General features: G+C 53.9%; 53 protein-coding genes, 1 tRNA gene, 1 pseudogene and 1 other annotated feature (2 of these 56 running past the window's edge). Of the genes and pseudogenes, 29 read left to right on the plus strand and 26 right to left on the minus strand.

Annotated elements, in window-relative coordinates:
- Both P2W74_RS16820 and P2W74_RS16825 read right to left on the minus strand, forming a co-directional pair.
- On the minus strand, positions 1–8 hold the 5' end (the start) of the coding sequence (locus tag P2W74_RS16820) for an HlyD family secretion protein (protein ID WP_276292508.1). Its footprint begins 1060 nt before the window's first position; 8 of the gene's 1068 nt are visible here — the first part of the coding sequence; the start codon lies at positions 6–8; its stop codon lies off the left edge, out of view.
- Positions 5–469 (minus strand): MarR family transcriptional regulator, encoded by a 465-nt coding sequence (locus tag P2W74_RS16825; protein ID WP_276292509.1) that lies wholly within the window; start codon positions 467–469, stop codon positions 5–7. Before P2W74_RS16825 ends, P2W74_RS16820 begins: the two co-directional genes overlap by 4 nt.
- Positions 470–688: 219 nt before the next feature.
- Here P2W74_RS16825 and P2W74_RS16830 point away from each other — a divergent pair.
- A pseudogene (locus tag P2W74_RS16830) lies at positions 689–883 on the plus strand (DUF4942 domain-containing protein); the annotation flags it as partial.
- A gap of 95 nt (positions 884–978) precedes the next feature.
- On the opposite strand, the gene P2W74_RS16835 reads toward P2W74_RS16830, so the two are convergent.
- Positions 979–1055, minus strand: a tRNA-Arg gene (locus P2W74_RS16835).
- A gap of 254 nt (positions 1056–1309) precedes the next feature.
- Between P2W74_RS16835 and fimW the strand changes: the two genes are divergently transcribed.
- The 4 genes from fimW (at position 1310) to fimZ (ending at position 4773) form a co-directional block, all read left to right on the plus strand.
- Positions 1310–1903 (plus strand): fimbria biosynthesis transcriptional regulator FimW, encoded by a 594-nt coding sequence (gene fimW / locus P2W74_RS16840; protein WP_276292510.1) that lies wholly within the window; start codon positions 1310–1312, stop codon positions 1901–1903.
- Positions 1904–2081: 178 nt separating this feature from the next.
- Entirely contained in the window at positions 2082–2807 is a 726-nt protein-coding gene (locus tag P2W74_RS16845; protein ID WP_276292511.1) for an EAL domain-containing protein, read from the plus strand.
- Between the two features lie 18 nt (positions 2808–2825).
- Positions 2826–3536: a fimbria biosynthesis regulator FimY gene (fimY, locus tag P2W74_RS16850; RefSeq protein ID WP_276292512.1), complete on the plus strand. Its 711-nt coding sequence runs from the start codon at positions 2826–2828 to the stop codon at positions 3534–3536.
- A 604-nt stretch (positions 3537–4140) separates the two neighbouring features.
- The gene (gene fimZ / locus P2W74_RS16855; RefSeq protein WP_276292513.1) at positions 4141–4773 is read left to right on the plus strand and encodes a fimbria biosynthesis transcriptional regulator FimZ; all 633 of its coding nucleotides are present in this window, start codon (positions 4141–4143) and stop codon (positions 4771–4773) included.
- Between the two features lie 48 nt (positions 4774–4821).
- Here fimZ and sfmF read toward each other — a convergent pair whose 3' ends face one another.
- From sfmF to fimA, 6 genes are all read right to left on the minus strand, one after another.
- On the minus strand, positions 4822–5340 hold the full coding sequence (gene sfmF / locus P2W74_RS16860; RefSeq protein WP_276292514.1) for a fimbria assembly protein: 519 nt from the start codon (positions 5338–5340) through the stop codon (positions 4822–4824).
- Between the two features lie 9 nt (positions 5341–5349).
- A complete protein-coding gene (fimH, locus tag P2W74_RS16865; protein ID WP_276292515.1) occupies positions 5350–6357 on the minus strand; it encodes a type 1 fimbria D-mannose specific adhesin FimH in 1008 nt (335 codons plus the stop codon).
- A 13-nt stretch (positions 6358–6370) separates the two neighbouring features.
- Positions 6371–8983: a fimbrial biogenesis usher protein gene (locus tag P2W74_RS16870; protein ID WP_276295214.1), complete on the minus strand. Its 2613-nt coding sequence runs from the start codon at positions 8981–8983 to the stop codon at positions 6371–6373.
- A gap of 14 nt (positions 8984–8997) precedes the next feature.
- Complete coding sequence (gene fimC, locus P2W74_RS16875) at positions 8998–9690, minus strand: type 1 fimbria chaperone FimC (RefSeq protein ID WP_276292516.1); 693 nt, start codon at positions 9688–9690, stop codon at positions 8998–9000.
- 44 nt (positions 9691–9734) lie between these two features.
- Positions 9735–10268: a type 1 fimbrial protein subunit FimI gene (fimI, locus tag P2W74_RS16880; protein ID WP_276292517.1), complete on the minus strand. Its 534-nt coding sequence runs from the start codon at positions 10266–10268 to the stop codon at positions 9735–9737.
- A gap of 75 nt (positions 10269–10343) precedes the next feature.
- Positions 10344–10898 (minus strand): type 1 fimbrial major subunit FimA, encoded by a 555-nt coding sequence (gene fimA, locus P2W74_RS16885; protein WP_276292518.1) that lies wholly within the window; start codon positions 10896–10898, stop codon positions 10344–10346.
- 575 nt (positions 10899–11473) lie between these two features.
- Between fimA and folD the strand changes: the two genes are divergently transcribed.
- The 3 genes from folD to P2W74_RS16900 all read left to right on the plus strand — a co-directional run bounded on the left by folD (position 11474) and on the right by P2W74_RS16900 (position 13199).
- Positions 11474–12340 (plus strand): bifunctional methylenetetrahydrofolate dehydrogenase/methenyltetrahydrofolate cyclohydrolase FolD, encoded by an 867-nt coding sequence (gene folD, locus P2W74_RS16890; protein WP_276292519.1) that lies wholly within the window; start codon positions 11474–11476, stop codon positions 12338–12340.
- A 1-nt stretch (position 12341) separates the two neighbouring features.
- A complete protein-coding gene (gene ybcJ / locus P2W74_RS16895; RefSeq protein ID WP_192611451.1) occupies positions 12342–12554 on the plus strand; it encodes a ribosome-associated protein YbcJ in 213 nt (70 codons plus the stop codon).
- 123 nt (positions 12555–12677) lie between these two features.
- The gene (locus P2W74_RS16900) at positions 12678–13199 is read left to right on the plus strand and encodes a metal-dependent hydrolase (protein WP_192611450.1); all 522 of its coding nucleotides are present in this window, start codon (positions 12678–12680) and stop codon (positions 13197–13199) included.
- 73 nt (positions 13200–13272) lie between these two features.
- On the opposite strand, the gene cysS is transcribed toward P2W74_RS16900, so the two are convergent.
- Entirely contained in the window at positions 13273–14658 is a 1386-nt protein-coding gene (gene cysS / locus P2W74_RS16905; protein ID WP_276292520.1) for a cysteine--tRNA ligase, read from the minus strand.
- 173 nt (positions 14659–14831) lie between these two features.
- Between cysS and ppiB the strand changes: the two genes are divergently transcribed.
- The 5 genes from ppiB (at position 14832) to mnmH (ending at position 18924) form a co-directional block, all read left to right on the plus strand.
- On the plus strand, positions 14832–15326 hold the full coding sequence (gene ppiB, locus P2W74_RS16910) for a peptidylprolyl isomerase B (protein WP_276292521.1): 495 nt from the start codon (positions 14832–14834) through the stop codon (positions 15324–15326).
- A gap of 2 nt (positions 15327–15328) precedes the next feature.
- The gene (gene lpxH, locus P2W74_RS16915) at positions 15329–16051 is read left to right on the plus strand and encodes a UDP-2,3-diacylglucosamine diphosphatase (RefSeq protein WP_276292522.1); all 723 of its coding nucleotides are present in this window, start codon (positions 15329–15331) and stop codon (positions 16049–16051) included.
- A gap of 118 nt (positions 16052–16169) precedes the next feature.
- Positions 16170–16679, plus strand: coding sequence for a 5-(carboxyamino)imidazole ribonucleotide mutase (gene purE / locus P2W74_RS16920; RefSeq protein WP_276292523.1), 510 nt, complete (start codon positions 16170–16172; stop codon positions 16677–16679).
- Positions 16676–17743 (plus strand): 5-(carboxyamino)imidazole ribonucleotide synthase, encoded by a 1068-nt coding sequence (gene purK, locus P2W74_RS16925; RefSeq protein ID WP_276292524.1) that lies wholly within the window; start codon positions 16676–16678, stop codon positions 17741–17743. Before purE ends, purK begins: the two co-directional genes overlap by 4 nt.
- A 98-nt stretch (positions 17744–17841) precedes the next feature.
- On the plus strand, positions 17842–18924 hold the full coding sequence (gene mnmH, locus P2W74_RS16930) for a tRNA 2-selenouridine(34) synthase MnmH (protein ID WP_276292525.1): 1083 nt from the start codon (positions 17842–17844) through the stop codon (positions 18922–18924).
- 50 nt (positions 18925–18974) lie between these two features.
- Here the strand turns inward: mnmH and P2W74_RS16935 are convergent, their stop codons facing one another.
- From P2W74_RS16935 to ybbA, 3 genes are all read right to left on the minus strand, one after another.
- Positions 18975–20108 (minus strand): porin, encoded by a 1134-nt coding sequence (locus tag P2W74_RS16935; protein ID WP_276295215.1) that lies wholly within the window; start codon positions 20106–20108, stop codon positions 18975–18977.
- A gap of 252 nt (positions 20109–20360) precedes the next feature.
- Entirely contained in the window at positions 20361–22775 is a 2415-nt protein-coding gene (gene ybbP, locus P2W74_RS16940) for a putative ABC transporter permease subunit YbbP (RefSeq protein WP_276292526.1), read from the minus strand.
- The gene (gene ybbA / locus P2W74_RS16945; RefSeq protein WP_203358608.1) at positions 22772–23458 is read right to left on the minus strand and encodes a putative ABC transporter ATP-binding protein YbbA; all 687 of its coding nucleotides are present in this window, start codon (positions 23456–23458) and stop codon (positions 22772–22774) included. The genes ybbP and ybbA overlap by 4 nt, the downstream gene beginning before the upstream one ends.
- On the opposite strand from ybbA, the gene tesA reads away from it, so the two are divergent.
- The 3 genes from tesA to P2W74_RS16960 are packed head-to-tail and all read left to right on the plus strand — an operon-like array spanning position 23426 to position 25766.
- Complete coding sequence (tesA, locus tag P2W74_RS16950; protein WP_276292527.1) at positions 23426–24052, plus strand: multifunctional acyl-CoA thioesterase I/protease I/lysophospholipase L1; 627 nt, start codon at positions 23426–23428, stop codon at positions 24050–24052. The genes ybbA and tesA overlap by 33 nt on opposite strands.
- 28 nt (positions 24053–24080) lie before the next feature.
- Positions 24081–24851, plus strand: coding sequence for an SDR family oxidoreductase (locus P2W74_RS16955; RefSeq protein WP_203358610.1), 771 nt, complete (start codon positions 24081–24083; stop codon positions 24849–24851).
- Between the two features lie 60 nt (positions 24852–24911).
- Positions 24912–25766 (plus strand): co-chaperone YbbN, encoded by an 855-nt coding sequence (locus P2W74_RS16960; RefSeq protein WP_276292528.1) that lies wholly within the window; start codon positions 24912–24914, stop codon positions 25764–25766.
- 37 nt (positions 25767–25803) lie between these two features.
- On the opposite strand, the gene fetB is transcribed toward P2W74_RS16960, so the two are convergent.
- Both fetB and fetA read right to left on the minus strand, forming a co-directional pair.
- Positions 25804–26583, minus strand: a complete 780-nt coding sequence (gene fetB, locus P2W74_RS16965) for an iron efflux ABC transporter permease subunit FetB (protein WP_276292529.1) — start codon at positions 26581–26583, stop codon at positions 25804–25806.
- Complete coding sequence (gene fetA / locus P2W74_RS16970) at positions 26570–27247, minus strand: iron efflux ABC transporter ATP-binding subunit FetA (protein ID WP_276292530.1); 678 nt, start codon at positions 27245–27247, stop codon at positions 26570–26572. Before fetA ends, fetB begins: the two co-directional genes overlap by 14 nt.
- Before the next feature lie 149 nt (positions 27248–27396).
- Between fetA and P2W74_RS16975 the strand changes: the two genes are divergently transcribed.
- From P2W74_RS16975 to P2W74_RS16990, 4 genes are read left to right on the plus strand one after another with little or no spacing between them, the layout of a single operon-like run.
- Entirely contained in the window at positions 27397–28314 is a 918-nt protein-coding gene (locus tag P2W74_RS16975; RefSeq protein ID WP_203358614.1) for an SPFH domain-containing protein, read from the plus strand.
- Positions 28311–28775 (plus strand): NfeD family protein, encoded by a 465-nt coding sequence (locus P2W74_RS16980; RefSeq protein WP_203358615.1) that lies wholly within the window; start codon positions 28311–28313, stop codon positions 28773–28775. The genes P2W74_RS16975 and P2W74_RS16980 overlap by 4 nt, the downstream gene beginning before the upstream one ends.
- A gap of 22 nt (positions 28776–28797) precedes the next feature.
- A complete protein-coding gene (locus tag P2W74_RS16985; RefSeq protein WP_276292531.1) occupies positions 28798–30951 on the plus strand; it encodes a hypothetical protein in 2154 nt (717 codons plus the stop codon).
- Entirely contained in the window at positions 30921–31637 is a 717-nt protein-coding gene (locus P2W74_RS16990; protein WP_276292532.1) for a DUF3142 domain-containing protein, read from the plus strand. Before P2W74_RS16985 ends, P2W74_RS16990 begins: the two co-directional genes overlap by 31 nt.
- On the opposite strand, the gene cueR is transcribed toward P2W74_RS16990, so the two are convergent.
- Entirely contained in the window at positions 31634–32044 is a 411-nt protein-coding gene (gene cueR / locus P2W74_RS16995) for a Cu(I)-responsive transcriptional regulator (RefSeq protein ID WP_271443319.1), read from the minus strand. The genes P2W74_RS16990 and cueR overlap by 4 nt on opposite strands.
- A 107-nt stretch (positions 32045–32151) precedes the next feature.
- Between cueR and copA the strand changes: the two genes are divergently transcribed.
- The 4 genes from copA (at position 32152) to P2W74_RS17015 (ending at position 37220) form a co-directional block, all read left to right on the plus strand.
- Positions 32152–34653: a copper-exporting P-type ATPase CopA gene (gene copA / locus P2W74_RS17000; protein ID WP_276292533.1), complete on the plus strand. Its 2502-nt coding sequence runs from the start codon at positions 32152–32154 to the stop codon at positions 34651–34653.
- A gap of 102 nt (positions 34654–34755) precedes the next feature.
- A complete protein-coding gene (locus P2W74_RS17005; RefSeq protein WP_276292534.1) occupies positions 34756–35550 on the plus strand; it encodes a TraB/GumN family protein in 795 nt (264 codons plus the stop codon).
- A gap of 200 nt (positions 35551–35750) precedes the next feature.
- A complete protein-coding gene (gene ybaK, locus P2W74_RS17010; protein WP_276292535.1) occupies positions 35751–36230 on the plus strand; it encodes a Cys-tRNA(Pro)/Cys-tRNA(Cys) deacylase YbaK in 480 nt (159 codons plus the stop codon).
- A 102-nt stretch (positions 36231–36332) separates the two neighbouring features.
- Positions 36333–37220, plus strand: coding sequence for an AraC family transcriptional regulator (locus P2W74_RS17015; protein WP_276292536.1), 888 nt, complete (start codon positions 36333–36335; stop codon positions 37218–37220).
- A gap of 194 nt (positions 37221–37414) precedes the next feature.
- Here the strand turns inward: P2W74_RS17015 and ushA are convergent, their stop codons facing one another.
- Positions 37415–39067 (minus strand): bifunctional UDP-sugar hydrolase/5'-nucleotidase UshA, encoded by a 1653-nt coding sequence (gene ushA, locus P2W74_RS17020; protein WP_276292537.1) that lies wholly within the window; start codon positions 39065–39067, stop codon positions 37415–37417.
- A gap of 177 nt (positions 39068–39244) precedes the next feature.
- Between ushA and P2W74_RS17025 the strand changes: the two genes are divergently transcribed.
- Positions 39245–40465 (plus strand): MFS transporter, encoded by a 1221-nt coding sequence (locus P2W74_RS17025; protein WP_276292538.1) that lies wholly within the window; start codon positions 39245–39247, stop codon positions 40463–40465.
- Between the two features lie 235 nt (positions 40466–40700).
- Entirely contained in the window at positions 40701–42377 is a 1677-nt protein-coding gene (ybaL, locus tag P2W74_RS17030; protein ID WP_276292539.1) for a YbaL family putative K(+) efflux transporter, read from the plus strand.
- Between the two features lie 149 nt (positions 42378–42526).
- Here the strand turns inward: ybaL and P2W74_RS17035 are convergent, their stop codons facing one another.
- The gene (locus tag P2W74_RS17035) at positions 42527–43831 is read right to left on the minus strand and encodes an inosine/guanosine kinase (RefSeq protein WP_276292540.1); all 1305 of its coding nucleotides are present in this window, start codon (positions 43829–43831) and stop codon (positions 42527–42529) included.
- 152 nt (positions 43832–43983) lie between these two features.
- On the opposite strand from P2W74_RS17035, the gene aes reads away from it, so the two are divergent.
- A complete protein-coding gene (aes, locus tag P2W74_RS17040) occupies positions 43984–44958 on the plus strand; it encodes an acetyl esterase (RefSeq protein WP_276292541.1) in 975 nt (324 codons plus the stop codon).
- On the opposite strand, the gene hemH is transcribed toward aes, so the two are convergent.
- The 4 genes from hemH to P2W74_RS17060 all read right to left on the minus strand — a co-directional run bounded on the left by hemH (position 44949) and on the right by P2W74_RS17060 (position 50045).
- Positions 44949–45911, minus strand: a complete 963-nt coding sequence (hemH, locus tag P2W74_RS17045; RefSeq protein WP_276292542.1) for a ferrochelatase — start codon at positions 45909–45911, stop codon at positions 44949–44951. The genes aes and hemH overlap by 10 nt on opposite strands.
- A gap of 118 nt (positions 45912–46029) precedes the next feature.
- Positions 46030–46674, minus strand: coding sequence for an adenylate kinase (gene adk, locus P2W74_RS17050; RefSeq protein ID WP_276292543.1), 645 nt, complete (start codon positions 46672–46674; stop codon positions 46030–46032).
- Between the two features lie 165 nt (positions 46675–46839).
- Positions 46840–47745: a glycyl-radical enzyme activating protein gene (locus P2W74_RS17055; protein ID WP_276292544.1), complete on the minus strand. Its 906-nt coding sequence runs from the start codon at positions 47743–47745 to the stop codon at positions 46840–46842.
- A gap of 8 nt (positions 47746–47753) precedes the next feature.
- Positions 47754–50045, minus strand: a complete 2292-nt coding sequence (locus P2W74_RS17060) for a pyruvate formate lyase family protein (protein ID WP_276292545.1) — start codon at positions 50043–50045, stop codon at positions 47754–47756.
- Positions 50046–50286: 241 nt separating this feature from the next.
- Here P2W74_RS17060 and P2W74_RS17065 point away from each other — a divergent pair, with 241 nt between their 5' ends.
- On the plus strand, positions 50287–52200 hold the full coding sequence (locus tag P2W74_RS17065) for a PTS fructose transporter subunit IIABC (RefSeq protein WP_276292546.1): 1914 nt from the start codon (positions 50287–50289) through the stop codon (positions 52198–52200).
- Between the two features lie 37 nt (positions 52201–52237).
- Complete coding sequence (locus P2W74_RS17070) at positions 52238–52924, plus strand: GntR family transcriptional regulator (protein ID WP_276292547.1); 687 nt, start codon at positions 52238–52240, stop codon at positions 52922–52924.
- 58 nt (positions 52925–52982) lie between these two features.
- On the opposite strand, the gene htpG is transcribed toward P2W74_RS17070, so the two are convergent.
- The 4 genes from htpG to dnaX form a co-directional block, all read right to left on the minus strand.
- Positions 52983–54857: a molecular chaperone HtpG gene (gene htpG / locus P2W74_RS17075; RefSeq protein ID WP_276292548.1), complete on the minus strand. Its 1875-nt coding sequence runs from the start codon at positions 54855–54857 to the stop codon at positions 52983–52985.
- 111 nt (positions 54858–54968) lie between these two features.
- Positions 54969–55574: a recombination mediator RecR gene (recR, locus tag P2W74_RS17080; RefSeq protein ID WP_276292549.1), complete on the minus strand. Its 606-nt coding sequence runs from the start codon at positions 55572–55574 to the stop codon at positions 54969–54971.
- Positions 55574–55903 (minus strand): YbaB/EbfC family nucleoid-associated protein, encoded by a 330-nt coding sequence (locus P2W74_RS17085; RefSeq protein WP_276292550.1) that lies wholly within the window; start codon positions 55901–55903, stop codon positions 55574–55576. Before P2W74_RS17085 ends, recR begins: the two co-directional genes overlap by 1 nt.
- A 53-nt stretch (positions 55904–55956) precedes the next feature.
- Positions 55957–57671, minus strand: partial view of a DNA polymerase III subunit gamma/tau gene (gene dnaX / locus P2W74_RS17090; RefSeq protein ID WP_276292551.1) — the 3' portion only. It continues 214 nt past the right edge of the window; the window shows 1715 of its 1929 coding nt (coding positions 215–1929); its start codon lies beyond the right edge, outside the window — the gene reads right to left on this strand; its stop codon occupies positions 55957–55959.
- Positions 56560–56624: a sequence feature (DnaX frameshifting element), on the minus strand. (Overlaps the previous gene by 65 nt.)

Raw genomic sequence — 57671 nt, forward strand, 5'->3', positions numbered from 1 at the left:
GTCATCATAGTTGATTGTCTTCTTCGCGGATTGTCCGCAAATTGCAGGCGATTTGATTTAACGTTGCGCTGAACGAAGCGAGCTCTACCTCAGGAATGGTGCAGGTGACACTATGTTGACAGGCCTCAATCACCCGGTTTAGTTCTTCCAGCTTTGAGCGACCTTGCGTGGTAAGCGTCAGCTGACGGATGCGTTTGTCATAAGGCGATGTTGAACGCACCAGATAGCCCTGTTTTTCCAGTTGCGTGAGGGTACGCATCAGCGGCGGCAGTTCAATACCCTGCGCTTCCGCCAGCTCACTGACCGAGACGTTGTCCCCCAACTGATGCAGTTGCATTAGAACCGTCCAGCTTGACTGTGTCAGGCCGGTACCGGTGATAGCAGCATCAATAATGGCACGCCACTGGCGCACCACCATTGCCATGCGCATCCCCATCGGGCGGCGGGCAAAAAGTTCATCTTCAGTCATATTTCTTTCCCCTGATAGCAGGTTAGAAAATAATACTTATCAAGATAAGTATCAAGAAACAAAGTATCCCTAAGCATGAATCGATAAATTTAGTGAATACAAAAGAGGCTGGATGCGCTATCGCCCGGCCTCTGTAAATTGACAACGCATCACGCCACCTGAACGCGTCGCAGCCCCGGCAGGGAGCCGGGGTTTATCACGTCATAACTGTGGCGCAGCAGCACCCGACTGGCGGAGGCAATCGTCTCCGGCCGATGGGCCACAAATATTTACGAAGATGGGTTCTTTAGCATTCGTTACTTTCAGAAGGGGACAGCACACTAAACTTTTAAACGTCCGGAACTGATTGAGAAGATGAACGATATGATCGCTAAACACTATCCGGGAATGCTGGCTAATCCACGCTATCGTTGATTGGCGTTGAGAAAATTGACTTACACCAGCCGTTACATAAACTTTTTGGATATGTGGCTTTTAGTGAAGGGATTTACGTAACTCATTGAGTTTAATGGTGCGCCCTGCAGGATTCGAACCTGCGACCCACGGCTTAGAAGGCCGTTGCTCTATCCGACTGAGCTAAGGGCGCATTGTGAAGTTGTGACTTCATGCGGGTGAAACGCGTGAATTATACGGTCAGCACCTGCCGAGTCAATGGCTTTCGTTCTGGTTGCTGATGAAGTGTACGAATGTCTCTACTTTCCGGTCATTTCCAGGGTTCCAGGAAATCACCTGGTAAGATCTCAGCCCCTGTAAAGAGGGATTTAAGGATATAAAGTATTTTAAAATTAATAAATTTAATTAATATTTGGCCTACCCTCTCTGCTGTTTTGGATGTTTTTTATGCTGAGTGTCGCTATCAAGGAACAAAATAGTCACTTCGAACATGGTCTGAAAATCATTATTACCCGTCTGGCTGAACAGTGGCATCAGGAAATTCAGTTTCTCCCTGTCAGCTTACTGGATACTGCGGAAATCGCCTTCGTATCACTTGATGAAGACTGGTTCAGTGCGGGTTGCTATCAGGTTCCGGTGCATACACGACATCAGCAAAGGATCATTATCTGCAACAAAATTGAAAAAGAAAAATTGATGTTCAGGCCCTGTCTCTACATGCTGCCGCATATTTATCGTGAAGATGATGTGGATGAGATAACCCGAAAAATGGTCCTTATTCTGCAAAAACGCGCGCTCCGTCATCGTGTTCCCCCGGCAATCTGTCATTACTGTACCACTCGCCACTTTTCTATTTTAGAGCGCCAGTTATTAAAATTTATCGCTAAAGGCTATCCATTAGAGGAAAGCGCTGAACGCCTCTCTCTGAGTGAACATCAAGCCAAATCCCTTCGCCGTCGCATTATGAAAAAGCTACATGTTAAAAACGACCAACAATTTCTGAACTACATAAGAGTCAATTTGAATTTTCTGCAGGAATAGGCGTCTGGCCAGTTTTTCTTAGCATGTTGCGAAATGTCTCATCAATAATTAAGTAACCTCACCTACAGGCGCGCTTTTGATGCTGCCACACTAACGCACGGGTAATGTTTCAGCGTAATGAAATATTCAGGAGCCGAAGATATCCAGCGGCATTGACTCTGTTTACAGGAGCTGCTTTGTGGCAAAGAGCCCGTCAATACAGGACAGTAATTTTAGCTATACTGCTTTTCCCGCCAATACAGGTCGTGCCCTTCACTCCGAATTTAGGTTAAAGCTGGAACCGATTGTTAATCTGTCTTCTGCACGAACGTTCGGCTATGAAGTGTTAACACAACTTCATCCCCCGGGGAATGCTGAACATTTTTTTGGCGAACTTCCGCCTGAGCATCTGCTGGCGCATTTTTTCCAGCAACTCACCGCCATTGCGCATTATCCCCGGGACCGTTGGTATTTCCTGAATCTCCCGATGAATGCGCTGCTGCATTGGGATTTGTTTAATTTGGCAATGGCACTCTACCCGCCGAATGTGATTATTGAAATCCAGGACCCGGAAACATTTTTTACCCTCAATTTGTCACAACGATCTCTGTTATATGAAAAAGTTCAGCATATTGAAGCAAATGGTATCCCGGTGTGGCTGGACGATGTCGATGCGTCATTAATCGCTACATTTGCTGCCGCAAACTGGCGTCTGAGCGGCATAAAACTGGATAAGAATGCGTTCTGGGCGCTGAGTGCATCCCCTCATAAACTGCATCAGGTCGTCCTTATGGGGTATAACATTGCAACGGCTGTACTTATTGAAGGCATTGAAAATCATCAGCAAAAGGAGATTGCCTTTCACTCTGGCGCAGATCTGGGTCAGGGATATTTATGGCCAGCGCTTTTGCCGGATGGAAAGTAAAAAACGGAAAAAGAAAGAGTGCGCAGAGAACGGCATCGTCGTTTAAGGAACGCCAGTTGCACACGCAATCCCTCTCAGACAACACGGCAGGTATTTGACCAGATTGAATATCTGGATCAAAGACTCAATTATGCGTTGCCGGACAGCGCCTTCTCACAAGCAATCGTTACGACCGATCGCTATCTGGGCTATACGCTCAACCGCTATCTCTTTTCCGGTAAACGCACCGCAGTATTCAGCACGCTCGATTCCCCTTCGCTTAGACCAGAAGGATCACACCTTCGCCAACTGGTGATCGATATGGAAGGGCTGGCGATTTCCTGCTATGAAACGCTCGAGCGTTTACGCCTGCTCATTCGCGAGCGAAACGAGATTCACATCTATCTTCTGGTTTCTGGCAAAGACGCCAGCCTGGTTCAGTTTATGCGAATGGCCGGAAATTTTCAGATCCTGCCCCGCCGTCAGGATCTCCCCTCGCTGCGCAAGGCATTATTATCCCCGCCTGAAGGTTCTCTTCAGCCAGACACCTTCAGCCACACCGACTGGAAGATAATTTCGGCCTTATCGCAAGGCGCCACATTAAAGACAATCGCACGTTTACAAAATATGCCATACCATCGGGTGATCTATCGAATTAATCGCCTGACGGCACGGCTAGAACTTCCCCATCGCCAAAGTTTACTGCATCTGATTCATCGTCTCAGCATTACTTCTCTTCACTTAATTTAACACCCTAAGCCACTATGGCGTAAGAATTTTTAAGAAATTACTTATTTTACATACGGACTAAATGTAAATTTTTCACAAAAAATTAATATTTACAACTATTCCTGGTATTCGCCTACGCCAGTAATATTCGAAAAATGCTTAATTTATAGGAGCTTTTCATTTTATTTTCTGAAAAAACAGCATAATCACACATAACATACGTTAAACAATTGGTTTTTTGTTTTGTTTTTTACATTTAAAAAAACATTTTAACCCACGATAAAGCAAACCTTAAGACAATAATTCCAGCGGCTGTTAAACTGCCTAAATCGTGCAGAATATTGTAACTGACTGGGGCGATGGCCGTTCTATAAGGCTTTTCCGAAAAAACAGACCAGGTATAATCCTTCCTGTTCTTTGGTTAAAAATTAAATTTCTTTTGTTGGTGCGAAATGGATATTCCACACACTCATTGCTCTTACGCAAAATAGCCAGCTAACAGGGATGTCATTGCATTTGCCATGACCTGATTTCATGGGGAGAGTTTCTGGCTATTTGACATTATCTACGACGTCTCCATTTATCGACAAATGAAAGACGCACGAACAGTCTGAGGCATACAACAATGAAACCAGCATCCGTTATTATTATGGACGAACACCCTATTGTCAGAATGTCGATAGAAGTGCTTCTCGAAAAAAATAACAACATCCAGGTTGTCCTGAAAACCGATGACAGTCGCACAGCGATCGATTATCTGCGCACTTACCCCGTGGATCTCGTTATTCTGGACATCGAACTTCCCGGTACGGACGGCTTTACGCTGCTAAAAAGGATCAAATCGATACAGGAAAACACGCGGGTTTTGTTTTTATCGTCAAAATCGGAGTCTTTTTATGCAGGTCGGGCGATCCGGGCTGGCGCGAATGGTTTTGTCAGCAAAAGAAAAGATCTGAACGACATTTATAATGCGGTAAAAATGATCCTCGCAGGATATTCCTTTTTCCCTTCGGATACGCTTAATTTCATCAGCAATATTAACATGCGAAAAGGAGAGCTAAATGATATGCCGCTCTCAAACCGAGAGGTCACGGTTTTACGTTATCTGGCAAACGGATTATCAAATAAAGAAATCGCAGAGCAGCTCTTACTCAGCAACAAAACCATCAGCGCTCACAAAGCCAACATTTTTTCTAAGCTCGGTCTGAACACGATAGTGGAGCTTATTGATTACGCGAAAGTACACGAACTCTTGTAATGACACTCCCGGCGAGACATCGTTCGGGAGTGCTGAGTGCGCGTTACCTCAGTTGTAGTTAATCATAAATGTCGCATCTGCCTTTGCCCTGCCGGGCTGAACGCCGTCGGCTAATGCGATGTAATTGGCAAAAAAGGTCAGCGTCGCATTGCCGTTTTCATCAATACTGACCGGCTGACTGGCTTGCTCAAGCGGCAACCTGGTTTTACCGCTGTCGCGAATTTCAATCGCCACCTTCTGCGCCATCACCGCATCGTCCAGCGCCAACAACGATGTTCCCGGCGCGGGCGTTCCAGAAAACGTCATCGAGGCGGAACCGGGCGGACAACCTTCCAGTTTTAAGCTAAAGGGGACCGGCTGTGTCGTGTCCCCCGTTGTGCGCAGCTGTTTCGTCGGCCAACTGCCGAGCTCAACCGTTTTATTGCTGTCACCGGCAATGACCGCGCAGGTAAAATCCACCACATTCCCGCGCAGTTCAATGTTGATCTCCCCCAGCGATGACTCTGCCAGGCAAAACGGACTGATCAGCGCGCTACACACCATGACAAAAAAGAGCCGGATCATCATGCGTTCTCCTTAGTCATAATCCACGCGCAGATACCCTCGCGCGGTGAAGGGACCTTCCGCGGGCTTACTTCCAGTCACGCTCACTGGCCACGCGCGGATCCCGACATTCGCCTGAGCATTATCATCAAGGCGAAACGGAATTTTGCTCGCCAGATCGTTGGGGGTCAGCGGTACGCCGCTGCCATCCGACACGATAAACCCTAAGTCAGGATTATCAGAGACCATCGCTTTCCCCGACACTTTCTCCGCTTCCAGGCGCATGGATAAATAGGCTTGCGCCGCCACATTGGTGCATTTGATGGCGATCGTTTTCGTTTGCGGCGTGATCCCCTCCGGGCGGTTCCCCGCGCCCGCTTTGCTAAACAACGCCGCGCCAATATCGCCGAAATCAAACTCCACCACTTCTCCGGCATTCACTTTGCAGCTTTGCGGCACTTCCACTTTGCCGCTGTAGCTGATGGTGTAAACCGGCGTACTCAGCGCATCGCCGTTGCTGGTCGTCACATAGACCGTGAACATGGTCTGGCGGGGAATCGGCACCATATTGATAAAGGGACGAATCACCTTCAGTTTGAAAATAAGCTTTGAATCCATCACCCCAAAAGGTTTCTGTTTTGAAACGTTGGGATGCGTCCCCATACGGATATAGCTGCGGGGCGGATAAAACAGCCCCGCATAGCTGTCCGTAATACTCATGGCCCCCAGCAGGTAGTCATTGAGTTTCAGATACTGAAACCCGCCTTCCGTGCTTTGTACGGGGAGTTCGCTCACATAGCTGCGGTAGGTATAGTTCACCGAGGTCCCGGCTGGACAGGTGGCATTCACGCCAATCCAGCCTGATTTTTCCGGCAGCGTCACCACTTGCCCAGGCTGGTTATTACTGCTGGTAAAGACATTCGACAGATCGTAAAAAACATCTGTCGGCGTACCGTTTGAGTTATGACAAACCGTCGCCAATGCCGGATTTGCCAGCAACAACGCAGCGCCCCCCAGCAATAATCCTGTATGTCGTTTCATCTTCTTTTTCCTTTCATGGCGACGGGCGTTCACAGGTCGCATTGCTCAGCGTGACCGCTTGTTTCAGGCTCTCTTCCGGTAAGGCGTAGTGCGCCACGCAGCGTGAGTTCGCCCCCTCCCCCCATTGAATAAGCAGGTCACCGCTCAGCGGTAATCCGCTCAGGTAGATTTGCCCGTCGTCGCCGACCATGCTGGTGACGCCACTGGCGGTCTCACGGACAACGGAGCCAAACGGAACAGGCCGGTCCCCCTGCTTCACCGTGATCATCGCGCGTACGCCAATGCGCGTTTCAAACGCCGCACGGACCAGCGCCCCTTGCGTCGGCACCACGCTGCTGACGTTGTTTTCCACGTCGGTGTGGTTATTCATGGAGTTGGTATCCAGCGCCACACGGTTATAGCGGTACACCGTGGCATAGGGCATCACCGCATAGCCACGCCAGTCGGTCTGTATCCCGGTCTGGTTTTCGATGTGCACCCCTTCAGCCCCTGGCGCTTTAATCAATACGTTGGTATCGCCCAATGGCTGGCTGAGGGTAATGCCGTCGGCATGCCCGACCATGCCGCCAGAAAGCTGCCAGTTGTAATCATGCTGGTCGCGATCGTAGTTGTAGCCCACCCCGAGCGTGCCATAGGCGGCTTGCCAGTTCGCACTGGCGCTACCGCTGTAGCCGTTGGTGCTGCTGCGCCCCTGGTTCACGCTGTAGCTCAGGTTGCGTCCCTCCAGCAACGTACCTCCGACACCGGTTTGCCAACTGTTCTGCCCATCGCTGTTGCGACTGCCGTTGAAGGTGGCGTAGGTACGATCCAGCGCATTGTCACGCGAGTAACGCCGTCCGGTGAGGACGCTAAACGGAACAGACATGTTGAACGCCAGAATACGGTCGGTGCCGGAAATGCCGACGGATTCGTTCCACGACCACGAGAGGGAATAGCTAATGCCCTGCCAGCCGCTGGCATAGCCAAGCTGATACCAGCTGTTGGCTTCCGACGTATTCCAGTAAGTTTGCTGACTGCCAGAAACATACAGCGAGCCGTAATCCCCCAGATTCTGTGAAATATTGACCTGAAAGCGCCCTTTTTTGCTGTAACTCAGATTGTGATAACTCTGCACCACCGGCACTTCATGGCGATTGCCTTCACTGTCATATTCATACTCGTAACCTTCCATGCTGCGGTACGCCACATCATCAAGGGTGTAAAACCCTCGGGTGGAATAGCGATAGCCCAGAAGCTGGAAGTTAGTGCCGAAATTATTGAGCGATTTGGCGTACAAAAAACGTAGCGACTGCCCTTCGTGCGTACTGTCATCCGCCAACTGGCTGCGCGCATGGGTGACGTCGACAGACACCGCCCCCCAGTCGCCCAGGTTTCGTCCGGCACCCAGCACCGCAGCGCTATAGCGCGACGCCAGCTGCGTCCCGCCATAGGCGGTGTAGCCCTGGGGCAGCCCGGCGATGACGGTGCCCTGAAAAAAGAACGGCGAAGATTGCTGGCTATTGCCGCTACGGTAATCCCCGGCCACCAGATCATATTTGATTCGCCCTTCGCGCTGCAGAAGCGGCACGGTGGAATACGGCACGGTGTAGCGCTGCTGACTACCGTCTTTCTCATCTACCGTCACCTCAAGGTCGCCGCTTGAAGAGGTCGGGTTAAGGTCGGTAATGGCAAACGCGCCGGGAGAGACATAACTCTGGTAGATCACGTATCCATTCTGGCGAATGGTCAGTTTCGCGGGCGTGCGGGCGATCCCTCTGACGGTCGGGGCATAGCCTTGCAGGCTATCGGGGTACATATTGTCGGAAGAGTAGAGTCGCGCCCCGCGAAAGCCCACGCTGTCGAACACGTCGTTGCCCGTATTGCTGTCGCCCATCACCAGTTCTCCCTTCAGGGGAATGATGGCGCGTTGCAGCCAGGTGCCGATGTTTTTCCAGCTCTGTGAGTGATATCCGTCGCCTTTGTTGTAGCTCCATGCGCCGTTATTTCGCAGCCGCCAGGGACCATAATTGAGACCACTCATCAGACTTAAAAAATAGCTGTCGCTGTCGTTTCCGCGGCTGCCGGTAAAGCTGTAGTTGATCAACGCTGCGGGGATACCCTCATCCCACTCTTCCGGTGGAATGTATCCGCGCGCGCTATTGAGCATTGATGCCTGCGGCAGGCTCACATTGAGCCGCAGGGTAGCAAAATCGAAGGCAATTTCCGTACCCGGTATCGCCTCGGGTAAATTGATGCACGCGTTATCCTTTTCCTGACTCAACGCAGGAAACTCGGCGGTGTTAATCCCCAGGCGCTTAACCCACTCCAGGTTAAAGCAGGGCATTAACCCTCCCGACTTTTCACCGGTCTTCACCGTTGTCGTTTCAAAGCGAATATCCTGGGTGGCGACAAATTCGTCGTTGCGCCAGATATCGACACGGTAAACGCCGGGAGGCTGATGATTGCCTTTCTCAAAGCGTGACAAATCCGCCACGGATGCCGCATCCGATGATAAAAAAGCCGGGTTAAAGTAACTTTCCCCCTGACTTAAGGTGGGATAGAGTGCCGCCAGCGTCGACAGCGCCACCCCCGTCAGATGTGGCGTAAACCCCGGAAGCAGGCCGGGAAAATACGTTGTCTTCTTCATCATTTTCTCACGGTTCAGCGCAGGCTAACCGTTTGGGCCGGGGTCACTGCGCCATAATCATTGACCGTCTGGAACGTCACGTTTCCCTGCGCGCCGCCAGGCAACAGGATCTGGGTGTCACTTTTCGGCGCCACCATGACGTTATCCACTTTTTGGTTTCCCACTTTCAGGTTGACCAGCGTGAGGTAATAGGCAGATGGGTTGGTGATTTTCAGGTGATTGCCGACACGGGAGAATTGCAGCAGACCTGGCGCCTCTTCTGAGATCTGCGGCAGATTGCCCGGACGAACAAACAGCTTAATGCGCGACAAAATCGCCAGTTGCAGGACGTTCTTCCCTTCGAGATTGTTTTTATCCACCGACGGTATCGCTTTCACATTCATCCAGAACAGCGATTCGCGGTCCGTCGGTAGCGGTTGTCCGGCGTAGATGATACGCAGCGTGTTTTCACTTTTGGGTTCGCTGACAAAAAGAGGCGGAGTGACGATAAACGTTTTTTCTTTGACACCCGCGCTGTTCTCAACCCAGGAGTTGACCAGATAACGTTCTTTGCTGTCGCTATTGCTAATGGCCAACGAGGTTTGTTTCGCATCCGCCGGATAAATAACGCGAGTCGCACCTAATGCGATGCCTCCCGCTGCCTGTGCGCTAAACGAAGAAATTAAGGCAATAAAAATAATAAGGCCTGATTTAATGAATGTAAGCATGGCAAAAAATACCTTTTGCGTTTTATTAGCGTCGCGGAAATAAATCAGGGGTAAACCAGCGTAAACCACACATCTGAATGAATACTTCCCGGCGTCATATTTTCCGAGATTGCCCGATAGCGAGCAGTGAAATGGAAAGTCACATCTTGCGTTAAAATAGGGGCGTAATGGAGCGGCAAGGCGTTCGGTATAATTTGCCGTTGTTCTTCATCAAACAATGCAAGACCGATTCCGGATGCGGAAGCGGCGTCGCTGCTGGCAAGGAATACCTGCGGGTCTTCCACGGGCGTTACGCCTGAAAACGCAATGCCGACGTGGTCATAAACATCTGAATTACATGACGTTAAACGCAACGAGAAGGGCACGCTGGTGGGGGCGAAACTGCCGGGTCCCGCAAACGCATTCGTGCGGTATTGCCCCATTTGCACGCGTAAATCCTCACTTCCCGAGGCTACCGTGCAGGCACCGTTCACCAGTTTTCCGCGCAAATGGAGACGTCCGCTCTCCAGTATTACCGTATGCGCACTGACAGACATCGCGCAGAGCACTCCCGCCAACGCCACGCCTTTCCTCATCATCAACCACATCCCTTACCATCCCCGGTGTTGCCTCATCCATTGAGGCACGCGTCATCCTTGCTTAAACCTGAACGCTTACTCGTACTTCATGATGAAGGTGGCATCAGCATTAGCCTGACCCGGCGTTGTGCTTGCTGCGGTAGCTTTATAGCGTGCAGAGAAACGCAGGGTGTTAGTGCCTTCTACCAGCGCCTGAGCCGTTGAGAAAGTCGCGCCATCCGGCTTCAACGCAGACGATTTGCTGTCCAGAATTTCGATACCCACACCGCCTGCCGTCGTGCTGTTATCGGAAGAAGAGACCGCCAGCAGGGCATCGTTGGTCAGGTCGCTTTGACCGGAGAACGCAACCGCAGCGGTCGCCGCTACGCTGGGATCACAGTCATTCAGGACAATGCTGAACGGGATCTGTGCAGTAGTGTCACCCACCGCGGCAAAGCTGGCCGTGCGGTACTGGCCCAGCGTCACTACCTGATCCGCAGACTGGGTGCTAACGGCACATGCCGCATTGACCAACTCACCTTCAAAGTGAACGGTGCCGCCGCTAACGCTCACCGGATCTGCCGCAACAGCGGAACCCGCAACGAGCATCAGGCCAGCAATAACAGAAGAGGTCATTAATTTAAGTTTCATGGGTTTCCCTTGCATTACACACATTCGGTTCCGGCTTCCTGCGGGATCCGTTTGAATCAATATCGACATAAAATGTCAGGCAAATTATCTCTGCATCCTGTAAAGATATATTCCGAAAGAGAATTAGTTAATCTTTCCCCCCAACTCTCCTGAGTAGCAGATTCACTAATTAATCTTTACGAATATGACAATTCGTCACAGCGATAAATTAAACATTTCAATAAATGAAAAATACCCGCAAACCCTTTTATTGACCTAAGCCAATTCTTATTGGGATATAGGACGGTTCCAGGATGTTTTTATATAAAAAAGGGCTCTGGTGCAGATAACCTTCTGGTTTTTGGGGGATTCATTCTAAAAATACCAGGGTGATGAATTGTTTCGACCAGGTTAAATTTAATTAGCCTACGTACAAAAAATCACCGCCATTTTGCCGTGAAACCAGGCCAGAGCCTGAAGGCCAAACGGCCACGATCGCATCTAAAGTCGCAAACGAAAACTGACAGCGCGCCCCGCTTCTGACAAAATAGTCACATCCCCTTTGACTTAACGTAACAGATGGAATCCTCTCTCTGATGGTAGCAAAGATTATTGACGGTAAAACGATTGCGCAGCAGGTGCGCTCTGAGGTTGCTCATAAAGTTCAGGCGCGTTTAGCGTCCGGACTTCGCGCCCCAGGACTGGCTGTTGTGCTGGTAGGCAGCAACCCGGCTTCGCAAATTTATGTCGCAAGCAAGCGCAAAGCCTGTGATGAGGTGGGGTTCGTCTCCCGCTCTTATGACCTGCCTGAAACCACCAGCGAGGCGGAACTGCTTGAGCTTATCGATACGCTTAACGCAGACAACACCATCGACGGTATTCTGGTGCAACTGCCGTTACCGGCGGGCATCGACAACGTCAAAGTGCTTGAGCGCATCGCGCCAGACAAAGACGTGGATGGTTTCCATCCGTACAACGTAGGTCGTTTGTGCCAGCGCGCGCCACGTCTGCGTCCGTGTACTCCGCGCGGTATTGTTACCCTGCTTGAGCGTTACAATATCGATACCTACGGGCTGAATGCCGTGGTGATTGGCGCCTCCAACATCGTCGGCCGCCCGATGAGCATGGAACTGCTGCTGGCAGGTTGCACCACCACCGTCACTCACCGCTTTACCAAAAACCTGCGTCATCACGTCGAAAATGCCGACCTGCTGATCGTGGCCGTCGGCAAACCCGGATTTATTCCCGGCGAGTGGATAAAAGAAGGCGCCATCGTGATCGATGTCGGCATTAACCGTCTGGAAAATGGTAAAGTTGTCGGCGACGTCGTCTTTGACGATGCGGCGGCGCGTGCGTCATACATCACGCCAGTGCCGGGCGGCGTCGGTCCGATGACCGTCGCAACACTTATCGAAAACACGCTGCAGGCGTGTGTTGAATATCACGATCCACAAGGTAATTAATATGGCGAATTTTTCTTTAGGCAAGCATCCGCACGTGGAGCTGTGCGATTTGCTCAAACTGGAAGGCTGGTGTGAAAGCGGCGCCCAGGCGAAAATTGCCATTGCAGAAGGTTTAGTCAAGGTCGATGGCGCGGTGGAAACCCGTAAACGCTGCAAAATCGTCGCGGGACACACCGTGAGTTATGAAGGTCACAGCATTAACGTCGTCGCGTGATCTCAGCTGCCGGATGACGGTTAACACCTTATCCGGCCAGTTCCCCCGCATTTCAGATAATTAACTTCATCGTCCCTTCACAGTAAACTGTTAGCATGTTGTTTTTCATACGAAGCGAACCTCATGCCAACCATTGTTACCCACGCCGCCGTTCCTCTTTGTCTTGGATTAGGCCTCGGCCTCAAGGTTATTCCCCCTCGCCTGCTGTTTGCCGGGATCGTGCTGGCGATGCTGCCCGATGCCGACGTCCTGGCGTTTAAGTTTGGTATTGCCTACGGCAACGTGTTTGGCCATCGTGGTTTTACCCACTCGCTGTTATTTGCCTTTGTCGTACCCTTTTTATGCGTACTGATCGGGCGACGATGGTTTAGAGCGGGGCTGGTTCGCTGCTGGCTGTTCCTGACGGTGTCACTGCTGTCGCACAGTTTGCTGGATTCAATCACCACCGGTGGAAAAGGCGTCGGCTGGTTGTGGCCGTGGTCTGACGAACGTTTCTTTGCCCCCTGGCAGGTGATCAAGGTCGCGCCGTTTGCGCTCTCACGCTATGCCACGCCGTACGGGCATCAGGTGATGCTGTCTGAGTTGATGTGGGTGTGGTTGCCGGGTGTGGTGGTGATGGGAATGTTGTGGTGGCGTAGACGTTAAAAAGCCGGGTGGCGGCTTCGCCTTACCCGGCCTACGAGGCCGGACACGCATCAGCGCATCCGACAATAGACGATTATTTACGACGCCAGGTGGTTCCTTGCGGACCATCTTCCAGCACGATCCCCATCTCGTTCAGACGATCACGCGCCGCATCTGCTGCCGCCCAGTCTTTCGCTTTACGGGCATCGAGACGCTGTTGAATCAACGCTTCGATCTCAGCAACTTCACCATCATCCGCTTGCGCGCCGCTTTGCAGGAACGCTTCCGGATCCTGTTCCAGCAGACCCAGCACGCCAGAGAGCTTACGCAGATGCGAGGCCATCGCGTTTGCCGCCGCCAAATCTTCACCCTTCAGGCGATTCACTTCACGCGCCATATCAAACAATACCGAGTAGGCTTCTGGCGTGTTGAAATCGTCGTTCATCGCCTCAACAAAACGCGCTTCAAACGCTTCGCCACCCGCAGGGGCAACGGATTTGTCCGTTCCGCGCAGCGCAGTGTAAAGACGTTCCAGCGCCGAACGCGCCTGTTTCAGGTTCTCTTCGCTGTAGTTGAGCTGGCTACGATAGTGGCCGGACATCAGGAAGTAGCGAATGGTTTCAGCGTCGTAGTATTTCAGGACGTCGCGCACGGTGAAAAAATTGCCCAGTGATTTAGACATTTTCTCGCGATCAATCATCACCATACCGGAGTGCATCCAGTAGTTCACGTACTCACCGTCATGCGCACAGGTCGACTGGGCGATTTCGTTTTCATGGTGCGGGAACATCAGGTCAGAACCGCCGCCGTGAATATCAAAATGGTTGCCTAACTGTTTGCAGTTCATCGCCGAACATTCAATGTGCCAGCCCGGACGCCCTGCGCCCCACGGTGACGACCAGCTCGGCTCGCCCTCTTTCGACATTTTCCACAACACGAAATCCATCGGGTTGCGTTTCACGTCAACGACGTCCACACGAGCCCCGGCCTGGAGCTGGTCGAGATCCTGACGTGACAGCAGGCCATAGTTCGGGTCCGTCGGGACATCAAACATCACATCGCCGTTATCTGCCACGTAGGCGTGACCTTTGGCAATCAACTGTTCAGTAATTTCAATGATTTCGTGGATATGGTGCGTTGCGCGCGGTTCGAGGTCCGGGCGCAAAATGTTCAACGCATCGAAATCGTTGTGCATCTCGGCAATCATGCGATCGACCAGCGCCACAAAGTTTTCGCCGTTTTCGTTGGCGCGTTTGATGATTTTGTCATCGATATCGGTAATGTTACGCACGTATTTCAGTTTGTAGCCGAGGAAACGCAGGTAGCGCGCCACCACGTCGAAGGCAACAAACGTACGTCCGTGACCAATATGACAGAGATCGTAAACGGTAATACCACACACGTACATGCCGACTTCCCCGGCATGAATAGGCTTAAATTCCTCTTTCTGGCGCGTCAGTGTATTAAAGATTTTTAACATCGAAGATTCCGTATAGACGTGTGTGGATAATAAAGTCTGTATAATACCCATAATTCAGACTGGAATCAGCACACATTGCAAGATGATCCCGTCTTACGGTTATGCTATAACACCCCACTATATGTGACCCAGCGTTGGGTCGAAGCACCACTATATCGGAACAGGATGCAAAAATGGTTACTTTCCACACTAATCACGGCGATATCGTAATCAAAACCTTTGATGACAAAGCGCCTGAAACAGTTAAAAACTTCCTGGACTACTGCCGCGAAGGTTTTTACAACAACACCATTTTCCACCGTGTCATTAACGGTTTTATGATTCAGGGCGGCGGTTTTGAGCCGGGCATGAAGCAAAAAGCCACCAAAGAGGCTATCAAAAACGAAGCCAACAACGGTCTGAAAAACACCCGTGGTACGCTGGCAATGGCGCGTACTCAGGCTCCGCACTCCGCGACTGCCCAGTTCTTTATTAACGTTGCCGACAACGACTTCCTGAACTTCTCTGCCGAAAGCATGCAGGGCTGGGGCTACTGCGTATTCGCCGAAGTCGTTGAAGGCATGGACGTTGTAGACAAAATTAAAGCGGTGTCCACCGGTCGCAGCGGCATGCATCAGGACGTACCAAAAGAAGACGTCATCGTCGAAAACGTGACCGTCAGCGAGTAATCGTGGCGACACTGTTTATTGCAGATCTTCACCTCTGCACAGAAGAACCGGCGATCACCGCCGGTTTTCTGCGTTTTTTAGCCGGTGAAGCGCGTCAGGCAGACGCACTGTACATTTTGGGCGATCTTTTCGAAGCCTGGATAGGCGACGACGATCCCAATCCCCTGCACCGCGAAATAGCCGCTGCGATTAAAGCGGTGGTCGATTCCGGCGTGCCCTGTTTTTTCATTCACGGCAACCGCGACTTTCTGCTCGGTAAACGTTTTGCCCGTGAAAGCGGCATGACCCTGCTACCGCAGGAAAAGGTGCCTGAGCTGTATGGCCGACGCGTGTTGATCATGCATGGCGATACCTTGTGTACCGATGATGTCGGTTACCAGGCGTTTCGCGCCAAAGTGCATAAACCCTGGCTGCAAAGGCTGTTTCTTGCCCTGCCGCTGTTTATTCGTAGCCGTATTGCCGCCAAAATGCGGGCTGGCAGCAAATCTGCCAACATCAGTAAATCGCTGGAAATTATGGATGTTAACCCTCAGGCCGTGGTGGCTGAGATGGAGAAGCACCAGGTGCAATGGCTGATTCACGGCCATACCCATCGCCCGGATGTGCATGAACTCACGATCAATAGGAAACCCGCTTTTCGTGTCGTTTTAGGCGCCTGGCACCACGAAGGCTCGATGGTAAAAGTCACGCCGGACAACGTTGAACTGATCCCCTTCCCGTTTTAAATTCTCTCAGCCATTTGCCGCAACTTTAACCGCGCAACCGTTTTCCTTGCCGTATTATCATGCTATTCTCTGTGGCCTCAAAAGCAGTGTGTCCCGCACCACAGGAGTTTTCAGACGCATGTCTTCCCGCAATAATCCGGCGCGTGTCGCCATCGTGATGGGGTCCAAAAGCGACTGGGCTACCATGCAGTTTGCCGCCGAAATCTTTGAAATCCTGAACGTTCCACACCACGTTGAAGTTGTTTCCGCTCATCGCACCCCCGACAAATTGTTCAGCTTCGCCGAAAGCGCCGAAGAGAACGGTTATCAGGTGATTATTGCCGGTGCCGGCGGTGCAGCACATTTGCCGGGAATGATTGCCGCGAAGACGCTGGTGCCCGTACTGGGCGTTCCGGTACAGAGCGCGGCGCTGAGCGGCGTTGACAGCCTCTACTCTATTGTTCAGATGCCACGCGGTATTCCGGTCGGTACGCTGGCGATTGGTAAAGCGGGCGCGGCGAACGCAGCACTGCTGGCAGCGCAAATTCTGGCGCTCCATGACAACGCGTTGCATCAGCGCCTGAATGACTGGCGTAAGGCACAAACGGATGAGGTGCTGGAGAATCCAGATCCGCGGGGTGCGGCATGAAGCAGGTCTGCGTGCTGGGCAACGGTCAATTAGGGCGGATGCTGCGCCAGGCCGGTGAACCGTTAGGGATCGCCGTCTGGCCAGTGGGACTGGATGCCGAACCTGCCGCCGTTCCTTTTCAGCAAAGCGTAATTACCGCAGAAATTGAGCGCTGGCCAGAAACCGCGCTGACCCGCGAACTGGCGCGCCACCCGGCCTTTGTCAACCGCGATGTGTTCCCAATCATCGCCGACCGCCTCACGCAAAAACAGCTTTTTGACAAGCTCTCCCTTGCCACCGCACCGTGGCAACTGCTGGCCGCCAGCGACGAATGGCCGCACATTTTCGAACGCTTGGGCGAACTGGCGATTGTCAAACGCCGCGTCGGGGGTTATGACGGTCGCGGACAGTGGCGCTTGCGTAATGATGAAACTGACCAACTCCCGAATGACTGCTACGGCGAGTGTATTGTCGAGCAGGGGATCAACTTCTCCGGGGAAGTGTCATTAGTTGGCGCACGCGGTCACGACGGCAGCACCGTCTTTTATCCGTTGACGCACAACCTGCATCAGGACGGAATTCTGCGCACCAGCGTGGCATTTCCGCAGGCTAACACCCGATTGCAGGAACAGGCGGAAGCCATGCTTTCCGCCATCATGCAGGAGTTGGGTTACGTCGGGGTGATGGCGATGGAGTGTTTTATCACCTCAGAAGGACTGCTGATCAACGAACTGGCCCCACGCGTGCATAACAGCGGGCACTGGACGCAAAACGGCGCCAGTATCAGTCAGTTCGAGCTTCATCTGCGCGCCATCACGGGACTGCCATTACCGACGCCGGTGGTAAACAGCCCATCGGTGATGGTGAATTTGATTGGCAGCCCTCTGAATTATGACTGGCTGAAACTGCCGTTAGTGCATCTGCACTGGTACGACAAAGAGGTTCGGCCGGGGCGTAAGGTAGGTCACCTGAACCTGACCGACAGCGACACCGCGCGCCTAAACGCCACGCTGGAGGCACTGGCGCCATTACTGCCGCCAGACTACGCCAGCGGCATCATTTGGGCGCAAAGTAAGCTCATATAACCCAGAAAAATGCCGGGAAATAGAACTTATCCTTTCCCGGCCCCTCTCTCAGCGCGTAAAATCCTGCCCATTGCTGTTTTGTTTTATCAGGATCTCCCATGAACGATGGAACGGATTATCGCGCGATCCTCACCGCCGATACGCCTTTAATCGATGTACGCGCCCCAGGCGAATTCACGCAGGGCGCCATGCCCGCAGCCATTAACCTGCCCTTGATGAATGATGAAGAGCGCGCCGCCGTCGGCACCTGCTACAAGCGCCAGGGGCCAGAGGCCGCACTCAAGCTTGGTCATCAACTGGTTTCCGGCGAGCTTCGCCAACAGCGGCTGGATGGCTGGCGAGAAGCGTGTCAACAACGGCCCACCGGCTATCTTTGCTGCGCGCGCGGCGGCCAACGCTCGCACATTGTTCAGCAGTGGCTGCGCGAGTCGGGTATTAACTACCCGCTGATCGAGGGCGGCTATAAAGCGTTACGCCAGTCTGCCATCCGCGTCACCGAAGAACTGGTGCAAAAGCCCATCATCTTAATTGGCGGCTGTACCGGCAGCGGCAAGACGCAACTGGTACAACAGCAGCCCAACGGTATCGATCTCGAAGGGCTGGCGCACCATCGCGGTTCCTCATTTGGCCGCACGCTGCAGCCGCAACTCAGTCAGGCCAGTTTTGAAAACCTGCTGGCAAGTGAGTTGCTCAAGGTCGATGCGCGCCAGACACTGCGTTCCTGGGTGCTGGAGGACGAAGGCCGGATGATTGGTTCGAACCATCTGCCGGAATGTTTGCGCGAGCGTATGACGCAGGCGGAAATTGCGGTGGTCAACGATCCCTTTGAGTTGCGTCTGGAACGGCTGCGTGAAGAGTATTTCGTGCGTATGCATCATGACTTTACTCACGCTTATGGCGAAGAGCGCGGCTGGCAGGAGTACAGCGAGTATTTGCACCACGGGCTGTCAGCCATTCAGCGTCGGCTGGGCCTGCAACGATTTAAAGAATTGACCACCGCGCTCGATATTGCCCTGGCTGAACAGCAGAGCACCGGCAGCACCGAGGCGCATTTCTGTTGGCTGGTTCCGCTGCTGGAAGAGTATTACGACCCAATGTATCGCTATCAGCTCGAAAAGAAAGCAGAGAAAATTGTCTTTCGCGGCACGTTTGATGACGTCGGAGAGTGGTTGAGTCGTTAAAAAATGCCGGATGAGACGCGTGAGTGTCGCCATCCGGCACAGTGTCAGACTTAGAAGTCGTAACGCAGGCGCACCAGGTTCATATCACCCAGGTCGTCGGTGCTGGAGGTAAAGACGTGTTCGTAATCAACACGGAAACCATAATCCAGTTGGAAGCTGATCCCCACGCCGTTGTCGGTACGCAGATAATCACGACCATTCACGTATTCAATACGATCGCCCATAAAGTAAGGCTGGATGGATTTAACCGCATACTGACCAATCGGGAATTTATAGCCCGCAAAGTATTCCAGACCCCACGCATCACCGGCAAAGTAATCGTTAACGGACACTTTTTTGGTGGTCATAAAGTTCTGATACCAGCCGCCGCCCATGGAGAAGGTCCAGTTGTCAGGCGTCCAGCTTAATGCCGTACCGACGATGTTCTGGTCGTAGGTTTTGCTGTCGTTGCCACGCATCTCCGCACGGGTGTAGTTCCACGCCGTACCCCAGGTCAGATCGTCAGTGATGTGATAATCCACACCCAGAGAGCCGCCGCCTTTACGTTTGTATTTCAGGCCATTGTTCGGGTTGTACTCGTCGCTGAACAGATAAGAGGCGTAGAGATCAACATCCCCCACCGCTTTCTTATATTTCAGAGATTTACGGGTGCGGTACGAACCATCGTAGTCGCCGTTAATCCCGTTACCCGGCGCCTGGCCGATCATGTCGTAGTCCCAGATATCGGTTTTCGCCCCGACCACATCATAGTAAATACTGTTCTGTTGACCGAAGGTCAGCGTACCCCAGGTATCACTTTTCAGACCGGTGTATAACATACGACGGGTCGTGTCGTTGGCACCATCCGCGTAGTGGTTGTCCCAGTTGAACATCGCCGGGAAGTTCACGCCCAGCTCGTAGTAGCTGACCCAGCTAATGTCATCAAACAGGTAGTAATCGGCCGCGAAACGAAAACGCGTACCGCCGTCAAACCCATTACGCTTATACCCATTCGCACCGTCATCGCCAGCCATATTCTGGAACTGCGGACGGATACTCCCGCCAACGGTGAAGTTGAGACGGCTCAGAGGATCACCCGCCTGAGGATCCTGTTTCAGAACCGTGATTTCCGCCTGAGAGGCGAAAGACGTCAATGCCACTGCTGCGCCGATCGATGCCGCCAGCGCTGTTGTTTTTATATTCATCATTGTTCCTTGATAGATTTACCCTGAAAAATTCACGCGATTGGCAGACGCACACGCGTCGCCAGGCGACATGAGTTCTGACGGGGATAGCCTGCTAATTATTCAGCAGGTGAATATTAACTTTTATTGATACTGCTGTGTTGGCGGGTTTTTAATGATTTGTGCTACTAAATATCAAGGAATTATCAATTTGTGCCACATAATGGGTACGCGCCAGTATAAAAACTGGCGCGCAATCATCATCCACATGAATTAATTACTGAATTGACGGAACAGCGCTTTACCTTTTAAAAGACGCACGCCTAGCCATCCGCCGCAAACGGAGAGTAAAAGTGCGCCACAAAAGGGCAGCACAATCCACAGTCGCCAGTCAGGCTCCCACGGGAAGTCAAAAACGCGGGTTTGCAACACGGCCAGCGCCGTTTCAGCGCCAATGGCCGCCACCAGCCCGGAAACCAGGCCCAACATGGCAAACTCGCACCACAACGTGGTACGCAGCAGTTTTTTACCCGCGCCCAGCGTTCGCCAGACCACCAGCTCCTGATGACGCTGGCGCATACCAACCTGCACCTGCGCCAGTAACAGCAGCATGCCGCAGGCGGTCACCAGAACCACCATCACCTCCAGCGCCCGACTGACCTGATCCAGTACCTGGGCCACCTGTTTCAGGATCGCGCCAATATCCAGCAGACTGACAGTGGGAAACTCGCGGTTCAACTGCGTCAGCATGCCATTGCCGTTCTCCCAGCGGAAACTGGTGAGCCAGCTTTGTGGCTGCCCGTCCAGCGCGCCAGAGGGGAAAATAAAGAAGAAGTTGGGGCGCAGACTTTCCCAGTCCACCCGGCGCAAACTGGTGACCTTCGCGCTGAACTCCTGGGTATCGCCCATAAAGGTCACGGAATCCCCGAGGCCTATCTTCAGGCGTTTCGCCAGCCCCTCTTCGATCGAGACTTCCCCGACGTTTGGCGGCCAGTTTCCGGCAGTGATCGGATTATGGTTGGGACGAACATCCTGCCAGGTCAGATTCAGTTCGCGGTTAAGCGCTTCATCCTGATTCCCCTCCGTTGGCTTCCCGTTAATGGCCGTCAGTCGCGCCCGCACGATCGGGTAGAACGCTTCGGGGATCACCTGATGCTCCGAAAGAAATGCTTTCAGCGGCGTCACTTGTTCAGTCGCAATGTTTAACAGAAAGTAATTTGGGCTTTCCGGCGGCATTTGTTGCTGCCAACGATCAAGTAAATCGCCGCGTAGCACCAGCAGTAGCGCCAGTAGCATAAAGGAGAGAGAAAACGCGGAGAGCTGACTCAGCGTAGACCAGGGCTGACGCAGCAGTCGACTCACCGCTAAGCGTAACGGCAACGAGGTTAATGTCAGGCCACGCAGGACATTCAGCAACATCCAGCCTAATACGCCGCACAGGAGCGCCAGCACCACCGCGCCCGCCAGAACCGCCCACAGCAGCATGCTGCCGCCCATTAACCCGGCAAGCAGAGCGACCACCACCATGCTCACGACCGGAAGATAGATTTTCAGCGGCCAGACGTTCGCCACAACATCGCGGCGTAACACCCGCAGTGGCTGTGTCGCTAATAGCAATCGATAGGGACGCAGCCCGACCAACAGAGAGATTACCGTCATCGTCCCAAGCGCCCAAAGCCATGGCCAGGGACTGGCAGGAGGTAACTCAGCAGGCAAAACGGGTTTGAGCAATACCATCAGCACGTTTTCAAACAGTAGCCCAACGCCGCCGCCCGTGACCGCAGAAAGCGCCAGTACCATCAACCACTGACCGATGATCAGCTTACGTAATTGCGCGCGACCGGCCCCCAGCGTTTTGAGGATGGCGACCAGATCGTAGCGGCTACGGCAGTAATGGCTCATCGCAACAGCAACGGCGGCCACCGCCAGCAACAGCGTTAACAGCGCCGAAAGCAGGAGAAATTGTTGCGAGCGTTCCAGCGATTTCCCCAGCGCCCCGTCGTCCTGCTCCAGTCCGTACCAACGGTGTTCCGGCTTAAGCTGCGGCAGCAACCATTTTTCATAACCGTCGAGCTGCTGCGCCGTTCCACCAAATTTATAGCGCCATGTGACGCGACTGCCTGGCTGCACCGCCCCTGTTTTTTCCACATCGGCGATATTCATCATCAGCCGCGGCGCCATCTGGAAAGGGTTAAAACCGGAATCCGGCTCCTGAACCACCTCCCCGGCAATGCGCAGCGTTGCGTCGCCGACATCAAGGGTGTCGCCGATTTTCAGATTGAGAAGCGCCATCAGGCGCGGAGCCAGCAGCACAAAACCGGGTTGTGGTTTTAGCCCTGGTGGATCGGTTTGCAGTTCACCGTACATCGGATAGACGCTGTCTACCGCTTTGACATTCGCCAGTTGCGGCGTATCGCCTGCGAAGGTCATGGTGGCGAACGTCAGTTGTTCTCCCACCTTCAGCCCGCGTTTGCGCGCTTGCTCAATCCACGCCTGCGGTACCTCGCGAGCGCTGCGCAGCGCCCTGTCTCCCGCCATAAACTCGCGACTTTGCTGGCTGAGTCCCTTTTCCATGCGATCGCTGACCTTGCCAAGCGCCAGCACACACGCCACCGCCAGGCTCAGCGCCAGCCAGACAATCAGTAATGACGGGGAGCGCCATTCGCGCCAGAACCAGCGTGCAATCATGCCTCCTCCTGCAACTGCCCATTGACCAGCCGCAGACGCCTGTCGCAGCGTGCCGCCAGTTGCGGATCGTGCGTCACCAGAATCAGCGTCGTGCCATGTTCGCGGTTGAGTGAGAACAACAAATCGGCAATCTTATCGCCGGTTTGTCGGTCGAGATTGCCGGTTGGCTCGTCGGCAAACAGCACGTCCGGACGGCCATTAAAGGCCCGCGCCAGCGCCACGCGCTGTTGTTCACCGCCGGAAAGCTGCGCCGGGAGGTGATCCAGCCGTTTTCCCAATCCTAGCTGTTCGAGTAGCGCTTTCGCGCCTGCGCGGCTTTGACCGCTGTTCTCACCGCGCAACAACGCGGGAAGCTCGACGTTTTCCAGCGCGTTCAGCGTGGGGATCAGCATAAAGGACTGAAAAACAAAGCCGACATGCTGTGCGCGTAGCTGCGCCCGCGCTTCTTCGTCCATCGCATGCAACGGTTTGCCTACAAGGCTCACCTCACCGCTGCTGCCGTCATCGAGACCTGCCAGGATCGCCAGTAAGGTGGATTTCCCCGATCCCGATTCACCAATCAGCGCAAGGGTATCGCCGCGTTTGACAACCAGTTCAACTCCGGTAAGGATGGAAAGCTCATGCTCCCCCTGACCGACGGACTTCTTAAGATGATGAACTTCAACAATGTTTTCCGCTGGCATCTGCCCTTCCTGTTCCTGATTCTGTTAACCTTCCGCGCCGCCGCAGCGGATACGTTACTGATTCTGGGCGACAGCCTGAGCGCCGGATACCGCATGTCGGCCAATGCCGCCTGGCCGGCGCTCCTGCATGATAAATGGCAGACCAAAACAACGGTGGTCAATGCCAGTATCAGTGGTGATACCTCGCAACAAGCGCTGGCGCGCCTGCCCGGGTTACTACAACAACATCAACCGCGTTGGGTACTGGTAGAACTGGGCGGCAATGACGGTTTACGCGGGTTCCAGCCTCAGCAAACGGAGCAAACGCTGCGTAAATTATTGCAAGACGTCAAAGCTGCAAACGCCAAACCGCTGCTGATGCAAATACGTCTGCCCGCAAACTACGGTCGTCGGTATAATGAAACCTTTAGTGCCATCTATCCCAGACTTGCCACAGAGTTCGATATTCCACTCCTGCCCTTTTTTATGGAAGAGGTTTATCTGAAACCCCAATGGATGCAGGACGACGGCATTCATCCTAATCGCGACGCTCAACCGTTTATCGCCGACTGGATGGCGAAACAATTGACGCCATTAGTTAACCACGACTCGTAAATCAACGGAGATCCTGACAGGTAAAGTTATGCAAAAATCGGTCTTAATAACAGGATGTTCCAGCGGAATCGGTCTGGAAAGCGCCCTGGAACTCAAGCGCCAGGGTTTCCAAATCCTGGCGGGCTGCCGCAAACCCGAAGACGTCGCTCGCATGAACAGTATGGGCTTCACCGGTGTTCTGCTGGATCTGGATTCCCCCGAAAGCGTGGATTGCGCCGCCCAGGAAGTGCTCGCCCTGACCGATAATTGTTTGTATGGGATCTTTAATAATGCCGGTTATGGCGTTTATGGCCCGCTCTCAACCATCAGCCGCGAGCAGATGGAACAGCAGTTTTCTACCAATTTCTTCGGCGCACATCAGCTCACCATGCGTCTGCTGCCCGCCATGTTGCCGCACCGCGAAGGGCGCATTGTCATGACCTCCTCGGTGATGGGACTGATTTCCACGCCAGGTCGCGGCGCTTACGCGGCCAGCAAATACGCGCTGGAGGCCTGGTCAGACGCGCTGCGTATGGAACTGCGCCACACGGGGATCAAAGTCAGTCTGATCGAACCCGGCCCCATCCGCACCCGCTTCACAGAAAATGTTAACCAGACGCAAAATGACCAACCGGTAGAAAACCCCGGTATCGCCGCGCGTTTTACGCTGGGGCCGGAGGCCGTTGTCGCCAAAGTGCGCCACGCGTTTGAAAGCGATAAACCGAAATTACGCTACCCCGTTACGATGGTGACGTGGGCCGTCATGCTACTTAAACGCCTGCTGCCAGGGCGCATAATGGACAAAATTTTACAGGGGTGAGTTGAAGCACGCGTCTCAGCCCCCATGTAAAAGGAAATATAGACAAAAGAGAGCGACTCCATGTCCGTACAGAATATTGTTAACATTAACGAATCCAATTTGCAGCAGACCCTTGAACAGTCAATGACCACCCCGGTCCTGTTCTATTTCTGGTCTGAGCGTAGTCAGCACTGCCTGCAACTGACGCCCGTGCTGGAAAGCCTGGTTGCGCAATACAACGGTCAGTTTATTCTGGCGAAACTGGACTGTGACGCGGAACAGATGATCGCCTCCCAGTTTGGTCTGCGCGCCATCCCAACCGTTTATCTGTTTCAGAACGGTCAACCGGTGGATGGTTTCCAGGGACCGCAGCCAGAAGAAGTCATCCGCGCGCTGCTCGACAAAGTGCTGCCACGTGAAGAAGAGCTGAAAGCGCAGCAGGCGATGCAACTGATGCAGGAAGGCAACTACGCAGAGGCGCTGCCGCTGCTTAAAGACGCCTGGCAGCTCTCCAGCCAGAACAGCGAAATCGGTCTGCTGCTGGCGGAAACGCAAATTGCCCTCAACCGCTCTGAAGATGCCGAAGCGGTATTGAAGACCGTGCCATTGCAGGATCAGGACACCCGTTATCAGGGTCTGGTCGCACAAATTGAACTGCTGAAACAGGCAGCGGATACCCCGGAAATTCAGCATTTGCAGCAGCAGGTTGCAGAGCATCCGCAGGATGCCGCGCTGGCCGCGCAACTGGCGCTACAGCTGCATCAGGTGGGGCGTAATGAAGAAGCGCTGGAACTGTTGTTCAGCCATCTGAAGAAAGATCTCTCTGCCGCTGAGGGTCAGGCGCGTAAAACGTTCCAGGAAATTCTTGCGGCGCTGGGGACCGGCGACGCTCTGGCCTCAAAATACCGCCGCCAGCTGTATGCCCTGCTCTATTAATCAATAATGGCGGCGTAAGCCGCCATACGAGCGAACATCACGACTTCTTCAGTTGCGCCACGACCAGCTGGTGGCGCGAATTGTAAAACTTCCGGTAGGTTAAATAGCAGGCGATAATGGTCGACAGGCTGGCGGTTGAGAGCAGCATAAAGGTCACCATTATCTGATATTTAATCGCTTTCACCGGGTCGATACCGGCAAAAATAAGCCCCGACATCATCCCCGGTAAACTCACCAGGCCCACCGTTTTCGCTGAATCTATGGTCGGAATAAGCGACGCGCGAATGCTGTCGCGGATAAGTCCGGCAGACGCCATTTTCGGCGTTGCGCCCAGGCTTAGTTTTTCCTGAATCTGCTGTTGTTCACCCGTAAATCGCTGACCGAGATTGTTGTAACACAGACCGACGGCCACCATCGCGTTCCCCGCAATCATGCCGGAAATGGGGATCACCTGCATGGGTACAAATTCAATGGAGCCAGAAAGCACTAATACCGCCAGCGTTAATCCCGCGCCGGACGTAATAGCGATAAACGATGAGATAAAGGCTTTGTCGATATATTTACTGCGCTTTTGCGCGTTATACGCCGCATTAAAACAGATGAATAACACCATCAAAATGGTCAAAACGGCATGATTAACGCCGAATATGTATTTTAAGACATAACCCACAATGACAAGCTGGATCACCGCCCGGCAGATACTCCAGAGAATCTCTTTCTCCAGCGCCAGTTTTTCTTTGTGGCTAATCATTATCGCCACCACCACCAGCATCATCGCGAATGCCAGAGATTCATTCGTAATATTATGCTCGTTCATAGGTTGCTTCCTGCATTTCTCCGGCATGAGGCTGGAGTGTGATCACTTTATCCGCATGGTTTATCTCATCTTTATCGTGAGTGACCCATAACACACCGATATTTTTATCGCGGACATAATGATGGATAAGATCGTTCACATTGCGTTTATTGTGTTCATCCAACGCGCTGGTAATTTCATCCAGCAGCAGCACTTTAGGCAGAAACTGTAAGTTGCGGATTAAAGCGATCCGCTGTTTCTCACCCCCCGAAAGTTCGACAATACTCTTGGTCAGGATCTCTTGCGGTAATTCGACGCGCGCCAGATCGGCGGCAAATGCGTAAGGATCTGGACGTTGATGACGGATCTGCCACGGGAAAATCAGATTATCGTAAACCGTGTCGCCAAACAGCGCGGGCGTCTGAGCGCAATAAGAGACTTGCTGGCGATAGTGTTCGGGATTCAACGTGGTTATCTCGTCCCCGGCAAACACGATCTCGCCGTGGCTTGGGCTTATCAGCGATGCTACAATTTTTAGCAGCGTGCTCTTACCACATCCTGAAGGGCCGGTAATCAGCTTAAACTCCCCCGCTCTAAGATTAAAACTGATGTTATTCAGAATGTTGGTAGCTCCAGCCTGGTATCCCACCCTTTTTAGCTGGAGCAAAATGCTTTCTTCTTTCATTACACATCCGTTTTTCATGTTTCTGGCAAAAATGTAGTGTATCCCTCTAATGACCAGGAGGTAACTCACTATGATTAATCAGGTATAATTGATTAACAGAGACAATAAAAATCGTTTTTGACATGGACAACACTACAGGAGGTTTATCGATGCTTATCTTTATCCCGATTCTTATTTTCGTCGCACTGGTGATTGTCGGTGCTGGCGTCAAAATCGTTCCGCAAGGATACCAGTGGACCGTAGAGCGATTTGGTCGCTATACCAATACACTGCAGCCGGGTCTGAGTCTCGTGGTCCCGTTTATGGATCGCATTGGCCGAAAAATCAATATGATGGAACAGGTGCTCGATATTCCATCGCAGGAAGTCATCTCGAAAGATAACGCCAACGTTTCGATTGATGCGGTCTGCTTTATCCAGGTGATTGATGCGCCGAAAGCCGCGTATGAAGTCAGTAATCTGGAGCTGGCCATCATCAATCTGACCATGACGAACATCCGTACCGTGCTGGGCTCGATGGAGCTTGATGAAATGCTCTCCCAGCGCGACAACATCAATACCCGCCTGTTGCACATTGTTGATGAAGCCACCAACCCGTGGGGTATCAAAATTACCCGCATTGAAATCCGCGATGTTCGCCCGCCGGCGGAGTTGATCGACGCCATGAACGCGCAGATGAAAGCGGAACGTACCAAACGTGCCTATATCCTGGAAGCCGAAGGGATCCGCCAGGCGGAAATCGTCAAAGCTGAGGGTGAGAAACAGTCAAAAATTTTGATCGCCGAAGGTGACCGTCAGTCGGCATTTTTACAGGCAGAAGCCCGCGAACGCTCCGCCGAAGCGGAAGCCCGCGCCACGCAAATGGTTTCTGAGGCTATCGCCTCCGGGAACATTCAGGCCGTTAACTATTTCGTAGCGCAGAAATACACCGAAGCGCTGCAAAAAATTGGTTCGGCTAACAACAGTAAAGTGGTGATGATGCCGCTTGATGCCAGCAGTCTGATGGGCTCCATTGCCGGGATCACCGAACTGATTAAGGACAGCGCCAGCGAACGGAAAAACCCATGATTGAGATGATTCTGGTACATCCGCATCTTTTCTGGCTCAGCCTCGGCGGTCTGTTGCTGGCCGCTGAGATGCTCGGCGGTAACGGCTATCTGCTCTGGAGCGGCGTGGCAGCGGTGATCACCGGATTAACGGTCTGGCTCTTACCACTCGGTTGGGAGTGGCAGGGGACGCTGTTTTCTGTGTTAACCCTGCTGGCAGCGTGGTTCTGGTGGAAGTGGCTGACGCGGCATGTCGGTGAGAAAAAACCGTCAGACAGCCATCTCAATCAACGCGGACAACAACTGGTTGGGCGTCGGTTTATTCTGGACACTACGCTGGTCAACGGGCATGGTCACATGCGGGTCGGCGACAGCTCCTGGCCCGTCAGCGCCGATCAGGATCTCACTGCCGGTACGCATGTCGAAGTGATCGCTGTAGAAGGCATTACGTTGAAAATCAAATCGGTATTATCAGAACAATAATCATCAGGGAATAAATACTATTATGGCCAGGAAGACTCCCCTTACACTCGCCCTCTGCGCGCTGCTGGCGAGTGCGCCACAGGCATTCGCCTCTTTCGATATCGAAGACTGCACGTGGAGCAGCGAAAACTGCCTGCTGAAAGGCGTTCCCGTACTCACTCCCGGAAATGATACCCGTGACAACCTGCTGCGGTTATTCAGCGAAGCAAAGTCATTCGCACTCCCCGTGCAGTCGATGCCTGCGGATATCACCCGTTCCCGCGATTACTATTTTGCCTATCATCCGCAATGGGATGCGGTGAGCGCCCCCTCTGCGTCAACCGCGACATCCAGTGAGAACCCGACGCTGACTCAGCAGGCGACTGCGCTGCAACTCGATCCGGCGGAGATCGCGCGTCTGAGCGAAAACGACAGCGGACTGGAAAACCGCTACGTCTCGAATAGCAGCGACGGCGTGAGTCAATTTTTCACGGCGCTGATCAATGACGCTACGCTTACGCCGGAACAACGTCATGCGCTGGCGCAGGCGCGCATGGCAATCTGGGGTGGCGCCACAACCGGGCAGGTCTCTGAAGCGCTTGTAACGCTTCCGGCAGATTCCTCCGCCCTGCTGTACAAAACGTATCTGACCGGTGCCACCTATTTCTACACTGAAGACTACAAATCCGCAGAGCAGGATTTCACCGCCCTGGTGAACAGCAAAAATCCGTGGCTGGAAGAGACAGCGCAATACATGCTGATGCGCACGGCGCTGAACAAGAGTACCCAGCACAGTACCGGCGAATACGGCGATTTTGATATCAGCAAGGTAGACCAGCAGTTTGCAAACCAGGCGCAAGAAGCCGCACAGCGTTATCTGCAACGCTGGCCGCAAGGCCTGTATGCCGATTCGGCTCGCGGCATGCTGCGCCGTATCAACTGGTATCAGCAAGCGTGGCCACAACTGGCGGCATTGTATGAGCAGACATTCCAGCAGGCAAAAGATCCTGACGCACTGCGTCGTCTGGTGACCGAATACGATAACGTGTATGGCATGCGCTTCTACAACGCCCCGTTCACGGAAGCATTCCCTGATGCGCTACAGGTCAGTTACATCGAATTATTACGTGCGCTGCGCCCGAACAGCGACAAGAAACCAACGCTGACGCAAGCCTTCCTCGACAGCAGCAAACCGGCATTTGAGAAAGGTGGAAAAGCGCCGCTGTGGCGCAACCTGCAGCTCAATCTATGGATGGCGACGGGCAACTACGCCGCGATCGTTCAGGCCATCACCCCGGCAAAACAGCTCCCGGCCCATGATATTCTCGCCTTCAGTGAGCAGGTTCTGTACGGCGAAGCGCTGATGGGACAACAACAGTGGCAGGCGGCGCGTGATTTCTGGCAACAGTTGCTGAAACTCAGCCAGGATAACGAGCAGCAGCAGTATCTACAGGCAAAACTCGCCGCGACGCTGGTTTTCAACAATGAGATTAACGCGATTTTTGCCCCGCAAAGTCCGGTGACCAACCTGCGATTCCGCTCCCGGGTTCTGAAAACGCAGGCTCCGCTCGAACTGTTGCGCCAGCAGGCGCCCCAGGGAACGAATAATGAAGAACGCACCATCGCCCTGCACACGCTGCTGGTTCGCGATCTCACCGAAAACCGTTTTAGCGACTGGTTAACCGATATCAAACTGGTGAAGGCGATTACGCCGCCGGTCATCGGTGAGTCCTTCGACGATGTGAATCTGAGCGTCTTTGACTGGAATGGCAGCGCGGCTGATACCGGATACGTCTGTCGTGGCCTGAGCGAAACGGTAGGCGTCCTGAGCAAAAAAGCCAACGACGCGCATGCCCTCAACTGCCTTGGCGAATTTTTCCGCACCACGCAAACCCATGTCGACCTGTGGAAAGATGGCAGTGGTAATGACGTGCTGGAGGCAGCTATCGACCGCAAACATCCGTATGGCCAGTTTGATCGCCAGAGCTACTATCAGCAGGTTATCGCCTCACCGAAAGCGGAACCCGAGGATAAAAGCTACGCCCTCTACCGGGCCATCATGTGCTATTCGCCGTCCGGGATGAACGAGTGTGGCGGCGAAGAGATCGATAAGGTACAGCGCAAAGGCTGGTTCACGCAGTTGAAAACAGAGTATCCGGGTAGCCCGTGGGCACAAAAGCTCAAGTATTACTGGTAGTCGCACTGCTGACAGGTCAGTCGCAGGCGGCAGAGACGGTCAATGCCCGCGAACACCAGGCGTTCTGGCTGTGGTCTGGCGTGAAAGCCAGCGCTGACCTGAAAAATGCGCAAACGGTCTACCTGCATCAGGGCGAGGTACTGACACGCTCAGGCGAGGTGGTCTTTCAGCGCCTGGGATTGCCGGTGAGTCGTCTGACGTTTCCGACGATCTGGCTCACCGTGCGCTTTACGACGCTTGACGTGCCGGAGGCGATCCCGGCGCGGATTGTCCACCTGATGCAGCGCTGGCAAAAAACAGGCAACCAGGTCATCGGCTTGCAGGTCGATTTTGACGCCGCCACCCATCAACTGGCGGACTATGCGGTTTTTTTGCGTCAGTTGCGTCAACAGTTACCGCCCGAGTTTGCCCTTGGCGTGACCGGATTGCTGGACTGGGCGAAAACGGGCGATATCGACACCCTCAACGCACTGCCGGTGGATGAGCTGGTGGTGCAAAGCTATCAGGGGCGTCATACGGTCGACAACTACGCGCACTATTTGCCCGCGCTGCAGCGGCTGCGCATTCCCTTTAAGCTCGGGCTGGTGCAGAACGGGAGTTGGGACGCACAGGACGACGCGCAACTCAGGACCTCTGCCTGGTATCGCGGCACCGTGGTGTTTATGCTCAAACAGCCTGGCCGTTAAGCCTGAATTTTGTGGTGACAGCAGCCAGAAAGATTATCGATAATCGGGCACTCTGCGCTGTCGTCGCCAGGACAGGAATCCGCCAGCGCCAGCAGTTGCCCGCGCATCGCCTGTAGCTCGCTGATGTGCCGTTCAATTTCGGCGACTTTCTCCAGCGTCCGCTTTTTCACATCGGCGCTGTGCCGCCCCGGGTCGTTAAATAAATTCACCAGTTCGCCGCACTCTTCCAGGTTAAATCCCACCTGGCGCGCCTGACGTAATAACGTCAATTCATTCAGATGTTGCTGGGTGTACGTGCGATATCCATTTTCACTGCGCAGCGGCGGCGTCACCAGCCCTTTCTCTTCATAAAATCGAATCGCTTTACTGGTTAACCCGGTTTTTTTCGCCACATCGCTAATATTCACATTTCCCCCTTGACCTTACCCTTGATGGAAGGTTTAACCTTTATAACAGTTAGTCAATACGATTACTCAGGTCAATAAATATCTGACCATTTTAAAGGAGTTTTGTTATGTCTCAAACCATCGACCTGACCCTGGACGGCCTGTCCTGTGGTCACTGCGTCAAACGCGTAAAAGAGAGTCTTGAGCAGCGCCCGGACGTGGAACAGGCGGACGTCACCGTGACTGAAGCGCACGTCACCGGTAGCGCCAGCGCCGAAGCCCTGATCGAAACCATCAAACAAGCTGGCTATGGTGCGGAGTTAAGCCACCCAAAGGCTAAACCGCTGGCGGAGTCATCAACCCCGTCGGAAGCGCTGGCAGCGGTCCCTCCTGAGCTTCCGGCAGCAACGACCGATGATGACAGCCAACAACTGCTGTTAAGCGGCATGAGCTGCGCCAGCTGTGTTTCCCGGGTACAAAATGCGTTGCAAAACGTACCGGGCGTCACGCAGGCACGGGTAAACCTGGCGGAACGCACTGCGCTGGTGATGGGCAGCGCGTCCGCCGCAGATTTAGTGCAGGCGGTGGAAAAAGCTGGCTACGGCGCAGAAGCCATTGAAGATGACGCGAAACGCCGTGAACGCCAGCAGGAGACCGCCGTCGCCACCATGAAGCGCTTCCGCTGGCAGGCGATTGTCGCTCTGCTGGTTGGCGTACCGGTGATGGTCTGGGGGATGATCGGCGACAACATGATGGTCACCGCCGATAACCGCAGCCTGTGGCTCGCAATTGGTCTCGCCACCCTCGCCGTGATGGTCTTTGCGGGCGGCCATTTTTATCGCAGTGCGTGGAAGAGCCTGATGAACGGCGCCGCCACGATGGATACGCTGGTCGCACTCGGTACCGGGGTGGCCTGGCTCTACTCAATGAGCGTCAACCTGTGGCCGCAGTGGTTCCCGATGGAAGCGCGCCATCTCTATTATGAAGCGAGCGCGATGATCATCGGTCTGATTAACCTCGGACACATGCTGGAAGCGCGCGCCCGTCAGCGCTCTTCGAAGGCGCTGGAAAAACTTCTCGATTTAACGCCGCCGACGGCGCGCGTCGTCACCGAAGAGGGTGAAAAAAGCGTGCCACTGGCTGAGGTTCAGGCCGGTATGTTACTGCGACTGACCACCGGCGATCGCGTGCCGGTCGATGGTGAAATCACCCAGGGCGAAGCCTGGCTGGATGAAGCCATGCTCACCGGTGAACCGATCCCGCAACAGAAAGGCGAAGGTGACAACGTGCATGCCGGGACGGTCGTTCAGGACGGCAGCGTGCTGTTTCGCGCCAGCGCGGTCGGCAGCCACACCACCCTGTCGCGGATTATCCGCATGGTACGCCAGGCGCAGAGCAGCAAACCGGAAATCGGTCAGTTGGCCGATAAAATTTCTGCCGTCTTTGTGCCCGTCGTGGTGGTGATTGCGCTGGTCAGCGCCGCTATATGGTATTTCTTTGGCCCGGCGCCGCAAATTGTCTACACGCTGGTGATAGCCACCACCGTGCTGATTATCGCCTGTCCGTGTGCGCTGGGGCTGGCAACGCCGATGTCGATTATTTCCGGCGTGGGCCGCGCCGCTGAATTTGGCGTGCTGGTCCGGGATGCCGATGCCTTACAACGCGCCAGTACGCTGGATACGGTGGTCTTTGATAAAACCGGCACGCTGACCGAAGGGAAACCGCAGGTGGTGGCGATCAAAACCTTTGGCACAACAGATGAAGCCCAGGCGCTACGTCTGGCGGCGGCCCTTGAACAAGGCTCCAGCCACCCGCTGGCCCGCGCCATTCTGGAAAAAGCCGCAGAATCAACGCTGCCGCAGGTGAAGGGTTTCCGGACGCTGCGCGGTTTAGGCGTGAGTGGTGAAGCGGAGGGGCATACCCTGCTGCTGGGCAACCAGGCGCTGTTAAATGAACAGCAGGTGGATACCACCGAAATGGACGCAGAGATTTCAGCCCGTGCGTCACAGGGTTCAACCCCGGTGCTGCTGGCTATCGACGGCAAAGCGGCGGCACTGCTGGCGGTACGCGACCCCCTGCGCAGCGATAGCGTGGCGGCGCTCCAGCGTCTGCATCGTGCAGGCTACCGTCTGGTGATGTTAACCGGTGATAACCCGACGACCGCCAACGCGATTGCCAAAGAGGCGGGTATTGATGAGGTGATTGCGGGCGTCTTACCGGACGGCAAAGCCGATGCGATCAAGCGCCTGCAAAGTCAGGGGCGTCAGGTCGCCATGGTCGGCGATGGTATCAACGATGCACCGGCGCTGGCGCAGGCCGATGTAGGTATCGCGATGGGCGGCGGCAGCGATGTGGCCATTGAAACCGCAGCCATCACGTTGATGCGCCATAGTCTGATGGGGGTGGCGGATGCGCTTGCCATCTCGCGCGCCACGCTGCGTAACATGAAGCAGAACCTGCTGGGGGCGTTTATCTATAACAGTATCGGTATTCCGGTAGCCGCCGGTATTCTGTGGCCGCTCACCGGTACATTGCTCAACCCGGTCGTCGCCGGTGCGGCAATGGCGCTCTCTTCGATTACCGTGGTGAGCAATGCCAACCGTCTGTTACGGTTTAAACCGAAAGAGTAAATCTTTGCCGGATGGCGACGCCAAAGCAGCGCCATCCGGCAATTCACGCATTGCACCTTCCCGGACCACGCGCTAGCATGGAGCTCTACTAAGGGAGGTCGTATGGATCTGATGTACTGGGTAAAATCGTTCTGGCGCGCATTGCGCGGTAACCATTATACCTGGCCTGCCATCGACGTTGTCTTGCCCGGTAATCGTCATTTTCATCTGGTCGGCAGTATCCATATGGGCAGTCGCGATATGGCTCCCCTACCCGCCAAATTACTGAAAAAGCTCAGACAAGCCGATGCGTTGATCGTTGAAGCCGATGTCTCCGGCGACGATACCCCGTTTGTGAATCTCCCCACGTTTGCCGCGCTGGAAGAACGTATCAGCGAAGAGCAGTTGCGTCATCTGCATAAAGTCACCGATGAACTGGGGATCTCTGCGTCTCTCTTCTCAACCCAGCCGCTGTGGCAAATCGCCATGGTCTTACAGGCAACCCAGGCGCAACAGCTGGGATTGCGCGCAGAATATGGTATTGACTACCAATTACTGCAGGCAGCGAAGCAGGCACAAAAATCCATTATTGAACTGGAAGGGGCGGCCAGCCAGATAGCGCTCCTGTGCCAGTTGCCCGATAACGGTCTGGCGTTGCTGAACGATACGCTGGCACACTGGCACACCAACGCCAGATTACTGCAGCAGATGATGAGCTGGTGGCTGAAAACGCCGCCGCAAAATAACGATCTCACGCTGCCGAATACCTTCAGTCAGTCGTTATATGATGTGCTTATGCATCAGCGTAATATCGCCTGGCGGGATCAACTCAACGCCATGCCACCCGGCCAGTACGTCGTCGCGGTGGGGGCGCTGCATCTGTATGGAGAAGGGAATTTACCGGAACTGATGCGCTAAAAAAAATGGCCAATATCTCTATTGGCCCGTCAAAGAGGAATTTCATCTTTATTATTATGCCGGACTCAGGTCCGGATCTTCCGATTGTCGCTCAAAGTTGCTGCAACTGCCAATACCTATTGCGCAAGATTATACTATTTTTTCGTCCGCCCTCGGACGTATGCTGATGGCATATCACGTTTGTAGTAAGAAGGAACGTTATGACTCCCGCAGTTAAGTTACTCGAAAAGAACAAGATCCCGTTTAACATCCATACCTACGATCACGATCCGCATGAAACAAATTTTGGTGACGAAGTGGTGCGTAAATTAGGATTAAATGCCGATCAGGTTTACAAAACGCTGTTGGTTGCCATGAATGGCGACATGAAACAGCTGGCCGTTGCCGTCACACCGGTGGCCGGGCAGTTAGATTTGAAAAAGGTCGCCAAAGCGCTGGGCGCCAAAAAGGTCGATATGGCTGACCCGATGGTGGCGCAACGTACAACAGGATACCTGGTGGGCGGCATCAGTCCGCTGGGGCAAAAAAAACGGTTGCCGACGCTGATTGACGCACCCGCCCAGACGTTCGCCACTATTTATGTTTCAGGCGGCAAACGCGGACTGGACATTGAACTCGCGGCAGGCGATCTGGCGAAGATCCTCGATGCGAAATTTGCGGATATCGCCCGCCGGGATTGATAAACGCCCCCCTCCCGAAAAATACCTGCAGCCGAAAGAGCAATTTCAGTCAGGACACTAACATGCCTCTCAGGCAAAGTGAGTGTCCTGAAGGAGGGGAAAATGAGTAACGAAAAAACGGATCTTTACGCCAGACGCTTCGCTCAAGTGTTCGCATTTATCGAACAGCATCTGGATAGCCCTTTGACGGTTGAACAACTCAGTGAAGTCGCCTGCTTTTCACGGTTTCACTTTCACCGCCAGTTTAGTCTGTATTGCGGCATCAGCATCAGCCGCTATGTCATGCTGATGCGTCTGAAAAGAGCATCACTCCGGTTAATCAATAAATCGCAGGATAAGGTGATTGATATTGCTTTAGACGCCGGTTTTGAAAATCCGGAATCATTTTCCCGCGCCTTCAAAAACACTTTTGGCCTGACCCCAAGCCGCTTTCGCAAGGAACCGGTGTGGGTTGACTGGCAGATGCATTTCCAGTTTCCCGTACGGGAAATTCAGCAGAGGATGGAAAAGATGGACGTGAAAATCATTACCGTTGAACCGATAAAGGTGGCCGTGCTGGAACATTTCGGCGATCCGTTACGGATGAATAAGACCGTAGAATCATTTATTGAATGGCGCATCGCGTCCGGGCTGTCAGATTACACAACCCAGGGAACATATGGCGTACCCTATAGTGACCCGCTGACCACGCCAGGCGAAGATTTTCGCTTCGATGTGTGCGGTGAACTGAGTACCAAAGCTAACGACCATGTTCCGGCTAACCCGCAAGGCGTTATTTGCAAAACGCTGCCCGGCGGACGCTGCGCGGTGGTAAGGCATGTCGGAGCCTATGACCGAATCAGCGACAGCGTTTATTATTTATATCGCCAGTGGCTGCCGCAAAGCGGTGAGGAATTGCGTGATTTTCCGGTCTATTTCCGTTATTTACAACTCGACCAGCAGTTGCCGGAACATGAATTGCAGACAGATGTCTTATTGCCATTGAAATAAGCAAAATGCCCGGTGGCGGTTAAATTCGCCGATATCGCCCGCCGGGATTAAATGTTTTGCCGGATGACGACGCAAGCGTCTTATCCGGCCTACAGATTCATACCCGCTCCGTGATTGTTTTTTGCTGAATGGCAACCTACACGCTGTGCCCCCGTAGGCCGGATAAGCGCAAGCGCCATCCGGCACAACGGCCATTATTGCCAGCTCACTTCCCCTTTCGGTTCGTAAGTACTCGCATCCAGCGGTGAGTTCTGCTCAATGTACTGTTTGAGCACTTCCGCATCGATAAACCCAGTATTCACATAACCGGGTTTATTGTCGATTCGCGGATAGCCATCACCGCCGGTGGCGTTAAAACTCAGTGTCGCCATCCGGTAGGTTTTCGCCGGATCAACGGGTTCATCCTTGATTTTTAAATCATTGAGCTTGCCGTCCTTCGCCACAAAACTGACGTTGGCGAACTGCGGATAGGCCCCAGAGTCCGGCTTCATTTGCGCCACGGCGGTCAGATAATCAATCACCTCTTTCCCGCTCATGTCGGCATACACCACGATGTTGCCGAACGGTTGTACCTTCAGCACGCTTTTATAGGTGATATTGCCGCCTTCAATAGAATCACGAATACCGCCGCCGCTCATCACGCCAAAGTCAGCGCTGGTGCGCGCCATCTGCGCAGCGAGCAGAAGATGTCCCATGTTGGTCTGTACAAAACGGACTTTACTGCGATCGCCTTCAAGACGGCTATTCACACTGCCAATTTTCACATCCAGCTGCGCTTTGCCTTTATTCTGGAACGGCGTCAGCAAAGAGAGCATCTGTGGGTTCTCGACGATTTCCGGGGTGTAAAGTATGCGCTCACTTTTCCCGTTATCCCAGGTCACTTTCTTCTTCAGGTTGACGGGAATGAGTTGGTAGCCCACCATTTTCATCTCGCCGTTACGAAACTCAAAATCGGCCCGTCCGACGTATTTCCCCCACTCATGCGCCTGCACAATCCAGATGCCATTTTGTTTGTCCGGCGCGCAGGGCGTACCCGGCACATAATCAACCTGCTTTTTATTTTCCGCTGCCATACACACCGGATCTTGTGAGTGACCACCCACAATCATTGCCAGCGCCCCTGCAGGCAGACTGCGCGCCATTTCGACATCGCCCGGCGCGTTCGATCCGTGATTCCCGTTGTCATAGTGCCCCATGTGTGTGGTGGCGATAATGACATCCGGCTTTTCGTTGATCTGCAATTCCTGGATCACCACGTTGGCTTCTTCAGCAGGTTTGCGGAACTCGATGTCGGTGAAAAACTCCGGATTGCCAATTTTTGCCGTATCATCCGTGGTTAAACCGATAACGGCGATTTTCAGATCCTGTCGCTTAAAAATAGCCCACGGTTTGAACAGGCGTTCACCGGTGCTTTTCTGATAGATATTGGCAGAAAGAAAAGGAAATTTAGCCCACTTTTCCTGCTGGCGGAGGACGGTAAGCGGGTTATCAAATTCGTGGTTACCGACGGCCATCGCATCATAGCCAATCAGATTCATCCCCCGGAAATCCGGCTCCGCATCCTGCAGGTCAGACTCTGGAACGCCTGTGTTAATATCACCGCCAGAGAGCAGCAGCACGCTGCCGCCTTCCTCCGCCACCTCTTTACGAATGCCGTCCACCAGCGTTTTTTGTGCTGAAAGACCGTATTCACCGTATTCGCTACGCCAGAAGTGACCATGATGATCGTTGGTGTGCAGAACCGTTATTTTATAGGTTTTATCTTTCTCATAAGCCTGCGCAGGCTGGCTCGCCAGTGCGAACGCGGCGAACACGGCCAGCGCCACACCCTGCTTCAAAAATTTCATGCCTCTCTCCCTGACCCAATATCAACCGCTGAAATTACAATGATATGAAATAATAGCCGAAAATGTTTTCAGAATTGAGACTTCCTTCAAACACCATCCACAGGTATGTTAGTCAGGTAATAATTACAACGCAGACTATCTCCAACATCGCAACCAAAACAACAGAAGTGACGTTCTATGGCAATGAGTGAACCAACCCAGCCGTTAACGAGCGCGTCTGCGCCCGTTGCTCAGGCACGCACGTCGTTTGGCATTTTAGGTGCCATCAGCCTTTCCCACTTGCTGAACGATATGATTCAGTCGCTGATCCTGGCGATTTATCCGCTATTGCAGTCCGAATTCTCGCTGACCTTTATGCAGATTGGGATGATCACCCTCACCTTCCAGTTAGCCTCATCGCTACTCCAGCCGGTGGTCGGTTACTGGACGGACAAATATCCCATGCCGTGGTCGCTGCCGATTGGAATGTGTTTCACGTTGAGCGGTCTGGTATTACTGGCGATGGCCGGCAGTTTTGGCGCGGTACTGTTAGCGGCGGCGCTGGTCGGCATCGGTTCATCGGTGTTTCATCCGGAATCCTCCCGCGTGGCGCGTATGGCGTCAGGCGGACGCCACGGCCTCGCGCAGTCGATCTTCCAGGTGGGGGGTAATTTTGGCAGCTCCCTTGGCCCCTTGCTGGCTGCGATTATCATCGCGCCCTATGGCAAAGGTAATGTGGCCTGGTTTGTGCTGGCCGCACTGCTGGCGATTGTGGTGCTGGCGCAGATAAGCCGCTGGTATGCCGCGCAGCATCGGATGAGTAAAGGAAAACCCAAAGCGGCGATTATCAATCCGCTCCCGCGCAACAAAGTGGTGCTCGCCGTTTGCATCCTGTTAATCCTGATATTCTCCAAATACTTCTATATGGCGAGCATCAGCAGCTATTACACCTTTTATCTGATGCAAAAATTCGGATTATCGGTACAAAATGCGCAAATACATCTGTTTGCCTTCCTGTTTGCCGTTGCAGCAGGAACGGTGATTGGCGGGCCTTTGGGTGACAAGATCGGCAGAAAATATGTTATTTGGGGTTCTATTCTTGGGGTTGCGCCTTTTACCCTCGTTTTGCCCTATGCAACTCTCTACTGGACGGGCATTTTAACCGTGATCATTGGTTTTATCCTCGCCTCTGCGTTTTCTGCCATCCTGGTCTATGCTCAGGAGCTGCTTCCGGGTCGTATCGGCATGGTTTCCGGTCTGTTTTTCGGTTTTGCCTTTGGTATGGGCGGCCTTGGCGCTGCCGTGTTAGGGCTGGTTGCCGACCATACCAGTATCGATTTGGTCTACAAAATCTGTGCTTTCCTGCCACTTCTGGGGATACTGACCATATTCTTACCTGATAACCGACATAAAGCGTGATTTTCCTGCGGCCAAAGGCAAACTTTGGCCGCCATCACTTCCAGTTACCATAAGCCTTTGCTCTTCATAGCCCCCCTTTGTTTTCCGATCCGTGCGTTTTTCTGTCTAAATTCCATTTTTCATCAAATTTCAACAATTATTCATAAACATAAACATCGAAATTGTCATAAACTATTACCTGGAATTTTGGTTTCCAGGCCAAAAATGGATCAACGCAACCCAGAAAGGAGACGGAATGCATCACGCCACCCCGCTTATCACCACCATTGTAGGTGGCCTTGTGCTCGCTTTTATATTCGGCATGCTTGCCAATAAACTGCGTATTTCTCCTCTGGTGGGATATCTGTTAGCGGGCGTACTGGCCGGTCCTTTTACTCCTGGTTTTGTGGCTGATACTAAACTTGCGCCTGAACTGGCGGAACTTGGCGTTATCCTGCTGATGTTCGGCGTGGGGTTGCACTTCTCTCTGAAGGATTTGATGGCGGTAAAGGCCATCGCCATTCCCGGTGCGATCGCCCAGATAGCCGTGGCGACGTTACTGGGTATGGCGCTTTCCGCAATGCTGGGCTGGTCGCCGATGACCGGTATCGTCTTTGGGTTATGTCTTTCCACCGCCAGTACCGTGGTACTGTTGCGGGCGCTTGAAGAGCGACAGCTTATCGACAGCCAGCGGGGGCAAATCGCCATTGGCTGGCTGATTGTTGAAGATCTGGTGATGGTGCTGACGCTGGTTCTGCTGCCCGCCGTTGCCGGTATGATGGAAAAGGACAACGTCGGTTTTGCGTCACTGGCGGTCGACATGGGCATTACCATCGGTAAAGTGGTCGCGTTTATCGCGATTATGATGCTGGTCGGGCGTCGTCTGGTGCCGTGGATTATGGCGCGTAGCGCAGCGACAGGCTCAAGGGAGTTGTTTACCCTCTCTGTGCTGGCGCTGGCGCTGGGGATCGCGTTTGGCGCGGTCGAACTGTTTGACGTCTCCTTTGCGCTGGGGGCTTTCTTCGCCGGGATGGTGCTGAACGAGTCGGAACTGAGCCACCGTGCGGCGCATGACACGCTGCCGCTGCGTGATGCGTTTGCCGTACTGTTCTTTGTTTCCGTCGGCATGTTGTTTGATCCACTGATTCTGATTCAACAACCGCTGGCCGTTCTGGCGACGCTGGCGATCATTATTTTCGGTAAATCCGTCGCCGCCTTTTTCCTCGTGCGCCTGTTTGGCCACTCGCAGCGTACCGCATTAACCATCGCCACCAGCCTGGCGCAAATCGGTGAGTTTGCGTTTATTCTGGCAGGGCTGGGGATGGCGCTGAATCTGCTGCCGCAAGCCGGGCAGAATCTTGTTCTGGCGGGGGCGATCCTCTCCATTATGCTCAATCCGGTGCTGTTTGCGCTGCTGGAAAAATATCTCGCGAAAACCGAAACCCTCGAAGAGCAAACGCTGGAAGAGGCCATCGAAGAAGAGAAGCAGATCCCGGTGGATATCTGCAACCACGCGCTACTGGTCGGTTTTGGCCGCGTCGGTAGCCTGCTGGGCGAGAAGTTAATGGCGGCCGGTATTCCGCTGGTGGTCATCGAAACCTCACGTACCCGTGTCGATGAACTGCGTGAACGTGGAATTCGTGCCGTATTAGGCAACGCCGCCAATGAAGAGATCATGAGTCTGGCGCATCTGGACTGCGCCCGCTGGCTGCTCCTGACCATTCCAAACGGTTATGAAGCCGGTGAGATTGTCGCGTCCGCGCGCGAAAAATGCCCGGATATCGAAATTATCGCCCGCGCCCATTATGACGATGAAGTGGAATACATTACCGAACGGGGTGCGAATCAGGTGGTCATGGGCGAACGAGAAATCGCGCGCACCATGCTGGAACTGCTGGAAACACCACCCGCAGGCGAAGTGGTGACGGGATAACGTTGTTATTTGCCTGATGGCGACGCAGATGCGTCTTATCAGGCCTATATGCTTGTCCGTTAGCGCAATATTGCCGGATGGCGGCGAAAACGCCTTATCCGGCCTACGTGGCTGCATGCTTGCCCGATAGCGCCATCGGGCAAACAACATTAACGCTCCCAGTATGCCTCTTCGAGACTATCCTCACGCTCCGGCAGACCGCGTGTTAAGCGTGGCGAATGCTGGTTCAGTACCTGATAGCTCACGCGGTTGGCATATTTACACACCTGCGCTAACGACGAATAGGTCAGCCAGCTAAATTGGTGTTTGCTGGAATTCGGCACGCTGGCGCGGTGATAGCTGTTGGCGGTGATATCGTGCAACAACGCCGCCAGCGCGCCATCGCCCGCTCCATTGGTGTTCATGATTTTTTCCGGCCCCCCCATGTACGGCGCAATATGCGAATAAATACGCAGCGGGGTAATGCAATCTTTGTGGCGCAATGCACGGCTAAACTCGTACTGGTTAAACTCGGCAATCGCACCTGGCAGCAGCGGATGCTGCGTTTTGCGCTTGACTGAATCTTCCGTAAAACCGGCCATATACAGACCAACCGGACCGGCGGTGCAGAGCACTAAATCCACCCAATCCAACGCTTTATCGGATGCCAGCAGCGGATCGTTTTCCCCGGTCAGCGCCTGCGCTTCTTCTTCGTTCATCGCCAGTATCGAGACATTCTCTTTCAGGAATGCCTGCCACCACTGTGGATTGTCGGCAATGACGAACTTGGTCCCCAGGGTCAGCACCACCGGGACATCGTACTTTTTGGCGTATTCAATCGCCTTCATGGTGGCTTCCGGCATCGGCTCACCCGGTTTGCAGCGCACCAGATAGGAGGTCAGCACCAGCGCGGAGGCGCCGGCAATCACCGACTCCGGAATGCTGTCCGCATGCAGTTGGTTCATGTATCCAGGGCTTATCGCAAAAGTGCGTTCGCCGGACTCGCCAATCAATGTAAAGCAACGACCAATCGGGCCATCAACGCCCTGCAAATAGTTCAGGTCGGTACGGCTGGAGGTATTGCACAAATAGCGATAGGCATAGCCGCCAATCTCGATATTGCGGCACATCACGCCAAGCAGAACGGAACGGTCATCGGCCAGCACCGAGTAGTTGTGCATGGTATTGCCGATGGTGCCACCCGCAAATTGATGGGTGATCAAATTCTCGCGTACCAGTTCCTGATACAGCGCTTCCGCAACATCATCTTCAATGACCAGCGAATGTCCGGCACTCAATCCATAACGTTGTACAAAGTCGTCATCGACTTTGGCTTCAATGTCCACCAGGGTCTGATCGATACCCACGACCCATGACGCGTTGGTCTCGTTTTCGGGTTGAATTTGTTGCAGCAGGAGATCGCGCGCATTAACGGGGAAATAGTGTTTGGATTTGCGTTTACCGGGAAATTTCATGGTCGTTTTTACGGGTGGCTAACGGAGCGAAGAATGGTAGCACATTCCCTCCTCATCGCGCGACGTGAGGCAGAGTTTCAATATCGGACGACGGGATCGCAGTTTATCGGGTGACAATTTCTACAATGGGTTCCTTTCACAAGGAGCGTTTTATGAAACCGGAAAATAAAATCCCCGTCCTCGAGCGCATTTCAGCGGAAATGAACGTCGTGGCGAACTTTCAGCAAGAAAACCTGCCGCCCTGGCCCGTTGATGGCGATATCAACGCTCAACGCCAACACTACACCCGTGAACGGCAGTTCTGGAACGCCGATGCGCCAGAAATGAACACCCGAGAGTGCGCCGTTCCGACCCCGTTTGGGGCGATCGCCACACGCCTTTACTACCCGCAGCGCGAGAGCAAAGCCACCCTGTTTTACCTGCACGGCGGTGGGTTTATTCTCGGCAATCTGGACACCCATGACCGGATTATGCGGCTCCTGGCGCGTTACACCCAGTGTACGGTCATTGGCATTGATTACACCCTGTCTCCGGAAGCCCGGTTCCCGCAGGCGATTGAAGAAACCGCAGCCGTCTGTCAGTTCTTCCATCAACACGCAGACGCGTTCTCACTCAACATGCAGAAAATCGGTTTTGCCGGAGATTCCGCAGGCGCCATGCTGTCGCTCGCCAGTGCGCTTTGGTTGCGCGACAGGCACATTGTCTGCGGTAAGGTGGTCGGGGTTCTGCTCTGGTACGGGCTGTATGGATTGCAGGATTCGGTCAGCCGCCGGTTGTTTGGCGGCGACTGGGACGGGTTAACCCGTCAGGATCTGCAGAGTTATGAACAGGCGTATCTGCGTGACGCAGAAGATCGCGAGTCGCCGTACTACTGCCTGTTTAACAACGACCTGACGCGGGATGTGCCGCCCTGCTTTATTGCCGGAGCGGAGTTTGATCCCTTAATTGATGACAGCCGTCTGCTGCACCAGACGTTACAGGCGCATCAGCAGCCTTGCGAATACAAAATGTACCCCGGTACGCTCCACGCCTTCCTGCACTACTCGCGGATGATGAAAGCCGCCGATGATGCTCTGCGCGATGGCGCACACTATTTCATGCAGCAACTGGATGACGCTCAGCGATAAGCCGCCGTCAGTTTCACCATCATTTCGATATGTTCTGGCGCATCGTTAAGCGCCGGAATATATTCATATTTTTTGCCGCCTGCCTCGAGGAAGACCTCTTTATTCTGCACCGCAATTTCTTCCAGCGTCTCCAGACAGTCTGCTGAAAATCCCGGGCACATGACCTGAATATGCCCCACGCCCTTTTCAGCCAGCATTTTCAGCGTCTCGTCGGTGTACGGCGTCAACCACGGTTCACGTCCAAAGCGAGACTGGAAAGTCATCATCACTTTTTCAGGCGCGACGCCGAGCGCAGAAACCAGTTCGCGGGTGGTGTCACGACAACGCTGGGGGTAATCGTCACCTTCATCGGCGTAACGCTGGGGGATACCGTGATAAGAGAGCAGCAGTAAATCCGGCTCGCCATGCTGTGCAAAAGAGGCGCGCGCACTGTTGGCCAGAGCCTCGATATACGCGCTGTCGTCGGCATAATCGCGAATCAAAGAGATCGCCGGTATACGCCGTTTCCCCGCCAGAATACGCGCCAGTTCATCCCAGACTGCGGCGACCGTCGAGCAGGAGTATTGCGGGTAAAGCGGCAAGACCACTATGTTTTCCACATTATTGGCCAGCAGTTCGTCAACCGCGCTTTCCAGTGAGGGCGAACCGTAACTCATCCCCAATGCGACAGGCGTGTCAGGAAGTCGTTCGGCCAGCGCCTGCTGTTGCCTGCGGCTGTAAACCATCAGCGGAGAGCCCTCTTCCAGCCAGACAGACTGGTAGAGTTTCGCCACGCGCGGTGCACGCAGCGGCAAAATCACGCCGCGCAGCAGCGGCCACCATAACAGCCGGGGGGTATCGACTACGCGTTTGTCGCTTAAAAATTGCTTTAAATAGCGTTTGACCGCTTCAGGCGTTGGGGCATCGGGAGTGCCAAGGTTAGCCAGTAGAATACCGGTTTTCGTCTGACGCATTACCGCCTCTTGTCCATTCATATTGCGGAGAATTGTAGCGGAAAAGTGAGGAAGAAGAACTAATTGCTGTGAGAGGTATAAAAATTCACCCGGCGGATGCCGGGTGAAGATATGGCGATTAACCGAGGATTTTTTCCAGGTCGGCACGCACGGAAGCCACGGCCTGAGTACCGTCAACTTTCGCGTATTGGGTGTTACCCGCTTCGGCTTCTTTCTGGTAGTAACCAATCAGCGGCGCGGTCATCTGATGGTATTCGACCAGACGCTTACGTACGGTTTCTTCCTGGTCGTCTTTACGCGTGGTCAGCTCGTCGCCGGTCACATCGTCTTTACCTTCCACTTTTGGCGGATTGAATTTGACGTGGTATACACGGCCAGATGCCGCGTGAACACGACGACCCACGATGCGATCAACAATCAGCTCGTCCGGTACGGCAAATTCGAGAACATAATCGACCACGATGCCCGCGTCTTTCATGGCGTCAGCCTGCGGAATCGTGCGAGGGAAACCGTCGAGCAGGAAACCATTGCGGCAGTCTTCCTGGGCGATGCGTTCTTTCACCAGTGCAATAACCAGCTCATCGGTCACCAGTTTACCGGCGTCCATGATGTCTTTTGCTTGTTTGCCCAGCTCGGAACCCGACTTCACTGCGGCACGCAGCATGTCACCTGTGGAGATTTGCGGAATACCATACTTCTCCATGATGAACTGAGCCTGAGTGCCTTTACCCGCGCCCGGAGCGCCAAGCAGAATGATACGCATTACGAAAATCCCCTTAAAGGTTGTCGATATTTTTTAAAAAGCGCTAAACGATACCACCATCACGCAATTGGCTCAAGAAAGGCGCCTTCCGCTGAAACGGTTAACAGTAGGATATCGTGAAATATTTTGAATCACGCCTTTTAAATCCTGTGTACATTCTCACCTCTACCCCCGACGCACCGCTTTTCCGCCCTCTTGATTCAGAACGTCCAGTGCTTTCGCCACGGTCGCGTCGTCCGGTACGGCAATCGTGCAAACCGGGATCTGCCCCAGCTCACGATGTTTCGCCATGCCTAAATTATGGTATGGCAGTATTTCGGCATGCAGGATCGCGTCGTAACGGGCGGTGATAGCGCGGATCGCGGCAAGATGCTCGTCATTGAAGTTATACCCCGGAATGAGCGGACAGCGCAGGACAACCTTTGCGCCAATCTCATTGAGCGTTTCCAGCGTCGTCTCCACCACGCGTTTGGCGATACCGGTATGCGATTTATGCGCACGCACATCGGTCACTTTATAATCGAGCAGAAAAAGATCCACCCAGGGGGCTATCTCGCGATAGCGCTCAGGGCGCGACGCACCGTTGGTTTCAATACAGACGTGCAAACCCGCGGCTTTCGCCGCTTTTGCAAGGGCTAACGCAAAGGGGAACTGGAACATCGCCTCTCCCCCGGATAACGTTATTCCGCCCCCCGTTTTCTCAAAGTAGGGCTTATCCTTGATGACCTCGGCGATGATATCGTCAACATCCCGGGTCTGACCGTAGATTTTAAGCGCTTGCGCGGGGCACGCCTCAACGCAGCGTCCGCACGCCTGACAGGCAGAGTAGTCAATCTCATGCCGCCCTTGTGCAAACTGGTGGCAACCGTGCGGGCAAACCTCAGCACATCGCTGACATTGCAGGCACTTATGCTCCATAAACGCCAGTTGCTTTTCCGCTCTCAGCGATTCTGGGTTGTGGCACCAGACGCAGCGCATCTGGCAGCCTTTCAGAAATACCGTGGTGCGGATCCCTGGCCCATCGTGGAGAGAAAATTTCTGAATATCAAAAATCGTGCCCGTCTCGCTCATCGCGCACCTCAGTCGTTCAGCGTACGGTTGAGGATTTCCTGCTGAACATCTCTGTCCAGATTGACGAAACGCGCGCTGAACCCGCCGACCCGCACAATCAGATTGGGGTATTTTTCCGGGTGTTGATACGCCGCCTCCAGTTCGCCCTTGCCCACCACACTGACCATCAATTGCGGCCCGCCCCGCTCAAAATACGAGTGCATTAACGCCTCAACCAGCGGACGGCGGGTGTTGAACAGCCCTTTACTGAATTTGATGTTTTGTACCGAACCGGCGTGATATTTCGCGTCCAGTTTCAACAACGAGTTAAGCATCGCCGTCGGGCCATTTTTATCCGCGCCGCTTTGTGGGTTGTTGGCATTGCTCATATAAATGCCTTTGTGTCGCCCATCCGCTGACGCGCTGGTGGCACGCCCCCATTCGGTATTGACCTGGTTGTTGATGATCACCACCAGATAGCTGTCCAGCCCAACCCGCTTCGCCGCGTCACGCACGCCGTTGCAGACATAGCGATGCTGCATAACCGCAAGGTCATCGGCAGCGTCGTCGTCATTGCCGAACTTCGTTGCGGCAATCAGCGCGCGCTTCAGGTCGTCGTACCCCTGGAAATCCGCTTGCAGCGCCGCAATCAGCGTCATGTAGCTGTAGCGTTGCTCGGTAAAAATGACCTGTTTGATCGCGGTCAGGGAATCCGCCGCATTGGTATTTCCGTAGGTTTCGTTAGTCCCGCCCAGGTAACGCGCGCCGCCATCAAGAAGAGCTTTGCCGCGCGCCACGCAGTCTGCCGTCAGCAGTGAGGTGAATAAAAATCCGACTTGCTCATTCATCACCTGATAAGACAACGCCTGGGCGCGCGCCGTAGTGTCAATGTAGTAATCCAGTAAGCGCTGGTAGTTACTGAGCACATCATCAAAACAGGTTATCTGTTCTGGCTGAATTAATGCCACGCCACCGCTTTTCTCTTTGCCATCCCAAAAATCAATGCCGCCGCTGAGCGAAATATTGAGAATTTTAAGTAAGTTCATGCAGGTATTCGGCGTGCCGACGCTTCTTCCGGCCAACACGAACTCGCCGCAACCAAAGGGAACATACTGCTCAGCTTCCGCTTCCGCCACCTGCATAGCATTCATCACTGCCGGAATATTCACGTCATCGTTATACAGAATGGGATAGGTCAAACCTGTGCCAATCACCGCCAGCGCCTGTTGCCAGATAGTGCTATCCATCCCGTCATAGATACGCAATGTAAATTGCGGCTCCGTATCGCCATTTTCTTCGACAGCCTGAATCGCCAGGCGGCAATAGACATCGGCATTTTTCGGGTTACGCCGCCCTTTCCCACCGACGACAACGCGGCCGTTCACCGTGGTTTTACGCGCTTCAATCAGACGATAGTGGGAGCGAATACAGTCAATGGCCTGCCGTTCGGTCAGTCGTCCGGCCTGAAGATCCGCCACCAGCAGATCTCCAAGATAGTCATCCATGCGCCCATAGTTCACCACGCCCGCGCACAGGCTATACAGCCAGCTCAATTCAATCCCCTGAATAAAGGTGGCCGGTTTATCATTGCGGATGGCAGCCAGTTCACTCATTAACAGCACCAGATGCTGACAGCGATCGGTATCCGTGCAATTCATCATTTCGTCTGCGGCAAGCTGAATGTGTCGGTCAATCACCTGCTGCAAAATGCCCAGCACATCGCGGAAGGCGTGATACAACTGAACCGCCGTCTCGTCCTTCACGCTTTCAGCCAGTTTCTGCTGTTGTTCAATGCGCAAAAGCAGCCCGCCGATCCCCAGATCCATCAGCTGCGGATAATCCAGATACATCCCGCTTAAACGCGCGGTGGCGATCGCCGGGAAGTTAACATCGACAAACTTGCCCAGAGTGTCGTCTGTCAGTGCCTGGCGGAAATAGACCGTACGGGTGTCATGCTCGCGCCAGAAGTGCTCAAGCGCATCGACTCTCTCCCGCTGGGCCTCTGTTTCCAGCGTTTCACGCAGCTGGCTCAACTTCGCAAAATGGCAGTAGTGGCCAACGCCGCCCACCGAGGTGACGCAACCAAAGCCAATCGGCAGCGCGTCGACACGCCCCAGAATAAGATCGTCGGCAAAGGGACGGCGGAACAGCGTGGGATAGAGTTCCTGCAGGCAGCGAACTTCGCGTGCAAAGCGCTCCGGCGTTGACTGGAATGCCCTGGTGTAGGCTTCCATGATCGCGAGTTGCTCTTCCGGGCTTTTTTCACACGGGATCTTTTTATTCACGTCGACTTGTTCGGCGATAATCGGTTGTTTGCTCACTGTCCTGCCTCCATAAAAATCGTCCCTCTATTAACTTGTAATTACAAATAACCGTCTTTGACCTAAATCAAGAATCCTGAAATGAACAAATCATCACCAGGTGTATTGTGTGAAATCGCCAGCAAATCCAAGTAAACGGCGTCGCACGCGCCTCAAGTCATGATCAATATCAAGATCCCCTACAGGGTAAACTTTTAGCCTCTGCGAAAGTTGTAAATACAAATAATCGTGAGAGTCTACTGTGAAGATAAACGACCTTATTCATCCGGCGTTGATTTGTCTGGATCTCAAATCAAGCCAAAAAGACGCAGCGCTGACTGAACTCGCAGACCTTTTATTCCGCGAGAATAAAATTCGCCACACCGGGGAATTTATCCAGGAGATATGGGCAAGAGAAGAGACGGGAAATACCGGATTTGAAGGCGGTGTTGCGCTTCCGCACGCCCGTAGCAGCTGTGTTTTATCGCCTGCCGTCGCGATTGGCATCAGTCGCCAGGGTATTGATTATGGCGCTGAAGATGGGCAACCCACCCACCTGATCCTGATGATCGCCTCGGCGGAACAGGCCAGTGAAGCCCACATTGAGGTTCTGGCGCAGATCTCTTCCCGACTGGTGGAAGATGACAGCGTCAGCCAAATCCTCGCCTGTCAGGATGCTCAGGCCGTCACGGATTATTTCTGCCAGTCCAGTGAAGCGTCTACCGAAACGATAAGCGCCGCCGCCTCACGCGGACTGATCATCGGCGTGACAGGTTGCCCGGTGGGGATTGCACACACTTACCTGGCCGCAGAGATGCTGGAAAAAGCGGCCGCAGAGATGGGCTATGAGGCCATTGTCGAAACCAACGGCTCCATTGGCGTAAAAAATGCGCCGACCGGGGACGATATCGCCCGGGCTGACGCCATAATTGTCGCCTGTGATAAACAAGTCGATCTGGATCGCTTTAACGGTAAGAAAGTGGTCATCACGGGCGTCAAAGCCGCCATCAAAGATGCGCAAGGGTTAATTAACCAGGCGCTGGCGGCACAACCTTACCAGGCAAAAGGCACAGCCAAAACGCAGGCGTCGACCACATCGGTACGTAGCCAGTTATACAAATCGCTGATGAACGGTGTCTCGTACATGATCCCGTTTGTCGTGACCGGCGGGCTGATGATCGCCCTGGCGCTGGCGCTGGGCGGCGTGCCGACGCCGTCAGGACTGGCTATCCCGGAGGGCAGTTTATGGAACCAGGTACTGAATGTCGGCGTCGTCGGATTCACCCTGATGATCCCTGTTCTTGCCGGCTATATTGCTTACGCGATTGGTGAACGGCCCGCACTGGCGCCAGGACTTATCGGCGGCTGGATTGCTAATACCGGTTCGTTTTACGGCGCCAGCGCAGGATGTGGGTTTATCGGTGCGATCATTGCCGGGCTGCTGGTAGGCTATTTCATCCGCTGGTTGACCCATCTTTCCTGGCACAAAATGTTGCTACCGCTGGTGCCGATCATGATCGCGCCTATTGCGGGCACCGCGTTCATTGCCGCGTTATTTATCTTTGTCATCGGCGCGCCGGTCGCCGACCTGATGGCCTTCCTTAACCATATGCTGACCAACCTTTCCACCGGCAATATCATTCTGATTGGCCTGGTGATGGGACTGATGCAGGGCTTTGACATGGGCGGCCCCTTTGGCAAAGTGGTCTTCATGTTCAGCGTGGGTCTTATCGCCCAGGGGCAAACGCAGTTTATGGGCGCGCAGGCGGCAGCCATCCCGGTTGCTCCGCTGGGCATGGCGTTGGCGGCCATTATCGGCAGGCGTTTCAATTTGTTTGACGATGAAGAGTACGAGAACGGTAAAGCCGCAGCCGCAATGGGGCTGGTCGGGATTTCGGAAGGCGCGATTCCCTTTGCCGCCCGCGATCCGCTGTCGGTGATCCCGGCTAACATGATTGGCTCTGCGGTGGCATGCATACTGGGCTTTGTTTTCAGCCTGCACTGCAATGTCGCGCATGGCGGCCCGATCATTGTGCTGCTGGGCGGTTTTGATCAGCCGTTAATGGCGCTCATCGCAATGGGCAGCGGCATTATCACCACTGCCGCAATTGCTATTGCGCTCAAACGACTTAGAATGACGAAAAAGCAGCAATTTCTCGTTCAACCGCAAGCCTAACAAAGGGCGCGTCGTAAGACGCGCCACAACGGACGCCATGAAGTATCTTGATATCTATCTGTTGTTAAGAGAGAAAATCCTTAAAGGTGAATACGCTGCCGGTGAACCGGTAGAAGGTGAACATGCCCTCGCAGAGCGCTACGGCGTCAGCCGCCCCACCATTCAGAAAGCCGTTGCGCGCCTGAAAAGGGAATCGTTCGTCCATACCCGACAAGGTTCAGGGATCTTCGTTAATCCACCCGAGTTTTACCAGGACAACAATGTCATTACCCTGTCAGAACGTATTCACCGGGATCAAACGCTGGATAACGTGGTGCTCAGTTATAATATTCAGTCGACCTTTACTGAGGTCGCGGCGCTGTTCGACTTACCGCCAGAGACCGCGTTGATTCACTATCGCCGAATGCGGATCATCAACCAACAACCTGCCATCATTGAAGAAACCTGGATGCCGCAGGCGTTATTCCCGGCGTTTACTCAGGATAACTGCCGCCAGTCCGTGCTTCACTACATTGAGCAAACCTGTGGTTACGCCATCAGTCACGACGTCAAAATATGGTCGGGAAAAATACTCAATGCGGATGAGGCCTGGCTTTTACGGTTACCGGAAGGGCAAGTGAGTCTCTGCATCACCCACAAGGTCTATTTGCAAAGCGGTGAACTGGCGCAGTACACGCAGGAAACGCTGGCGACAAATAGCGTGACGACGGTGTCGATGCGCTAAAACGAAAAAAGGCAACCTGCGTTGCCCTTTTGTGGTGATGCTCAGTGCCGGGTAAAAATTACGACACCAGCAGCTGGTTCATACGACGGATGAACAGGTTAGGATCTTCCAGCGTGCCGCGTTCGGCAAACAGCGCCTGATCCAGCAGCAATTCAACCCACTCTTTGAACTGTGCTTCATCCTGGGTATCTGCCGTGCGTTTTACCAGCACGTGATCCGGGTTGAGTTCAAAGATGTATTTCACCTCTGGTACCGCCTGGCCCGCAGCAGCGAACAGTTTCGCCATCTGGGTGCTCATTTCGTCCGCATCGGTGGTCACGATGGCCGGGGTATCGGTCAGACGGTGCGTCAGACGCACTTCTTTCACACGGTCGCCCAGTAAGGTCTTCACACGCTCAACGAACGGGGTCAGCGCTTTTTCCGCTTCTTTCGCGCTTTCATCCACTTCATCCGCCAGCTTATCGATAGATTCGTCAGCTTTAGCAACGGACTGGAACGGCTTACCGTCGAACTCGGTCAGGTAGTTCATCATCCACTCATCGATGCGGTCAGAAAGCAGCAGCACTTCGATGCCTTTCTTACGCAGCAGTTCCAGATGCGGGCTGCTCTTCGCCGCCGCATAGCTGTCCGCGGTGATGTAGTAGATCTTCTCCTGCCCTTCTTTCATCCGGGAGATGTACTCTTCCAGTGAAACGGTCTGCGCAGAAGAGTCGGTGTGCGTAGAGGCGAAACGCATCAGTTTGGCGATCGTTTCCTGGTTTGCGTTGTCTTCCGCCGGGCCTTCTTTCAGCACCAGACCGAACTGCTTCCAGAATGTCTGGTATTTTTCCGCATCATCTTTTGCCAGTTTTTCCAGCATCTGCAATACACGTTTGGTCAGCGCACTGCGCAGATTGCGGGTTACCGTGCTGTCCTGCAGAATTTCACGGGAAACGTTCAGCGGCAGATCGTTGGAGTCTATCAGGCCGCGGACGAAGCGCAGGTAGTTCGGCATGAACTGCTCAGCGTCATCCATAATAAACACGCGCTGAACGTACAGCTTCAGGCCGTGCTTGTGATCGCGGTTCCACATATCCCACGGCGCCTGCGACGGGATGTACAGCAGGCTGGTGTACTCCTGCTTCCCTTCCACGCGGTTGTGGCTCCAGGTCAGCGGGTCAGTGAAGTCGTGAGCAATGTGCTTATAGAATTCGTTGTATTCGTCGTCTTTAATGTCAGACTTGTTACGCGTCCACAACGCCTGCGCTTTGTTGATTTTTTCCCAGGAAACCACGGTTTCACCGTCTTTCTCTTCCTGTTTTTCAATCTCTACCGGCAGTGCGATATGGTCGGAATATTTGCTGATGATGGAGCGTACACGCCAGTCATCGAGGAACTCGTCTTCCCCTTCACGTAGGTGCAGGGTGATTTCCGTTCCGCGATCCGCTTTCGTGATATCGGCAACCGTATATTCGCCTTCACCGGCAGATTCCCAGAACACGCCATTTTCCGGCTTGTCGCCCGCCGCACGGGTGCGTACGGTCACTTTATCGGCCACGATAAACGCGGAGTAGAAACCAACCCCGAACTGACCGATAAGCTGGCTGTCTTTCGCCTGATCGGAGCCCATGGATTCGAGGAAGGACTTGGTACCGGATTTTGCGATGGTCCCCAGGTGATCGATAACATCGTCACGGTTCATCCCCACGCCGTTATCGGCAATGGTCAACGTACGCTTATCTTTATCGAAGGAGACACGCACACGCAGCTCACCGTCGCCTTCATACAGGTCCGGGTTAGACAGCGCGCGAAAACGCAGCTTGTCTGCCGCATCCGAGGCGTTAGAGATAAGCTCACGCAGGAAGATTTCTTTATTGGAATACAGAGAATGGATCATCAGGTGCAGAAGCTGTTTTACTTCTGACTGAAAACCACGGGTTTCTTGTCCTTTCATGTAGATCTACCTCAACAATGCCATTTTCAATGGTAATAAACACGTTGAGAGGGAAATGGGGACGAGCGTGAGGGATTTCAAGCGGAGGCCGCGGGCACGACCTCCGTTTGTTCAGAATTTAATCTTATGACGCCCGGCAAGAGAGTGCGACAGCGTAGTGCCATCGACCATCTCCAGCTCGCCGCCGACCGGCACGCCATGGGCGATACGGCTGGCTTCAACCTCATATTGCGCGCAAAGCTCAGCAATATAGTTGGCGGTAGCTTCTCCTTCGACCGTTGGGTTGGTCGCGAGGATCACTTCACTGAGTTGCTCGGCTGCCAGTCGCTGCTCCAGACGGTCAAGACCGATATCATCCGGCCCAATACCGTCCAGCGGCGACAAATGCCCCATCAGCACGAAGTAACGCCCGGAAAACTGCCCGGTTTGCTCAATGGCGTAGATGTCCGCAGGACTCTCTACGACACAAATTTGACCGTTCTCCTGACGACGCGGGTTCGCACAAATATTGCACACTTCCTGCTCGGTGAAGGTGCGGCAATCGGCGCAGTGGCCGATCTCCGACATCGCCTTCGTCAGCGCCTGCGCCAGACGCATCCCGCCGCTGCGATCGCGTTGTAGTAACGTGAACGCCATACGCTGCGCTGACTTGGGGCCAACGCCCGGCAGGCAACGCAGCGCTTCCATCAGCTGTGTTAACAGCGGGCTGGTTTGCATCAGAACGGCATCTTAAAGCCTGGCGGCAGTTGCATGCCGGAGGAGACGGATGCCATTTTCTCTTTCTGGGTCTCATCAATGCGGCGAGCCGCATCGTTGAATGCCGCAGCAACCAAATCTTCCAGCATATCTTTGTCGTCTTCCAGCAGGCTTGGATCGATCTCCACGCGGCGGCAGTTATGCGCACCGTTGATGGTCACTTTCACAAGTCCTGCGCCAGATTCGCCAGTCACTTCCAGCTTGGCGACTTCTTCTTGCATCTGCTGCATTTTTTCTTGCATCTGCTGGGCCTGTTTCATCAGGTTACCCAGACCGCCTTTACCAAACATAGGCTTCTCTCTCAATCACGTTAAGGGATGACGACCATAAGCACAGCTTACGATCAAATGGGGCGGATACTCTCTTCGTCCAGATCTGCGTCGAAGAAACGGCGCAACGTCTGAATGTTATTATCCGCAATAATCGACTCACGCGCCTGCGCGAGTTTCTCTTCATAAATCGCCTGACGCCACTCGAGCGGCGTTCGCACCGCAGGATTATCGTCTTCAACGATGGTCAGTTCAACCGGCGAGCCCGTTAAGGCGCTTAATGCCTCCGCTAACCTTTGCTGCGCGCCGCTGGAATTGAGGTGCCGCTGCGTAGAACGCAGGTGCAAACACACGACATTGCCGTTTTCCTCTTTCCACGCATTTAACGCGACCTGCTCCACCAGTTTTGGCAGTGAAAGCTGGCTCACCTGCGCCGCCCACGGGTCACGCTCAATCGCTTCCGCCGCCAGTTTGGCCGCCAGCTCTGGCGTTTTTTCATGCTCCAGCGCTTTTTTCAGCGCTTTCGGCGTGGCGACCGCCTCTTTCACTTCAACAACGGGATTGGTTGTCTTCCAGCGATAGGCTTCTTTCTTCGCTGGCGCCTTTTCCAGCGCAGAGGGCGCCGGACGCGCCTGAACACGTTCAGAAACGGAGGCCAGTCTTTCCAGCGCAGCATTATTCACCGGCCGCGCGCGGGTAGCGGCTGCCGGTTCACTCTTTTTTGCTTTGGTTGCTCCCTGAGCACGCTGCAGCTGATTACGCGCCGCCAGTACCTGACTGGTGGATTCCGGCAACGGGGCCGCGGGTGCCTGATGCACAGGCGCAGATAGCTGTGGCAACTGAGTCGGGGTCATTACCGCTGTCGGGGCGACCGGTGCAAAAGCGGGTTGCGAAACCTCTGGCTCCGGGAGCGGCATACGCGGGTGGAATGCCAGCGCACGTAGTAGCGTCATTTCAACGCCCATCCGCCGGTCCGGCGCATAAGGCAGCTCTTTACGACCGATTAAGAGCGTCTGATAGTAGAGCTGAATGTCGGTTGGCGGCACTACTCGCGCCAGTTCACGCATACGCTGTTCAATGGCCGCCATGTCGCTACCGAGCGCCGCAGGCGAAAGCTGCACCATCGCAATGCGGTGCAGCAGACCCAGCATCTCAACCAACAATGCTTCCCATTCGATACCACGCGCGGCCGCCTCATTGACCAGCGACATCACACGCTCGCCGTTGGCTTCCACCACGGCTTCAACAAGAGAAAGCGCCTGGTCATCGTCCAGCGTCCCGAGCATCGCGCTCACCGCCTGAGTAGAGACCAGACCGTCGCCGCTGGCGATCGCCTGGTCCGTCAGACTCAGTGCATCGCGCAAACTGCCGTCCGCCGCGCGGGACAACAATTGCAGTGCCCGCGGTTCATGGCTGATGTGCTCTTCGTTGAGGATATGCTCAAGCTGATGGCGGATTTGATCGACATCCAGCGCTTTGAGATGAAATTGCAGGCAGCGCGACAGGATCGTCACCGGCAGCTTCTGCGGATCGGTCGTCGCCAGCAGAAACTTCACATGGGCTGGCGGTTCTTCAAGGGTTTTGAGCAGCGCGTTGAAGCTGTGGCGCGACAGCATGTGCACTTCATCGATCAGGTAGACCTTGAAACGACCACGCGCAGGCGCGTACTGGACGTTATCCAGCAGGTCACGGGTGTCTTCAACTTTGGTGCGCGACGCGGCATCAATCTCAATCAGATCGACAAAACGTCCCTGCTCGATTTCACGGCAGTTATCACACACGCCGCATG

This window comes from Citrobacter enshiensis (genome assembly GCF_029338175.1).
Taxonomy (GTDB): Bacteria; Pseudomonadota; Gammaproteobacteria; order Enterobacterales; family Enterobacteriaceae; genus Citrobacter_D; species Citrobacter_D enshiensis.

Bases quoted from the DNA above. Each gene is read 5' to 3' on its own strand.
- ybaL (WP_276292539.1), top strand. From the start codon at position 40,701: ATGCATCACGCCACCCCGCTTATCACCACCATTGTAGGTGGCCTTGTG.
- ybcJ (WP_192611451.1), top strand. From the start codon at position 12,342: ATGGCGAATTTTTCTTTAGGCAAGCATCCGCACGTGGAGCTGTGCGAT.
- ybaK (WP_276292535.1), top strand. From the start codon at position 35,751: ATGACTCCCGCAGTTAAGTTACTCGAAAAGAACAAGATCCCGTTTAAC.
- fimZ (WP_276292513.1), top strand. From the start codon at position 4,141: ATGAAACCAGCATCCGTTATTATTATGGACGAACACCCTATTGTCAGA.
- P2W74_RS17055 (WP_276292544.1), bottom strand. From the start codon at position 47,745: ATGAGCGAGACGGGCACGATTTTTGATATTCAGAAATTTTCTCTCCAC.
- P2W74_RS16960 (WP_276292528.1), top strand. From the start codon at position 24,912: ATGTCCGTACAGAATATTGTTAACATTAACGAATCCAATTTGCAGCAG.
- P2W74_RS16900 (WP_192611450.1), top strand. From the start codon at position 12,678: ATGCCAACCATTGTTACCCACGCCGCCGTTCCTCTTTGTCTTGGATTA.
- P2W74_RS17085 (WP_276292550.1), bottom strand. From the start codon at position 55,903: ATGTTTGGTAAAGGCGGTCTGGGTAACCTGATGAAACAGGCCCAGCAG.
- P2W74_RS16975 (WP_203358614.1), top strand. From the start codon at position 27,397: ATGCTTATCTTTATCCCGATTCTTATTTTCGTCGCACTGGTGATTGTC.
- recR (WP_276292549.1), bottom strand. From the start codon at position 55,574: ATGCAAACCAGCCCGCTGTTAACACAGCTGATGGAAGCGCTGCGTTGC.
- purE (WP_276292523.1), top strand. From the start codon at position 16,170: ATGTCTTCCCGCAATAATCCGGCGCGTGTCGCCATCGTGATGGGGTCC.
- fimH (WP_276292515.1), bottom strand. From the start codon at position 6,357: ATGAAACGACATACAGGATTATTGCTGGGGGGCGCTGCGTTGTTGCTG.
- adk (WP_276292543.1), bottom strand. From the start codon at position 46,674: ATGCGTATCATTCTGCTTGGCGCTCCGGGCGCGGGTAAAGGCACTCAG.
- P2W74_RS17025 (WP_276292538.1), top strand. From the start codon at position 39,245: ATGGCAATGAGTGAACCAACCCAGCCGTTAACGAGCGCGTCTGCGCCC.
- hemH (WP_276292542.1), bottom strand. From the start codon at position 45,911: ATGCGTCAGACGAAAACCGGTATTCTACTGGCTAACCTTGGCACTCCC.
- htpG (WP_276292548.1), bottom strand. From the start codon at position 54,857: ATGAAAGGACAAGAAACCCGTGGTTTTCAGTCAGAAGTAAAACAGCTT.
- aes (WP_276292541.1), top strand. From the start codon at position 43,984: ATGAAACCGGAAAATAAAATCCCCGTCCTCGAGCGCATTTCAGCGGAA.
- P2W74_RS17015 (WP_276292536.1), top strand. From the start codon at position 36,333: ATGAGTAACGAAAAAACGGATCTTTACGCCAGACGCTTCGCTCAAGTG.
- fetA (WP_276292530.1), bottom strand. From the start codon at position 27,247: ATGAAAGAAGAAAGCATTTTGCTCCAGCTAAAAAGGGTGGGATACCAG.
- P2W74_RS17070 (WP_276292547.1), top strand. From the start codon at position 52,238: ATGAAGTATCTTGATATCTATCTGTTGTTAAGAGAGAAAATCCTTAAA.
- tesA (WP_276292527.1), top strand. From the start codon at position 23,426: ATGATGAACTTCAACAATGTTTTCCGCTGGCATCTGCCCTTCCTGTTC.
- fimW (WP_276292510.1), top strand. From the start codon at position 1,310: ATGCTGAGTGTCGCTATCAAGGAACAAAATAGTCACTTCGAACATGGT.
- ppiB (WP_276292521.1), top strand. From the start codon at position 14,832: ATGGTTACTTTCCACACTAATCACGGCGATATCGTAATCAAAACCTTT.
- fimC (WP_276292516.1), bottom strand. From the start codon at position 9,690: ATGCTTACATTCATTAAATCAGGCCTTATTATTTTTATTGCCTTAATT.
- sfmF (WP_276292514.1), bottom strand. From the start codon at position 5,340: ATGATGATCCGGCTCTTTTTTGTCATGGTGTGTAGCGCGCTGATCAGT.
- fimI (WP_276292517.1), bottom strand. From the start codon at position 10,268: ATGATGAGGAAAGGCGTGGCGTTGGCGGGAGTGCTCTGCGCGATGTCT.
- P2W74_RS17035 (WP_276292540.1), bottom strand. From the start codon at position 43,831: ATGAAATTTCCCGGTAAACGCAAATCCAAACACTATTTCCCCGTTAAT.
- P2W74_RS16985 (WP_276292531.1), top strand. From the start codon at position 28,798: ATGGCCAGGAAGACTCCCCTTACACTCGCCCTCTGCGCGCTGCTGGCG.
- ushA (WP_276292537.1), bottom strand. From the start codon at position 39,067: ATGAAATTTTTGAAGCAGGGTGTGGCGCTGGCCGTGTTCGCCGCGTTC.
- mnmH (WP_276292525.1), top strand. From the start codon at position 17,842: ATGAACGATGGAACGGATTATCGCGCGATCCTCACCGCCGATACGCCT.
- copA (WP_276292533.1), top strand. From the start codon at position 32,152: ATGTCTCAAACCATCGACCTGACCCTGGACGGCCTGTCCTGTGGTCAC.
- purK (WP_276292524.1), top strand. From the start codon at position 16,676: ATGAAGCAGGTCTGCGTGCTGGGCAACGGTCAATTAGGGCGGATGCTG.
- folD (WP_276292519.1), top strand. From the start codon at position 11,474: ATGGTAGCAAAGATTATTGACGGTAAAACGATTGCGCAGCAGGTGCGC.
- P2W74_RS16870 (WP_276295214.1), bottom strand. From the start codon at position 8,983: ATGAAGAAGACAACGTATTTTCCCGGCCTGCTTCCGGGGTTTACGCCA.
- fimA (WP_276292518.1), bottom strand. From the start codon at position 10,898: ATGAAACTTAAATTAATGACCTCTTCTGTTATTGCTGGCCTGATGCTC.
- P2W74_RS17005 (WP_276292534.1), top strand. From the start codon at position 34,756: ATGGATCTGATGTACTGGGTAAAATCGTTCTGGCGCGCATTGCGCGGT.
- P2W74_RS16980 (WP_203358615.1), top strand. From the start codon at position 28,311: ATGATTGAGATGATTCTGGTACATCCGCATCTTTTCTGGCTCAGCCTC.
- P2W74_RS16935 (WP_276295215.1), bottom strand. From the start codon at position 20,108: ATGAATATAAAAACAACAGCGCTGGCGGCATCGATCGGCGCAGCAGTG.
- ybbP (WP_276292526.1), bottom strand. From the start codon at position 22,775: ATGATTGCACGCTGGTTCTGGCGCGAATGGCGCTCCCCGTCATTACTG.
- fetB (WP_276292529.1), bottom strand. From the start codon at position 26,583: ATGAACGAGCATAATATTACGAATGAATCTCTGGCATTCGCGATGATG.
- cysS (WP_276292520.1), bottom strand. From the start codon at position 14,658: ATGTTAAAAATCTTTAATACACTGACGCGCCAGAAAGAGGAATTTAAG.
- P2W74_RS16825 (WP_276292509.1), bottom strand. From the start codon at position 469: ATGACTGAAGATGAACTTTTTGCCCGCCGCCCGATGGGGATGCGCATG.
- P2W74_RS16955 (WP_203358610.1), top strand. From the start codon at position 24,081: ATGCAAAAATCGGTCTTAATAACAGGATGTTCCAGCGGAATCGGTCTG.
- ybbA (WP_203358608.1), bottom strand. From the start codon at position 23,458: ATGCCAGCGGAAAACATTGTTGAAGTTCATCATCTTAAGAAGTCCGTC.